At 45.6% G+C, this 57,671-nt stretch carries 61 protein-coding genes (2 of these 61 only partly in view); 53 read left to right on the top strand and 8 right to left on the bottom strand.

Annotated elements, in window-relative coordinates; translation table 11 throughout:
- Positions 1–382: the 5' portion of a DUF1885 family protein gene (locus tag BLV90_RS01205; RefSeq protein ID WP_091734909.1), read on the bottom strand. 47 nt of this gene lie to the left of the window's left edge; 382 of the gene's 429 nt are visible here — the first part of the coding sequence; the start codon lies at positions 380–382; its stop codon lies off the left edge, out of view.
- 347 nt (positions 383–729) lie between these two features.
- Here BLV90_RS01205 and BLV90_RS01200 point away from each other — a divergent pair, with 347 nt between their 5' ends.
- The 3 genes from BLV90_RS01200 to BLV90_RS15905 all read left to right on the top strand — a co-directional run bounded on the left by BLV90_RS01200 (position 730) and on the right by BLV90_RS15905 (position 1,876).
- Positions 730–1,170: a hypothetical protein gene (locus tag BLV90_RS01200; RefSeq protein ID WP_091734906.1), complete on the top strand. Its 441-nt coding sequence runs from the start codon at positions 730–732 to the stop codon at positions 1,168–1,170.
- Positions 1,171–1,277: 107 nt separating this feature from the next.
- A complete protein-coding gene (locus tag BLV90_RS01195) occupies positions 1,278–1,577 on the top strand; it encodes a DUF3055 domain-containing protein (RefSeq protein WP_143034977.1) in 300 nt (99 codons plus the stop codon).
- A 176-nt stretch (positions 1,578–1,753) separates the two neighbouring features.
- Positions 1,754–1,876, top strand: coding sequence for a GapA-binding peptide SR1P (locus tag BLV90_RS15905; protein ID WP_143034965.1), 123 nt, complete (start codon positions 1,754–1,756; stop codon positions 1,874–1,876).
- A 103-nt stretch (positions 1,877–1,979) separates the two neighbouring features.
- On the opposite strand, the gene BLV90_RS01190 is transcribed toward BLV90_RS15905, so the two are convergent.
- Both BLV90_RS01190 and BLV90_RS01185 read right to left on the bottom strand, forming a co-directional pair.
- Positions 1,980–3,443: an aminotransferase class I/II-fold pyridoxal phosphate-dependent enzyme gene (locus tag BLV90_RS01190; RefSeq protein ID WP_091734900.1), complete on the bottom strand. Its 1,464-nt coding sequence runs from the start codon at positions 3,441–3,443 to the stop codon at positions 1,980–1,982.
- A 175-nt stretch (positions 3,444–3,618) separates the two neighbouring features.
- A complete protein-coding gene (locus BLV90_RS01185; RefSeq protein WP_091735419.1) occupies positions 3,619–4,254 on the bottom strand; it encodes a YktB family protein in 636 nt (211 codons plus the stop codon).
- Between the two features lie 355 nt (positions 4,255–4,609).
- Here BLV90_RS01185 and BLV90_RS16445 point away from each other — a divergent pair, with 355 nt between their 5' ends.
- The 9 genes from BLV90_RS16445 to BLV90_RS01140 all read left to right on the top strand — a co-directional run bounded on the left by BLV90_RS16445 (position 4,610) and on the right by BLV90_RS01140 (position 10,903).
- Entirely contained in the window at positions 4,610–4,801 is a 192-nt protein-coding gene (locus tag BLV90_RS16445; RefSeq protein WP_091734896.1) for a hypothetical protein, read from the top strand.
- 260 nt (positions 4,802–5,061) lie between these two features.
- Positions 5,062–6,558 (top strand): leucyl aminopeptidase, encoded by a 1,497-nt coding sequence (locus BLV90_RS01175; protein WP_177167833.1) that lies wholly within the window; start codon positions 5,062–5,064, stop codon positions 6,556–6,558.
- A gap of 103 nt (positions 6,559–6,661) precedes the next feature.
- Complete coding sequence (locus BLV90_RS01170; protein WP_091735416.1) at positions 6,662–7,432, top strand: fumarylacetoacetate hydrolase family protein; 771 nt, start codon at positions 6,662–6,664, stop codon at positions 7,430–7,432.
- Between the two features lie 47 nt (positions 7,433–7,479).
- Positions 7,480–8,175, top strand: a complete 696-nt coding sequence (locus BLV90_RS01165; protein WP_091734889.1) for an endonuclease III domain-containing protein — start codon at positions 7,480–7,482, stop codon at positions 8,173–8,175.
- Positions 8,150–8,464, top strand: a complete 315-nt coding sequence (locus tag BLV90_RS16080) for an iron-sulfur cluster biosynthesis family protein (protein ID WP_177167832.1) — start codon at positions 8,150–8,152, stop codon at positions 8,462–8,464. The genes BLV90_RS01165 and BLV90_RS16080 overlap by 26 nt, the downstream gene beginning before the upstream one ends.
- Positions 8,465–8,476: 12 nt before the next feature.
- A complete protein-coding gene (locus tag BLV90_RS01155) occupies positions 8,477–9,208 on the top strand; it encodes a glycerophosphodiester phosphodiesterase (protein ID WP_091734883.1) in 732 nt (243 codons plus the stop codon).
- Between the two features lie 112 nt (positions 9,209–9,320).
- A complete protein-coding gene (locus BLV90_RS01150) occupies positions 9,321–10,166 on the top strand; it encodes a deoxyribonuclease IV (protein ID WP_091734880.1) in 846 nt (281 codons plus the stop codon).
- Between the two features lie 38 nt (positions 10,167–10,204).
- Positions 10,205–10,498: a YlaH-like family protein gene (locus tag BLV90_RS01145; protein WP_091734877.1), complete on the top strand. Its 294-nt coding sequence runs from the start codon at positions 10,205–10,207 to the stop codon at positions 10,496–10,498.
- Positions 10,499–10,600: 102 nt separating this feature from the next.
- Complete coding sequence (locus tag BLV90_RS01140) at positions 10,601–10,903, top strand: hypothetical protein (protein WP_091734873.1); 303 nt, start codon at positions 10,601–10,603, stop codon at positions 10,901–10,903.
- Here BLV90_RS01140 and BLV90_RS01135 read toward each other — a convergent pair.
- Positions 10,900–11,079: a DUF2197 domain-containing protein gene (locus tag BLV90_RS01135; RefSeq protein WP_091734870.1), complete on the bottom strand. Its 180-nt coding sequence runs from the start codon at positions 11,077–11,079 to the stop codon at positions 10,900–10,902. The two genes, BLV90_RS01140 and BLV90_RS01135, sit on opposite strands and share 4 nt — an antisense overlap.
- A 312-nt stretch (positions 11,080–11,391) precedes the next feature.
- On the bottom strand, positions 11,392–12,816 hold the full coding sequence (locus tag BLV90_RS01130; protein ID WP_091734867.1) for an MBL fold metallo-hydrolase: 1,425 nt from the start codon (positions 12,814–12,816) through the stop codon (positions 11,392–11,394).
- A 252-nt stretch (positions 12,817–13,068) separates the two neighbouring features.
- Between BLV90_RS01130 and BLV90_RS01125 the strand changes: the two genes are divergently transcribed.
- The 7 genes from BLV90_RS01125 (at position 13,069) to BLV90_RS01095 (ending at position 19,044) form a co-directional block, all read left to right on the top strand.
- The gene (locus tag BLV90_RS01125; RefSeq protein ID WP_245726203.1) at positions 13,069–13,710 is read left to right on the top strand and encodes an MBL fold metallo-hydrolase; all 642 of its coding nucleotides are present in this window, start codon (positions 13,069–13,071) and stop codon (positions 13,708–13,710) included.
- A gap of 263 nt (positions 13,711–13,973) precedes the next feature.
- Positions 13,974–14,267, top strand: coding sequence for a lactococcin 972 family bacteriocin (locus BLV90_RS01120; protein ID WP_091734865.1), 294 nt, complete (start codon positions 13,974–13,976; stop codon positions 14,265–14,267).
- 429 nt (positions 14,268–14,696) lie between these two features.
- Positions 14,697–14,990, top strand: a complete 294-nt coding sequence (locus BLV90_RS01115; protein WP_091734862.1) for a lactococcin 972 family bacteriocin — start codon at positions 14,697–14,699, stop codon at positions 14,988–14,990.
- Between the two features lie 504 nt (positions 14,991–15,494).
- On the top strand, positions 15,495–15,791 hold the full coding sequence (locus tag BLV90_RS01110) for a lactococcin 972 family bacteriocin (protein WP_091734859.1): 297 nt from the start codon (positions 15,495–15,497) through the stop codon (positions 15,789–15,791).
- Between the two features lie 143 nt (positions 15,792–15,934).
- Positions 15,935–18,121, top strand: a complete 2,187-nt coding sequence (locus BLV90_RS01105; protein ID WP_091734856.1) for a bacteriocin-associated integral membrane family protein — start codon at positions 15,935–15,937, stop codon at positions 18,119–18,121.
- Positions 18,122–18,125: 4 nt separating this feature from the next.
- Positions 18,126–18,752 carry a putative bacteriocin export ABC transporter gene (locus BLV90_RS01100; RefSeq protein ID WP_091734853.1) on the top strand — a complete coding sequence of 209 codons (627 nt, stop codon included), beginning with the start codon at positions 18,126–18,128 and terminating at the stop codon, positions 18,750–18,752.
- Between the two features lie 79 nt (positions 18,753–18,831).
- Entirely contained in the window at positions 18,832–19,044 is a 213-nt protein-coding gene (locus BLV90_RS01095; RefSeq protein WP_091734850.1) for a cation transporter, read from the top strand.
- 175 nt (positions 19,045–19,219) lie between these two features.
- Here the strand turns inward: BLV90_RS01095 and BLV90_RS01090 are convergent, their stop codons facing one another.
- Positions 19,220–19,783, bottom strand: a complete 564-nt coding sequence (locus tag BLV90_RS01090; RefSeq protein WP_091734847.1) for a TVP38/TMEM64 family protein — start codon at positions 19,781–19,783, stop codon at positions 19,220–19,222.
- Positions 19,784–19,973: 190 nt separating this feature from the next.
- Between BLV90_RS01090 and BLV90_RS01085 the strand changes: the two genes are divergently transcribed.
- The 6 genes from BLV90_RS01085 to BLV90_RS01060 all read left to right on the top strand — a co-directional run bounded on the left by BLV90_RS01085 (position 19,974) and on the right by BLV90_RS01060 (position 24,496).
- Positions 19,974–20,603 carry a TlpA family protein disulfide reductase gene (locus tag BLV90_RS01085; RefSeq protein ID WP_091734844.1) on the top strand — a complete coding sequence of 210 codons (630 nt, stop codon included), beginning with the start codon at positions 19,974–19,976 and terminating at the stop codon, positions 20,601–20,603.
- Positions 20,604–20,635: 32 nt separating this feature from the next.
- The gene (locus tag BLV90_RS01080; RefSeq protein ID WP_091734841.1) at positions 20,636–21,349 is read left to right on the top strand and encodes a cytochrome c biogenesis CcdA family protein; all 714 of its coding nucleotides are present in this window, start codon (positions 20,636–20,638) and stop codon (positions 21,347–21,349) included.
- 126 nt (positions 21,350–21,475) lie between these two features.
- On the top strand, positions 21,476–22,006 hold the full coding sequence (gene resA / locus BLV90_RS01075; protein ID WP_091734838.1) for a thiol-disulfide oxidoreductase ResA: 531 nt from the start codon (positions 21,476–21,478) through the stop codon (positions 22,004–22,006).
- A gap of 79 nt (positions 22,007–22,085) precedes the next feature.
- Positions 22,086–22,412, top strand: a complete 327-nt coding sequence (locus BLV90_RS01070) for a rhodanese-like domain-containing protein (RefSeq protein ID WP_091734835.1) — start codon at positions 22,086–22,088, stop codon at positions 22,410–22,412.
- Positions 22,388–23,326, top strand: coding sequence for a cysteine synthase A (gene cysK / locus BLV90_RS01065; RefSeq protein WP_091734831.1), 939 nt, complete (start codon positions 22,388–22,390; stop codon positions 23,324–23,326). The genes BLV90_RS01070 and cysK overlap by 25 nt, the downstream gene beginning before the upstream one ends.
- 15 nt (positions 23,327–23,341) lie before the next feature.
- Complete coding sequence (locus tag BLV90_RS01060; RefSeq protein WP_091734829.1) at positions 23,342–24,496, top strand: class I SAM-dependent methyltransferase; 1,155 nt, start codon at positions 23,342–23,344, stop codon at positions 24,494–24,496.
- 64 nt (positions 24,497–24,560) lie between these two features.
- On the opposite strand, the gene BLV90_RS01055 is transcribed toward BLV90_RS01060, so the two are convergent.
- Positions 24,561–24,788, bottom strand: a complete 228-nt coding sequence (locus tag BLV90_RS01055; RefSeq protein ID WP_091734826.1) for a DUF2626 family protein — start codon at positions 24,786–24,788, stop codon at positions 24,561–24,563.
- Positions 24,789–24,982: 194 nt separating this feature from the next.
- Between BLV90_RS01055 and BLV90_RS01050 the strand changes: the two genes are divergently transcribed.
- On the top strand, positions 24,983–25,759 hold the full coding sequence (locus BLV90_RS01050) for an enoyl-CoA hydratase/isomerase family protein (RefSeq protein WP_177167831.1): 777 nt from the start codon (positions 24,983–24,985) through the stop codon (positions 25,757–25,759).
- Positions 25,760–25,968: 209 nt separating this feature from the next.
- On the top strand, positions 25,969–26,592 hold the full coding sequence (locus BLV90_RS01045; protein WP_091734818.1) for an RsfA family transcriptional regulator: 624 nt from the start codon (positions 25,969–25,971) through the stop codon (positions 26,590–26,592).
- 56 nt (positions 26,593–26,648) lie between these two features.
- Here BLV90_RS01045 and BLV90_RS01040 read toward each other — a convergent pair whose 3' ends face one another.
- Complete coding sequence (locus BLV90_RS01040; protein ID WP_245726214.1) at positions 26,649–27,125, bottom strand: N-acetyltransferase; 477 nt, start codon at positions 27,123–27,125, stop codon at positions 26,649–26,651.
- Positions 27,126–27,445: 320 nt separating this feature from the next.
- Between BLV90_RS01040 and BLV90_RS01035 the strand changes: the two genes are divergently transcribed.
- From BLV90_RS01035 to ftsZ, 26 genes are all read left to right on the top strand, one after another.
- On the top strand, positions 27,446–28,801 hold the full coding sequence (locus BLV90_RS01035) for an acetyl-CoA carboxylase biotin carboxylase subunit (protein WP_091734811.1): 1,356 nt from the start codon (positions 27,446–27,448) through the stop codon (positions 28,799–28,801).
- Entirely contained in the window at positions 28,798–29,010 is a 213-nt protein-coding gene (locus tag BLV90_RS01030) for an acetyl-CoA carboxylase biotin carboxyl carrier protein subunit (protein WP_091734808.1), read from the top strand. The genes BLV90_RS01035 and BLV90_RS01030 overlap by 4 nt, the downstream gene beginning before the upstream one ends.
- Before the next feature lie 31 nt (positions 29,011–29,041).
- A complete protein-coding gene (locus BLV90_RS01025; RefSeq protein ID WP_091734805.1) occupies positions 29,042–29,950 on the top strand; it encodes a hydroxymethylglutaryl-CoA lyase in 909 nt (302 codons plus the stop codon).
- Complete coding sequence (locus BLV90_RS01020) at positions 29,947–30,723, top strand: enoyl-CoA hydratase-related protein (RefSeq protein WP_091734802.1); 777 nt, start codon at positions 29,947–29,949, stop codon at positions 30,721–30,723. Before BLV90_RS01025 ends, BLV90_RS01020 begins: the two co-directional genes overlap by 4 nt.
- A gap of 19 nt (positions 30,724–30,742) precedes the next feature.
- Positions 30,743–32,278: an acyl-CoA carboxylase subunit beta gene (locus tag BLV90_RS01015; protein ID WP_091735410.1), complete on the top strand. Its 1,536-nt coding sequence runs from the start codon at positions 30,743–30,745 to the stop codon at positions 32,276–32,278.
- A gap of 42 nt (positions 32,279–32,320) precedes the next feature.
- On the top strand, positions 32,321–33,283 hold the full coding sequence (locus tag BLV90_RS01010) for a ketopantoate reductase family protein (RefSeq protein WP_091734799.1): 963 nt from the start codon (positions 32,321–32,323) through the stop codon (positions 33,281–33,283).
- A 48-nt stretch (positions 33,284–33,331) separates the two neighbouring features.
- Entirely contained in the window at positions 33,332–34,744 is a 1,413-nt protein-coding gene (locus tag BLV90_RS01005) for an MFS transporter (protein WP_177167830.1), read from the top strand.
- Between the two features lie 86 nt (positions 34,745–34,830).
- A complete protein-coding gene (bshC, locus tag BLV90_RS01000; protein WP_091734794.1) occupies positions 34,831–36,459 on the top strand; it encodes a bacillithiol biosynthesis cysteine-adding enzyme BshC in 1,629 nt (542 codons plus the stop codon).
- A 64-nt stretch (positions 36,460–36,523) separates the two neighbouring features.
- Positions 36,524–37,789 (top strand): adenosylhomocysteinase, encoded by a 1,266-nt coding sequence (locus BLV90_RS00995; RefSeq protein ID WP_091734792.1) that lies wholly within the window; start codon positions 36,524–36,526, stop codon positions 37,787–37,789.
- 136 nt (positions 37,790–37,925) lie between these two features.
- The gene (gene mraZ, locus BLV90_RS00990; protein ID WP_091734790.1) at positions 37,926–38,363 is read left to right on the top strand and encodes a division/cell wall cluster transcriptional repressor MraZ; all 438 of its coding nucleotides are present in this window, start codon (positions 37,926–37,928) and stop codon (positions 38,361–38,363) included.
- 14 nt (positions 38,364–38,377) lie between these two features.
- Positions 38,378–39,310, top strand: a complete 933-nt coding sequence (rsmH, locus tag BLV90_RS00985; protein WP_091734788.1) for a 16S rRNA (cytosine(1402)-N(4))-methyltransferase RsmH — start codon at positions 38,378–38,380, stop codon at positions 39,308–39,310.
- Between the two features lie 15 nt (positions 39,311–39,325).
- Positions 39,326–39,706, top strand: a complete 381-nt coding sequence (gene ftsL, locus BLV90_RS00980; protein WP_091734786.1) for a cell division protein FtsL — start codon at positions 39,326–39,328, stop codon at positions 39,704–39,706.
- 42 nt (positions 39,707–39,748) lie between these two features.
- Positions 39,749–41,878 carry a penicillin-binding protein gene (locus BLV90_RS00975; protein ID WP_091734783.1) on the top strand — a complete coding sequence of 710 codons (2,130 nt, stop codon included), beginning with the start codon at positions 39,749–39,751 and terminating at the stop codon, positions 41,876–41,878.
- A gap of 166 nt (positions 41,879–42,044) precedes the next feature.
- Complete coding sequence (locus BLV90_RS00970; protein WP_091734781.1) at positions 42,045–43,961, top strand: stage V sporulation protein D; 1,917 nt, start codon at positions 42,045–42,047, stop codon at positions 43,959–43,961.
- 229 nt (positions 43,962–44,190) lie between these two features.
- Positions 44,191–45,669, top strand: a complete 1,479-nt coding sequence (locus tag BLV90_RS00965; protein ID WP_091734779.1) for a UDP-N-acetylmuramoyl-L-alanyl-D-glutamate--2,6-diaminopimelate ligase — start codon at positions 44,191–44,193, stop codon at positions 45,667–45,669.
- Between the two features lie 17 nt (positions 45,670–45,686).
- Positions 45,687–47,078, top strand: a complete 1,392-nt coding sequence (locus tag BLV90_RS00960; RefSeq protein WP_177167828.1) for a UDP-N-acetylmuramoyl-tripeptide--D-alanyl-D-alanine ligase — start codon at positions 45,687–45,689, stop codon at positions 47,076–47,078.
- A 6-nt stretch (positions 47,079–47,084) separates the two neighbouring features.
- A complete protein-coding gene (mraY, locus tag BLV90_RS00955; protein WP_425433847.1) occupies positions 47,085–48,080 on the top strand; it encodes a phospho-N-acetylmuramoyl-pentapeptide-transferase in 996 nt (331 codons plus the stop codon).
- The gene (gene mraY, locus BLV90_RS00950) at positions 48,077–49,093 is read left to right on the top strand and encodes a phospho-N-acetylmuramoyl-pentapeptide-transferase (protein ID WP_091734773.1); all 1,017 of its coding nucleotides are present in this window, start codon (positions 48,077–48,079) and stop codon (positions 49,091–49,093) included. The genes mraY (BLV90_RS00955) and mraY (BLV90_RS00950) overlap by 4 nt, the downstream gene beginning before the upstream one ends.
- A gap of 2 nt (positions 49,094–49,095) precedes the next feature.
- On the top strand, positions 49,096–50,454 hold the full coding sequence (murD, locus tag BLV90_RS00945; RefSeq protein ID WP_091735407.1) for a UDP-N-acetylmuramoyl-L-alanine--D-glutamate ligase: 1,359 nt from the start codon (positions 49,096–49,098) through the stop codon (positions 50,452–50,454).
- Between the two features lie 39 nt (positions 50,455–50,493).
- Positions 50,494–51,600 (top strand): stage V sporulation protein E, encoded by a 1,107-nt coding sequence (gene spoVE, locus BLV90_RS00940; protein WP_091734771.1) that lies wholly within the window; start codon positions 50,494–50,496, stop codon positions 51,598–51,600.
- Between the two features lie 27 nt (positions 51,601–51,627).
- A complete protein-coding gene (murG, locus tag BLV90_RS00935) occupies positions 51,628–52,743 on the top strand; it encodes an undecaprenyldiphospho-muramoylpentapeptide beta-N-acetylglucosaminyltransferase (RefSeq protein WP_091734769.1) in 1,116 nt (371 codons plus the stop codon).
- Positions 52,744–52,857: 114 nt separating this feature from the next.
- Positions 52,858–53,766, top strand: coding sequence for a UDP-N-acetylmuramate dehydrogenase (gene murB, locus BLV90_RS00930; protein WP_091734767.1), 909 nt, complete (start codon positions 52,858–52,860; stop codon positions 53,764–53,766).
- Between the two features lie 14 nt (positions 53,767–53,780).
- Complete coding sequence (murA, locus tag BLV90_RS00925) at positions 53,781–55,052, top strand: UDP-N-acetylglucosamine 1-carboxyvinyltransferase (protein WP_091734765.1); 1,272 nt, start codon at positions 53,781–53,783, stop codon at positions 55,050–55,052.
- A gap of 165 nt (positions 55,053–55,217) precedes the next feature.
- Complete coding sequence (locus BLV90_RS00920; RefSeq protein ID WP_177167827.1) at positions 55,218–55,943, top strand: cell division protein FtsQ/DivIB; 726 nt, start codon at positions 55,218–55,220, stop codon at positions 55,941–55,943.
- Positions 55,944–56,116: 173 nt separating this feature from the next.
- A complete protein-coding gene (gene ftsA / locus BLV90_RS00915; RefSeq protein WP_091734761.1) occupies positions 56,117–57,355 on the top strand; it encodes a cell division protein FtsA in 1,239 nt (412 codons plus the stop codon).
- Positions 57,356–57,392: 37 nt separating this feature from the next.
- On the top strand, positions 57,393–57,671 hold the 5' end (the start) of the coding sequence (gene ftsZ / locus BLV90_RS00910) for a cell division protein FtsZ (RefSeq protein ID WP_091734759.1). 837 nt of this gene lie beyond the right edge of the window; 279 of the gene's 1,116 nt are visible here — the first part of the coding sequence; its start codon is at positions 57,393–57,395; its stop codon lies beyond the right edge, outside the window.

The following is a 57,671-nucleotide window of genomic DNA, read 5'->3' as shown; positions in this document are numbered from 1 at the left end:
GAAGCTCTGCTTGGAAACGGCGTGCTAAGTAGCGGGAGAATTCATTGGCTTTGGAGGTATCTCCATGGGTCGCTCCTTGGGGGACGACCAATTGAATACAGTTAGAAACAGCAGAAGATGAAGAAGGGTCTGATCTGACACCAATAATGAGATATTTGTAGAGCCGAGGGTCATTCCCTTTAAGTAAAAGGTATGGAGTGCCTTCTTGCACTTGCTCTTCTACCGTGTAAGGGAAGGCATTTTCGGCATAACCCCAATCGAGCTGCTCCCCTGTTAATTGGGTCATATGGATAAAATGATCCAAAGCTTGCTTGACGTCGTCTAGGGTAAGTTCTTGCTGGGTGGAACCGTTCACCATTTTAATATAAGCATTCTTGCCCACTCCGTCGCTCACCTCAGTTTTTGAGAATTCATCGGAACCTATTCCTGTATATTTTAGCACGGAAAAGGAAGACGTTCATAGGATATTTAAGTTGGGTAGAGGAAATCAGCAGGAGTCTTAGGACGAATGAGATGAAATTAGACAATATGTCATGTGGAGTTATGGGGAAGCTCCTTCTTTCCCATAGGTAGTACTACCGTTACTTGCATAACGGGCGCTCTGCCATTTACGGTGACCGATTTCCCTGAAGAATAATACAGTTGCTAAAATATTAAGACAATGCATTGTATATTATTAGTAGATATGCTATACTGTTGAACACTCGATAGGCATGGGGGATGGATCTGATGCGCAAAACGGACCTTCTGGATGAGCTCCGTGCAGATATTGGTGTCGTGTCAGACAGGTTGGAGCGTGAGGTATATAGCCTGTATCGGTTTGTCATCCAGACATTGCATGCGAGAGTGGCGGGTTACCGTTATGTAGGTATTTATCTGACGTCTCCCGGAATTTTTCGCTGTTTTTTCCGTGCAGGGAATAGTACTCTTTCCCCTGTTGTACGTTTTGGAGAGGGTTATTTCAGCTTAACTGCGGCTAGAGGCAATGTGGTACGAGAGCAGGTTAGCGGGTGCACAGAGGTATACGTACCCTTTTATCGAGGGCATCATCTAGTGGGGGTAATCGTGGTAATTAGCGATGCTCCAGACATCATCGATGATGAAGATATTGCGCTCTTCTGTGAGTTAGCTTCTCTGTTTGAAACCAAGGTCGAGGGATGTAACTCATAATCGTTATATGCAAGAGTGTCTCACGCCGATTTTTCGGCGGTATAAATATTTCCGAATCTTTAAAAAATGTAATAGGTAAGACTAAGAAAAGGGGGTAGTCTATGAGTCTGCACGAACGTTTATATGATGAAACAGAACGTGTTCAGGTAAGATTTGTAGGATTTGTTTCAGGTAATGGAAGGTATGATTTTGGTATTGTCTACACACGCATGTTTTTTGGTAAGCCCCTTGTTGTTTGTTTGCAGACTGGGCGATCTTCACTCTTGTCACAAGACGATATCGATAACCTCGATCATATTCAGAGGGTCTATTGCCTGAAATCACGAAATGAGGCAGAAGAAGTTTCAAATTTCCTTCATCATAATGTACCGCATCTTAGTATGGAGGCTGAGGCGGAATCCGGCTAAAGAGGGTCATAAAATGAACCTATCAAAAAAGGGATTCATCAATTTACAATGGTGGATTCCTTTTTTTTGATGGATTAAAACTGTTGGTTGACATAAATGGTATGTCCTAATATAATCATTATGACATCATAATTAAAGCGCTTTCATTTGTGGCGTTACACAAAGGGGGTGACGGTATGGAAGTGATCGTTTGTAAGGATTGTGAAGATGTGATCACCTATCTCGATGGGGACAAGGCCGGCACTCTCTATGGGCATTGTGTGATGTGCCAAGAGGGCAACTGTTCGGATCACAGCTGATGGTTATATCCATATAGATGAAAAACCCGGCGTTTAAACGCCGGGTTTTTATTTAAACCACAAAGAGCTAACACTTTGTGGTTTATAAATGAGCTCTTTTTCGTCACAAATCCTTGATAACACGAACCATTTTTATATCGGGATCTTCGGGCCCTTGTACAGGAAGACCTGCTTCGAGGTGCTCGATAATGTAGTCGATGTTTTCATGGGTAATCTGCTCTCCAGGCAGGAGGACTGGAATTCCTGGAGGGTAAATCATGATAAATTCAGCAATAATCCGGCCAGCCGATTCGGTAAAAGGTATGGAGACTGTTTCTGCATAGAAGGCATCCCGTGGTGAGACGGTGAGAAGAGGGATTTCTGGTATCCGTACAGGGGCTTCCTCCCGTTGCTCTTCCATGTAAAACTGTTGAGATAGATCAGTTAGGGCATCTACCAAAATGCGAATCGTCCCATCATCGTCGCCAGGTGTGATGAGACAGAGGATGTTGTATAGGTCGGAAAGTTCAACTTCGACATTCCACTGTTTGCGTAACCACTTTTCTGCTTCATAGCCGGTGATGTTCATGCGTTCAAGATGGATGATCAGCTTGGTTTCGTCTAGATCATAGGTGGCTTCACTACCAAGTAGCTCACGTCCGATACACCGGAGGCCAGGAATCTCGTTGATTCGACGTCGCGCGGAATCAGCGAGGGCAAGAGCATGTTGTGCCAGTTCATTGCCATAAATCGCTAGATGACGTCGTGCCGCATCGAGGGATGCCAATAGTAGATAAGAAGTTGAAGTCGTAGTCAACATGCTGATAATCGATTGAACACGTTGGGGGTTAATCCGTTCAACACGTATGTTGAGCACAGAACTCTGGGTTAATGAACCACCTAGTTTATGGACACTGGTGGCTGCCATGTCTGCACCCGCCTGCATAGCAGATATGGGGAGGTCATCATGGAAATGGGTGAGCACACCGTGGGCTTCGTCAACAAGGACAGGAATGCCATAGCCATGGACACACTCTACAATCTCTTTCAAATGGGCGACCACACCGTAGTAGGTGGGGTTAATCAAGAGGACTGCTTTTGCATCAGGGTGGAGGATCAAGGTTCGCTCTACATCTTTACGTGTGACTCCATGGGCAATGCCAAGTTGTTCATCCATATTGGGGTGAACAAAGATCGGATGACCCCCTGCGAGAATGATGGCAGAAAGCACAGATTTATGAACGTTACGGGGAACGATGATCTTTTCACCGGGGTAAAGAACAGTCATTACCATTGTCATAATCGCACCGCTGGTTCCTTGTACGGAAAAAAAGGTGTGATCCGCGCCAAAGGCCTCAGCTGCTAGTTCCTGCGCTTCTTGAATCACACCATGGGGATGATGAAGATCATCCAGTGGTTCGATATTAATCAGGTCTATGGAAAGAGGGGCCTCTCCAAAAAACTCCCGAAATTCAGGATCCATACCCTGCCCTTTTTTATGGCCAGGGATATGAAACTGTACGGGATTTTTCGCTGCGTGTTCCCGTAGTTGAGTAAAAAGGGGAGTGTCTAACTGTCGTTTGTTCACTAGCGGGGCCTACCTTTCGTATCAAACTCCATAAGGGTGAGTATAGCAAACAACCGCTTTCCAGGAAAGAAAGAACTTTGTGACCATATGGATGTATGATCCATTTCGAGAGATGCTCCATACTATAGCAAAAAACCTTCACCATCGGTGAAGGAGAGGTAATCGTTATCAGGTCTTATTGAGCTGCTAAAGAGGCGATGCGGTAGAAGGGGGTGAGGGAGGAGAACGTAGTCTCCACTTTCTTTTTCAATGCCTCACCATCCGCTAATTGAGAATCGTGACGATCCAGTTCGATTCCGATCATAAATTCTGCTTTTTTCACATCAGCTAATCGTTGCAAAATTTCTCTGATCCCATCGTTCCCTAGCTCCGCTAAACTGGTCGTTTCTGGTTTGGTATGATCAGGGGAGATGACAAAGGATTTAGGAAGGGTGGAGAAAAGCTCCTTCTGTTGTTCCAGTAAATCCTTTGCGAAGCCAGGCTTGTTTGGATATTCGTAGATGATGGCGAACATCGCAAATAGATTTTCTTTTCGCATCCCTACCTGAAAATGGGGTGTCGCTTTATATCCACGTTTTCCTGCAGACCAAGCGACCCATGTTTCATCGGGAGGATGGACACTACGCCTAGCATGCTTGGCCACATGAACCACCATTTCTTCGTTAAGGAGCTTTGAAAGATAAGGGGCGACCTCTTCACCTAGAGCAGTCAATTTAGGTCGTATGGTTTCTTTTAACCCTTCCATTCGAGGTTCCAGGCCAGGAATGGAAAAGATTTCGAAATCATGTGTATCAAATCCTTGGAAGGTCATTGTTATATACACCACCATCATCGGTTTCTTTCTCTTATCATAACACAAAGGGTTGAAGTCCAAACGGGTTGGACTAGGTGAAAGCCTAGGATAGAATTTTGTAGAGATGGGATTGTACCGTGACAACTTCAGGTATTCCTGCGTACCTTAAATAAAGTAAATATTCAATCAGAACTGATCCGGAAATATCCATCGGTGAAAGGTTTATTTCTCAGGTAAGGCGGACATCCTGTAGCAAGAGCTCCTAAGTTACCAAATGTTGGGCGTCCATCGGTGAAGTTCTCATCAACCCGGGTGATGGGGACCGTCTCTTCATAAAGGAAATATTCTACGGGAAAAGGGGTGCAGCGTAGCCGTGGAAGATGTGATCAAAGCGTATCGGTGTCGGGAACCTGAGAAGCGGATCCCTGTCTTGCGACTCGAGTTGGATTACGAACTGGCCCTGCTGCATGAGGCGTTGCTTGAGAAGAATCCCCATCGAGCTGACCAGTGCATAGCGCGTCTCCGGGAACTTCGCCATGAATTGTTGATGCTGGAAGCCCTCTGACATAAGTATTAAAGGACAGAGTAAAACAGAAAAAATGGCGGTTAATGTTAGAAGAAAAGAGTGTGTCCAAGAACAAGGATACACTCGTTTTCATGTCTGCATCTAAAGGATATGAATTTTATTTGTCGAATATAAATGAGTGTGTCCCATGTGTACGGGGTACACTTTTTTGTTTCATAAAAAGGGTTGATTGAATTTCATTTATGGAAATTATTAACTGAATATTGATATATTTGATGCGTGATAAGGGGGATGTTTTCATGGAATGGAGGATTACAAAGGACCCAGTAACTTCATTAGCAGTCGATTGTTTATTGGTCATACACACTCAAGGGGGAGAATCCCTGAAGGGTTGTGCTAAGGATGTGGATACCGTTCTGGAGCACCGCCTCTCACAACTTGTTAGTGATGGTGAGATCACAGGCCGTTTCCAGGAGACAGTACTTCTTCATAATTGGGGTAAAATACCTGCAAAACGAGTTCTGGTACAAGGGATGGGAAAAGAGGAATCCTTGGACCTAGATAAAATTCGCAATGGAGTTGCGTTAGCTGCTCGGCGTGCTCGTCAGTCAGGAGTGAAGCAACTCGCTCTAGGTTGTTCGGAGACCTTTAGTCGTCGCTGGAATGCTGCTGATTTTATACAAGCGATAGTAGAAGGGATCGAATTGGGACTTTATCGTTATCAAGGGTACAAATCGGAGCGAGAGGACAAAAAAGAGCTCGAATCCATTTGGTTAGCGGTAGAGGGTATAAGTGATTCTGCGTTGGAAGCGGGTTTAGCTCGAGGGAGGGCTTTTTCAACGGGGGTGAACCGGGCCAGAGACCTCACTAATGAGCCAGCCAATAAGCTGACTCCGGTAACACTAGCGGAAAAAGCAGTAACCATTGCCGAGAAAAAGGGGTTAGAAGTAGAAATCCTTGATGAAAAACGCCTTCAGGAATTACAGATGGGGGCTTTGTTAGCAGTTGCTAGAGCAAGTAATGAGCCGGCACGAATGATAATCCTTAAGTATCAGGGCGCACCAGAAACGAAGGAAACCCTAGGTTTAGTAGGAAAAGGGGTTATCTTCGATGCAGGGGGTATTCAGGTTAAGCCAAGTGCGGGTATGGAAAAAGGAAAGGGTGATATGGCAGGGGCCGCCGCTGTGTTAGGAGCCATGGAGGCGATTGGTGAATTGAAGCCCCGCTGTAATATACTCGCGGTTATTCCTACATGTGAAAACATGATTGGAGGAGACAATTATCGCCCTGGAGATGTGATTCAATCCTTTAGTGGGAAAACGATTGAAATTCAGCATACGGATGCTGAAGGACGATTGATTTTAGCGGATGGTCTTGCTTATGCCCGTCGTCTAGGTGCTACATCCCTTGTTGATGTTGCAACTCTGACGGGTGGAGTGATTGTGGCCCTCGGATACACGGTGACAGGTTTGATGACCAATGATGTTGATTGGGCAAAGCGGGTGAAGGAAGCTGCTCGCCTCACGGGTGAGAAAATGTGGGAATTACCTATGGAGGATGAAGTAGACGAATGTCTTGCCAGTGATGTGGCTGATATAAAAAATGATGGGGGGCGACCGGCACAGGCTAGTCAGGGTGGAGCGTTTTTGCGCCATTTTGTAGAGGATGTTCCATGGGTCCATTTAGATATTGCAGGTACGTCTGGATCGAAGTTAGAGAAAGGGATACATAGTAAAGGGGCAACAGGTGTCGCCACTCGTACCATAGCTCAGTTGGCAATGAGCTTTTCTCAGTAGTAAAATAAAGATAGAGATCAAAAGGAGTTCATTTTTTCGGCGACCACCCCATTTGGGTGGTCGCCGCCGTTCAAATAAGGCTATGGAGAAAGGGAGCAAGATGATGAAAATTATTCGATTTCGTCACCATACAAGTGAACCTTTATGGGGTGTGCTAGAAGAAGAGGGAATTCGTCCATTGCCGGGGGGCCTTTTTGGAGGGGGAGAACCTGAAGGGGAGTTAATCCCATTCAATGAAGTGGAGATTCTGGCGCCTCTAGTACCTCAGAAGTTGATCGCTGTGGGCCGCAATTACACCGCTCATGCTGCGGAAAAAGGAAATGCTGTACCAACGGAGCCAATGATCTTCCTTGTTTCCCCCACAGCAGTGATTGGATCAGATGAGGTGATTCAATTGCCTAATACCAAGGATCGGATCGAGTATGAAGGGGAATTGGCAGTGGTGATTGGTAAAGGTGGCAAAGATATACCTCGTGAGAACGCATTGGAGCATGTGTTGGGCTATACTGGAGCGAATGATGTTTCTAATCGGGATTTACAGAAAAAAGATGGTCAGTTTACCCGAGCCAAATCCTTTGATACGTTTAAGCCATTAGGTCCTGTGATTGAGACAAAATTAGATCCATCGGATATCCGTCTGGTGTTACGCGTTAATGGCGAGATACGGCAAGATGGAAGAACATCGGATATGGTTCATGACATCCCTGGGCAGATCGCCTTTATTTCATCGATCTTTCCCCTTGAACGAGGGGATGTGATCTTGACGGGAACCCCTGCTGGTGTAGGCCCCTTGCGGCCCGGTGATGAAGTGGAGATGACGATTGAGGGGATTGGCACCCTTAGAAGCCGCGTAGAGGTCAAGCTGAATTCATAAATTCCTGTAGCTTTTTATGGATGGCGGAGAAGGGAATGTGAAGGGCCATGGAGATAGGAAAGTGGACGAGTCTTTATAGAAGGCTACGAGAATGGAAACCGGACTGGTCCACTCAGGATTGGTGGGGGCGAACGGATCCGTTTGAAAAGGCCTGGGGGAGTATCCTTGTCCAAAATACTACCTGGAACCATGCGGCCCGCGCATTGGATAATATGCGTGAAAGCAGGTTTATTCAGCCAGAGGATATCTTGCAGGGGGATGAACATAGGCTCCAGGAAACAGTCCGTCCGGCGGGCTTCTATAGGGCAAAGTCCCAGGCAATTCGTGGTCTTGCAACATGGTTCATCGCTAAAGGTCATATCGATCATGATGGATCGGATCAAGTCCTCGATTTACGGCGGGATTTGTTGTCCATTCGTGGAATTGGGCCTGAGACAGCCGATATGATTCTCCTATATGTATTAAAACGGCCTTCATTTATGGGAGATGCTTATACTCGGCGGATCATCAGTCGTTATGATGAAGAAACGCTTTCTTATGAAGAGGTTCGCCAAGGCGTACTGCTGGAGCTTCCTAATGTGGTGGATTTACAACTCCTTCACGCGTTGTTGGTCGAGATGGGGAAGGAACACTGTCAAAAACGTCGCCCTCGTTGCGAGGGATGTCCTTGCGAACAAAGTTGTGTATACTACAGAAATAAACAGGCGAAGGAGAGTGGTGAGCATAAAGATCCATATCGATGATCAGGCGGCAGAAGCTCTCCTGGAGAAGAGACCCGAGGAGAGTGCAGCGCTTCGTTTAGCAGTGATGAATGAAGGTTGCGGCTGTGGGGGAGATATCTGGTTTGAGATGAATTGGGATCTTCCTCAAGTCGATGATTTGCAGATAGAGGAAGCTGGGGTAAGGATCATTCTGGATTTAAAGAGCCAAGAGTATCTGGAAAAAGAGCTCTTTTTGCACTATACACCGGAGAAGGATGCCTTTTCGCTAAAGAGTAGGAATCAAATCTACTTACACCATATTCATTTGTAGAAGGAGATATCGATGTCACTACAAGTATACGCACACCGCGGTTATTCCGCAGTCGCACCTGAAAATACAATGGCCGCCTTCCAAAGAGCAGTAGATGCAGGAGCTCATGGGATAGAGCTGGATCTCCATCTGACGAAGGACGATGAAGTTGTTGTTATTCACGATGAAACAGTCGGACGAACAACGGATGGTAAAGGCCGGGTGAGAGAACTGACCCTCGATGAACTTCGTCAGTTGGATGCTGGAAGTTGGTTCGGGGAGGAGTTCAAAGGAGAAAAAATCCCTCTTCTTTCGGAAGTTCTTACCTTGGTAGCTGAAAAGGGTCTCTTAGTGAATATTGAACTAAAAAATAACAAAATCGCCTACGCCAATCTAGAGAGCAAAGTGATCACGATGCTCCAGGAATATGATCTTGTTCACCGTACAGTGATCTCTAGCTTTGATCACTATAGCCTACGCAAGGTGAAGGAACTATGTCCTGATGTAGATACCGCCATTCTCTATATGGCTAATCTATTTGAGCCTTGGGAATATGCCCGTAAAGTCGGTGTTACTTCTATCCATCCATATCGGCCGACGGTAGTAGAATCTATGGTAGCTAAATGCCGAGAGTATAACCTCCCAGTACGCCCCTTTACTATCAATCAGGTGAAAGAGATGCGCCGACTCATCGGATTAGGCGTGGATGCACTCATCACAGATAAAGTGGAACAGGCGTTTACTGAACTCAATCGCGGGGAATAATTCCCACCTTTGGTTTGATTCAGTTGCGGCTTGTCTGCCCAAAATGGTATGATGACGATGATTCAAGAAGCGCCCGAGTGAGGCGCTTCTTTCTTTAAGAGGAGTGAAGAGGATGAAATTGGGTTGCCATATTAGCGTAGCCAAAGGATTTTCAAAAGCGAGTTTTCAAGCAGCGGAGTTAGGAGCGGCGTCTTTTCAGGTGTTTACTAAGAACCCGCGTGGACTACGTCCGAAAAAGGTTGATTATGCGGACGCTGAAAAGGGAGTTGCCTTTTGCCGTGAAAAGGGAATCACTTTGGTCGCTCATACACCCTATATTACCAATCTATCGACACCAAAGGTGGACCTTCATGAGGTAACCGTACGTTCCATTAAGGAAGATCTTCATATTGCAGAAACCTATGGTGCGATAGGTGCGGTCGTCCATTGTGGAAAACATGTCGGTGAGGGGGAAGAAGAGGGTACCCGTAGAATGGTGGAAACCTTAAATGAAATCCTCGCAGATTATGATGGAGACACGCTACTTTTACTTGAAAATACCGCTGGACAAGGGACGGAATTGGGTCTGAAGATTGAAGACCTCGTCAAGATCCGTGAAGCGACGGATTATCCGGAAAAAATCGGCTTTTGCTTCGATACTTGCCATGGTTTTGCGGCAGGAGCATGGAATTTGCCTACCTTTGACGAATTGATTGAGAAGATGGAAGAGACAGGCTACCTAAAAAGCTTAATTGCTATCCATTTTAATGATAGTAAAGCTCCATACGAATCCCGCAAGGATCGCCATGAGAAGATTGGAAAGGGAGAGATTGGGGCAGAAGCGTTAACCCGTTTCCTCCATTGTGAACAACTAGAGGGCATACCGATCATCCTGGAAACACCAGTGGAAAAAGAAGAGGAATATGCTGAGGAGATTCAGTACTTACATCAGTTGAAAGAAGGAACACCCGCACATTGAAAATGTTCTACCAATGATGGCAGAGAGGAGGATATGAGATGGAAGGAATCAATGAATGGTTACGAGGGGAGCCAGCTCTAGCGTATCTGTTGATCCTGGTATTGACCAGTATCATCTATAAAGTGGCCTTTGCTCGTCGATTGCCAATTTTGAAGGCTGCCGTAGTTTATGTGGTCTTGGCAATCGGATGTATTCTCTTTTGGGCACTCTTTTTCTTGAAGTTCCCGATGATTGAGATCTTATCCGTCACCGTGGTGATGATTGCGATTGCTCGGATTCGCATGGGGACGAATCATCGGAAGGAACAGGAAGGTCCACCGACTACGTCTTAAATGGGTGAGAGTGGCTGGTTCAGCTTTTTCTAGGAGAAGCTTCTGCTTCTCCTGGTTGTGGTTAGTTTAAAAAGGTAGATTGCAAAAAGGGGAGAGTATGCAGTGCGATTAGAAGAAGCGTTATTTAACTGGCTACAGATTCGTTTAGTATGGAATGCACGCCCAAAGGACCGTTCTGCCGAGGAGACGGTCCGCTTTTTCCAGCAAATGTTACAGGAGGATCATGGTGTTAAGGAGCTTTCCATTGCAGTAGAAGCGAACAAGTACTGGGTAAGTTGGCAGAAGGATGGAGATGAAGAATCCCGTCCCTATGGTCGAGAACAGGCCGAATCATTACTTCGCAGTATTGAAACAGAACCAAAGTATAATGCTGCATGGGACTGTGGATTAGAGGATAAGAGCTAGAGATGAGGCAGAGATGGTTTTACTTGGATTAGGTGAGGAGATTCTTTGGCTTTTTTGGCGACACGTTCATGACAAGCTGGACAGAGGAAGATGCGATGGGGATGCTTGCGGATCTTCTTGGCTTGTATGGATGTAGGAACAAAGGAATCTTCACAGAGAATACATGTGACTGTCATAGCACTTTCCTCCTTTCTATAGAGAGAGTTAATTCGTCGATAATGGTTTGATTTACAGACCTGGGTATTAACAACTCCGTTATCCCAGTATACACGGATTTGTAAGTAAGAGAAAACCGTATATACATAGGAGAGTCACAGAAATATCACTGAAACGTCTCCAATCCCTTAATGTAATTTGCGAGGATCATCCGTATATCGTAGCAGGGGGTCACCGATCTCATAGTTTCGGGGTGGCAATAACTAACAAACACAGCCCCTCCCAAATCATAGGAGGGGCTGTGTTTGTTGGTGTATGGCATCTCTTGAGAATTAAGAGGAAGAAGCAGGTGAAGAACAAGTGGGGAGGTTACATTCCATCCACCGATCCCATCCACCCCGGAGGTTAATTACATCATAACCTTGTGCCTGAAGAAGGCTGGAGGCAATTGCAGAACGGCCACCCGCTTTACATTGGAGAAGGAGAGGGCGATCTTTGGAAAGTGTATCCAATTGAGAAGTGAGCTGAGTAAGAGGAATGTGTAGTGCCTGGGGAAGATGACCTGCTTCCCATTCGGAGTCATTGCGGACGTCAATCACTGTAACATCCCCTTGGTTGACGCGTTGGGCAATCTCACTAGGCTCAGCTTCTATAACCCTCTCTAGTTCACTCGCTTGAAAACGGGTAATTTCACTTGTGGGGAGGATTCCTGCAATATGGTCCAATCCAATCATCGCGAGGTCACGTTCTAATTGCTTCTGTCGCTTTTCGTCCACGATCACGACTAATGGGGGAGCATCCTCCAAAAACCACCCAGCCCATTGGATAAATGAACGATTATGAGGAAGACAAAGGGAGCCTTTAATATGACTTTGAAGGAATTCGCCAGCGGGACGTGTATCTACGAGGTAAAAGCCATCCTTGCCAAAGTCTAATTGTCGTATGTCTTCAGCAGTAAAACGTTCAGGCTTTGGCCGCTCGCGTAATAAAGGGAGATGGGAGCGATTCCACTTTTTCATACGAGAGAAATAAGGAGGTGGCGTAGGCTGTCCTGTCTGGATTTTCTTTAGAAAGCTTGCTATATCCTGATCTTGAAAAACCCAACTTGTTTGTTTTTCATAGCCAAGAGTTGACATGGGCAAAGAGCCGAGGGCTTTGCCACAGGCACTACCGGCCCCATGAGAGGGCCATATCTGAAGATGATCAGGAAGGCTTCGTATCCGCTGGATCGAGTGATAGAGGGCTTTGGCACTTATAGCGGCATTTCCTTGGACACCAATCGCCTTCTCCAAAAGGTCTGGACGACCTGCATCCCCGACAAATAAGAAATCACCCGTAAATAAACCAAGGGGAGTACGGACTGTCTCTTGGGTTAATAGAAAAGAAAGGTGTTCAGGAGTATGACCAGGAGTATGAAGTGCCTTTATACGTAATCCTCCTATGGTAAACTCATCGTTGTCTCGTAGGAAACGATGGGGAAGATCTTGCGCCCATGCATAATCTCCAGCACCCCCTTCTCCAGAGAGATACAGAGAAGCATGGGTGCGTTCGGCTAGCTCTTTTGCCCCTGAAAGTAGGTCTGCATGGATATGAGTTTCAGCAATAGCGGTAATTTGCATTCCTTCCCGATGGGCTAATTCTAGATAGGGCGTTATATCGCGACCTGGATCAACGACTAATGCTTCCTGGGAGTGGGTACAACCCACGAGAAAGGATGCGTGTGCTAAGGGTTCATAAAAAAAACGGTGAAAGTACAAAGATGTTCCTCCTCAATTAGACGGATTTTTCCAGACGGAGTCTTTGATAAAATCTATGGGAGGGTGTTCCTAGGTATCCCTTGATTTCATCAGGATATTACTTTCTAAATTTTAAGCCATCTAGCAGAATGATCTGATTGCATTTTCTACACACTCTCCTTATAATCCTGCGAATGACACGACCACATTGGAAACCCGTGCGCTTTCCGTGTAGAATGGGGGGAGATAGCATGAGGAAAGGTGGTCAGATCCTTGATCCAAGTAGAGAGCTTCACTCTAGGCTACGTGATGACCAATTGTTATTTGCTGTACCGTAAACAAGGGGGAGAAGGGATCGTGATCGATCCAGGTACTGAACCAGATGCTTTGCTAAAGAGGATCGCAGAATTACAACTTTCCGTAAAGGAGATTTTACTTACCCACGCCCACTTTGATCACATTGGTGGAGTGGAAGCGGTACGAGAAGCGACAGGGGCTTCGGTTACCATCCATCAGGCGGAGACAGAGTGGTTGACTGATTCACGTCTAAATGGTTCGGGGATGTTTCCTGGTATTCCTGAAATAAGCTGTCAACCGGCAGATAAAGTGTTGCATGGTGGCGAAACGATCTCTGTGTTGGGAGAGAAAGTGAAGGTAGCACACACCCCAGGCCATTCACCAGGGAGCCTCTCTTTTATTTTCCCACAGATGGTGTTTAGTGGGGACGTGTTGTTTGCAGGATCGATTGGCCGAACGGATTTACCTGGCGGTGATCATCAGACGCTCATGAGAAGTATCCATGACACGATCATGGAATTACCAGAGGAGACAATAGTCTACTCAGGGCATGGTCCTGTGACAACGATTGGGCGAGAACAGGAATCCAATCCCTTTGTGACAGGGATGATCGGATAAGTGGGGGAGAGATCCCCTACTTTTTTAAGTGATTGTTGGAGGAAGATCCTATGGTTGATTTGCCCACCGTTGATATAAGGTGTAGCAGGGGATAGAAAACCCCGTTTTTAACAGAAAATAATGAATATAAAGATAAAATAATTATATTTTACGATCATATAAAAAAACAAAAATTAATAGAATTATTTTTGTTTTAATTTAATTAAAAAATATTATTTTACATATTAGATGTACGAAATATAAAATTAAAGGAGGTTTGAAAAGTGAAAATCAAAAAAAGCGTAGCTACACTAGTACTTTGCGGTGCTTTGTTTACGGTAGGAGCAACAGCAGCATTTGCAAAGGTAACCCATCCAGGTGGTGGTGTATGGAGTTATGGAGAAGATTCAGTCTCTGTATGGTCCGAATATTATCACGGTAGTAAAACACACAAATCATCCGTAAAGGGACCAGATTACTATGTAAGTTCAGGATGGAAATCCAAAGGTGTATGGTCTACCGCATGGCATAAACAAAAACCGGGTTATAATGATGAAGTATTCTGGGGTACACAATAATATTTATAAATTTTCAAAAAGTGATACATTTTAATGTATGGTAAGATAAAACTTCCATATACGATAAGGTAATTACCAGAGGAAACCATTCGTATACTCTGGACATGGTCCCGTGACAACGATTGGGCGGGAACAGGAATCCAATTCCTTTGTGACAGGGATGAGTGGGGGAGGGATCCCCTACTTTTTTTGAGTGATTGTTAATATTGGATGAAAATCGAAGGGTTGATTTGCCTATCGTTTACTTAAGGTGTAGCAGGGAATAGAAAATTAAATACAAAAATACAATTTGATAATTTCATAAAAAATAGAATTAATGGTAGAATATTTTTGTTTAAATTTTTAATTTTAAATATGTGTTGACTTAATATAATGAGTTGTATTATTATTTTAGATGTATGAAATATAAAATTTAAGGAGGTTTGAAAAGTGAAAATCAAAAAAAGCGTAGCTACACTAGTACTTTGCGGTGCTTTGTTTACGGTAGGAGCTACAGCAGCATTTGCTAAGATGGCCTATCCAGGTGGTGGTACTTGGAACTATGGAGAAAATTCAAGCTATGTATATTCTAATTATTATCACAAAACTAAAACACATAAATCATCCGTAAAGGGACCAGGCTACTATGTAACTTCAGGATGGAAATCCAAAGATGTATGGACTTTCGCATTGCATAAACAAAAAAAGGGCTATGCTGATAGAACATACTGGAGTACAAAATAATATTTTCAAAAAGTGATACCAGTTAATGTATAGTAAGATAAAACTCCCACGGTAAATACTGTGGGATTCCTATTTATAATAGAATAAAAAGATTATTTTCATGCTAATTCTTGTATCCTTTATTACCCGATTGTAACTATAGACTTTTGTTGTTTATTGGGATAAAAAGGAAATATTGCTAAGACGCTAAAAATCGTGTTTTATCAGGGATGAGATGTGATCCCCTACTTTTTAATTGATGAAGATCCAAGATCCTATGGTGCCCATCGTTGATATAAGGTGTAGCAGGGGATAGGAAATTCCAATGTTGTTCCTGATAGAAAACACTGAACATAAAAAAACAAAATAATTATATTCAATAATCATACAAAAATAATTAAATTAATAGAATTACTTTTTAAATTTAATTAAATAATTTTTATTTTACATAAGTATTGACTAAATATTATGAACTATAATAGTGTTTAGATGTATGAAATATAAAATTTAAGGAGGTTTAGAAAAGTGAATATCAAAAAAAGTGTAGTCTCACTAGTACTTTGCGGTGCTTTGTTTACGGTAGGAACAACAGTAGCATTTGCTGAGGTAACCCACCCAGGTGGTGGTGTATGGAGTCATGGGACAGATTCAAACTCTGTATGGTCCGAATATTATCACGGTAGTAAAACACACAAATCATCCGTACAGGGTGTAGATTTCTTTGTAACTTCAGGATGGAAATCCAAAGGTGTATGGTCTACCGCATGGCATAAACAAAACCCGAATTATATGGATTATGCATTCTGGAGTGTACAAGAATAATATAAACACTTTCAAAAAGTAATATATTTTTATGTGCGGTAAGATAAAAATCCCACGGTAAATACTGTGGGATTCCTATTTATAATAGAAAAAAGTGAAGGTGTATTAATGATGTATCTTTAGAATGGAAAAGAGGTAAGTATATGAAAAAGATTATTTTCATGCTAATTCTTGTATCCTATTCATTATCCTCATTTATATTGACGAACTACTACGAAGCTAAAGAAGTCCATGAGTTACAATCGGGTAATAAAGAGCGTATCAATGTAGTTGGTTGGGATAAAAAAGAAAAGGTTGAAGAAAAATTAAATAAAATAACGAAAATATCCCGGGATGAAAAAACAAATATATACAAAGTGATATATAAACCGGTAAAAACAGCTGAGATGCCAAAAATCGTGCTTTATGTGGCACTTGGAGATAAGAAAAAGTTCCAGCAACAATTTCAATTAAAATGGGGGAATTTTTTCAGAGAAAACGAGCCAAAACAAAACTTTCTTTCATCCCATAACGAGAAAGATAATCAGCAAATTGGAAGGATAAAATTATTTTCACCTACCACAATGGCTGAGGTTCGATTATTAGAAGCTGCAAAGTACGAAAATATTAGAGGGACGTATTTGATCGATAGTCAAAATAAGAAGATTTTAACGGATATAAAACAACGGATGAAAACAGAAGTCGGACTCGATGTAAAAAAGGAAACTACTCTAAGTGTAATGGATATATTTAATGATGAGGGGATCAACTCCTATCTTTTTGTCATCTTGATCATCGTGATGGTTCTCATATGTTTATGTTTCTTGTACTATATCCTCTTAAGTTTTAAAGAGTTAGCCATTTTAAAAATGTTTGGGAGTTCCGATGCGGGATTAATCGTTAAGCACTTAATGAAGATGAGTATCATTATTCATCTGATGGCTTTAGGAACGGTACTTCTCGGACAAGCATTGATTTTAGTTTTCTACAATGGGATGAGTAAAATTGTTGATTTTTCTACTGAGTGGATGACTTGGCAACTTATTTTCACCTGCGCTTCTGTGTTAATCAGTTTCATTCCTTTTTTGATGGTCTATCACATCGATATTGCTGCGATGTTGAAAAATAAAAAACCAATAGGGCTCATTCAATTTCTTAACTACAGTTCAAAATTGATCCTTACAAGCTTGATACTATTTTTATTCGCCAATCTCTTTCACGATTATCAAGAGTTTCGTGTACAAACATCCAATCAAGAAAAGTGGGAAACTGCTAAAAGGTATGCTTTCTACGAATATCAAGCAGATAATCCTGAAAATCTAGATCAGTGGGAATATGAAACCGGATTGAAAAGTAAAAAGCTATTTAAACAAGCGGATCAAAAAGGAGCGATTTTAGTAAGTCCAGCGGATGGAATCGTGTATAAACAGAAAGTAAAAGGTTTTCCGCCATATGATCCCGATTCGGGCAATGTGATTTATGTAAATAATAACTTTCTAAAGGAAAATCCTGTTTATGATACAAAGGGGAATTTAGTGACAGTGCCAGAAGAAGATGACCGCAGGATTGTCGTTTTAGTACCTAAAAGGCTGGCTGGGGATTCACAATTGAAAGATACATATAAGAAGTGGTATCAGTTTAAGAGGTATATTGATGAGGATATGCGCAATAAGAGAATTGGAAAAAAGAAAAGACATCATCCGAAGGTAAATGTAACTATCATCCCAATCAAAGATCAGCAAAAACACTTTTTGTATAATCCTGAAATAAATAAAGCGAATCAAAATTATGGTGTGGATTCTGTGCTTGTTGTAGTAAATGGAAACAATATGGGTGGAGATAGCTATCTAAACTATCTAACCAGTGGTACTTTCTTTGCAAAAACAAGTCAAATGGATAAGCCATATGAAGGATTGAAACAGGATATTGCGTCAGCAGGTTTGAAAGACATCATTCTTACGACACCTTCTTTGTATAGCAAAGTAGATAGTTACCTGTTTGAACTTAAAAATAAAATGAAGATCAATTCGCTTCTGTTTTTTGTGCTACTGACTGTAGGGGTTGTCATCACGGTGTTTATGACTCTGAACTACCTGGAGAGAAACAAGATGATACATGCGGTGAAGAAAGTAAATGGTTATTCATTCTATAGACGTCATTACCATTTCATCGGTACGGTTGCTCTCTTATGGATGATTATAGCTGGGGGCGCGATAGCTTTTAAAAGTTCGATTGTCACCAGTATCATCCTTTTATTGTCCGTTTGTTTAGTGCTGGAAGTCATCATCATCTACGTAGTGATTAAGATCGGAGAAAGCAAAAGAACAAAAGATACCTTAAAGGGAGCTTGATAATATGGCGATCACAATGAGTAAACTATGCAAAAAACTAGGGGATAAAGTGATATTTAGTAACTTTAATCTCGAAATACAAGATGGTGAACTGGTGGCGATTACTGGACCGAGTGGGAAGGGCAAATCGACTCTTTTAAATATAATCGGACTTTTAGAAGACCCAGATTCCGGTGATATCATTATTAAAGGGATGAAAAATCCGTGGAAAAAGGAAAGAGAGAAAATCAAGTTAATTAGGCACTCAATTGGGTACCTGTTTCAAAACTATGCTCTGATCGAACAGGCGACGGTTAGTAAAAACTTGGATATTGCCCTAGCTTATTCGGATGTAGAGGATAAAAAGAAGGAAAAGTACCGGGCACTTGAAAGAGTGGGCTTACCTGAAAAATTGAATAAAAAAGTATATGAGTTAAGTGGAGGAGAGCAACAAAGGGTAGCATTAGCTAGGTTAATGTTGAAAAAAAGTGAAATTATCTTGGCGGATGAGCCTACAGGCTCCCTTGATATGGAAAACCGAGAGGATGTGTTCAACCTATTAAAGGAACTAAATGAAGAAGGCAAAACGGTGGTAATTGTTTCTCATGATCCTGATATTGCAGCAGGTTGCCAGAGGAGGGTGGCATTATGAGTGTCCCCTTCTTATTGACGATAGAAAGTGGATAGTTCATCCTTGAAATGGAAAGGTTCCCTAAGAAGGAGGAACGGTCATGGCGATTACTGTACTGAATGTAAAGGGGATGTCTTGTGATCATTGCAAAGCATCCATAACAGGGGCTTTAGAGAAAATATCGGGTGTTGATAAAGTGACGGTGGATATCGATGCTGGAATTGCAATTGTGGAGCATCAGGAGACGATAAGTGATATCAACATCTTGAAGGAAGCAATCGAAGAGCAGGGGTATGATGTGGAAGAAGGGTAAGTTCAAAGATACAGGGCTGACTACGGGAGAGTTGCCTCCTATAGTCAGCCTCACATTTGTTTCAGGATAGCCGACCGCTTCCAGACGCGTGGGTGATGGAAGCTACTCGCGAGTGGGAGCGCTTGATAGCCTTCTTAATATCTAAAAGTTTTTCTGAACAACTGGCTTTTATTACTTATCTGGCCAGTTTCTCTTTATTTACCGACCGCCATATCCAGGTAGCGAGTGCGAGGGAGATTACCACGAGAATAAGGCGAATACCGTTCTCTTCGATGTGCAGTATATCGAAGCTGATCAAGACTTCCAAGGCAATGGATGGAATCTTACCGAGAAGTGTTGCCAGGAGAAAGAGTGAAAAGGGAATATGGGAGAGCGCTCCAAGGAGATTGACTGCTCCAGAGGGTACCATGGGAGTGAGACGGGCAACGAATAGGGATTGAAATTGTCGACGATGAGGCCAACCTTGGAGAGCGGTTAGCCAACGCCAATTGATTGGTTGTTTGCGATAAAAACGTTGCCAACCCAACCGATAGAGAAAAAAAGCACCAGTGGCTCCCATCACTTCCCCAGCCCAAGAGATGACTCCTCCCCATAAGGGACCCCATAGCAAGACATTGGCACCAGTAATCAGGACGCTGGGCACAACTCCAAGGATATTGAGAAAAGCATTGAATAGAATGCTTAAGGGGATGGCGTACAATCCCCATTGAGCCAACCAAGTAGCAGTTTCCTGTGTCATTGTCCCTCCGTGATAAGTAGAAATATACTCTAAATCATAAGGGAGACAAACTGGCTTGCCAAGTTAAAGGCGCAATTGTCTATCTTTTGTCATTCAACTGTGGTAGGTTAAGTGTTTCATCCGTTCGGTTATAATGGGTGAGTAAGATAAGAGAACGAGGAAGATTTCGCAAGTCATTGGAGGGGTGGCCATGGGCCAAGGGGGTAAGAAATTTTGGAATGTACTTATCGGCGGAGTGTTGTTGATAGCATTAGGTATAGCGTTTTGGTCAGGTTTTTCCCAGGATAAAAAAGTATCTTCTCCCCGTCCAAAAAAGGACGTAGAAGCACCTGCCTCCAAAAAGGATGGAGAAAAAGTAGATCCTGTAGCGGATATTTTTGGGGAAAATCAGTTGGTACAAAAATCACAGGGTAAGCAGATTCCCAATATTAAGTTATCCACAGTCGATGGTAAAAACGCTTCTCTCATTCCTGGTAAAAAAGTTACGGTAATCAATTTATGGGCTTCCTGGTGCCCGCCTTGTAAGGATGAGATGCCACATCTGCAAAAGGCCTATGAGAAATACAAGGATCAAGTAGACTTTCGTATGGTGAATTTAACCACGGTAGACTCGATGAAAAAGATGAAGAACTTTCTAAGCAAAGGTAAATACACCTTCCCTGTTCTTCTTGATCAAAATGGAGATGTAGGTGAAGCATTAGCAGCTATCAATATTCCTCAGACCTATTTCGTGGATAAAGAGGGTGTCATTCTTTATCACATTAACGGTGCGTTAACTGAAAAACAGCTTCATTATATGATGAAAAAAATCACCTCTTAATGGGGATATTCCTTGGGAGAGGAGGGGACTAAATGGCAGATATTAATGTAGGGGTAGCTTTTGGAGCGGGAATTCTCTCATTTATCTCTCCTTGTTGCTTGCCCTTATATCCGTCCTATTTGTCATATATTACAGGGGTTTCTGTCAATGAATTGCAGGATCAAAAGCGGTCGTCGGCATTAAAACGAGGAACCCTGCTACATACGTTATTTTTCATTTTAGGTTTTTCACTGATTTTTTTTGCCCTTGGTTTTACGGCTAGTTGGTTAGGAGAGTTTTTTACCCAGTATCGGGATTTGATCCGTATGCTTGGTGGTGTGTTGATTGTAGCGATGGGACTTTTTTTACTAGGAGTATTTCAGCCAACCTTTTTGATGAGATCGAAGCGTTTAGAAGTTGGAAAGCGTCGCTGGGGGTACTTTGGTTCCGTGTTGATCGGGATTGGTTTTGCTGCGGGGTGGACTCCCTGCGTTGGGCCGATCTTGGTAGGGGTATTATCTTTAGCGGCGTCTCAGCCTGCAACAGGTATGGTTTATATTACAGCGTATACCCTCGGTTTCGCTATTCCCTTTTTCATCATGGCTTTTTTCCTTGGACGCACTCGATGGATACTCAAGTATTCCGAACGGTTGATGAAGATCGGGGGAGCCTTGATGATCGTAATGGGAGGACTTCTCTATTTTGATCAGATGACAATCATTACGATTTGGCTAACGGATCTCTTTGGGGGCTTTCAAGGGTTTTGACGATGGATCGTAGAGTGTTCACTGAAATTTGATATGATTTTATCTTCGGAGTAATCTCTTATGTCTATAATTGAGAAGAGATCTATCCTATCCGCGTATATCGCCGGTAAATAAGCAGGTGATTTTTTGAATACGAAGACACGATTCTGGGTGCGTCGTGTGGTGATGCTTATATTGATTGTTGTGGTTGGCTATACACTGTGGCAAGGGTTGTTTACAGAGAAGCAGAAGGCTCCATCAGTTGGTGAAAAAGCTCCTAACTTTACATTGAAAACACTGGATGGAAAAGAACTATCATTGAAGGACCTAAAAGGAAAGCCTGTTCTGCTCAATTTTTGGGCAAGCTGGTGTAAGCCTTGTGGTGAAGAGATGCCCGCTATTCAAAAAGTGTATGATAAGTATAAAAAACAAGGCTTTCAAGTAGTAGGGGTTAATATCGCAGAGACAGAAGTGGCTGTATCCGGGTTTTCTCGTGATCTCGATTTGAATTTTCCCATTGTATTGGATCAGGATCGTGTTGTAACAAAACGCTATGATGTGGGACGCCTTCCAGCTACCTACCTTATTTCCCGAGAGGGGAAAATCATTCGTAAAATGAAAGGTCAGATGCTGGAGGGTCAGATTGAAGGATATGCTCGGGAAGCCCTTTCTAAGTGAAGGGGCTTCCTTCGTTTTCAGGGATGAAACTGTCATGGTATCATGAAGGAGAAGATCGATACTTAGGAGGCAAATGATCATGTCTGATTATCCATATATCAATCGAGAAGCGCGTGAGTTGAGCGATACGTATTCCACAGATAAGGAAAATTTCATTTGGGTGGATGTGCGCACCGAGGAAGAGTTCCGGGAGGGGCATATCCCTGGATCGATCCATATTCCTTTTGATGAGATGGAAGAACGATATGTGGAGCTGGTAGACGTGAAGGAGCGGGATGTGATGCTCATCTGTCGGAGTGGGCGTCGTAGTGTGGTAGCGGCTCATATCCTGGCAGAGGAGGGCTTTCAGCATCTCTTTAATCTTAAAGGAGGCATGCTCGAATGGACGGGACCAGTGGAGAGATAAAGGTGGCAGAATGGATCACTGATATCGTAGGGCGTACTCCTCTTGTTCGTCTCAATCGATTGACTACTGAGCAGGATGCTGAGGTATTTGTAAAGCTAGAGTCCTTCAATCCTGGGGGAAGTGTGAAGGATCGAACGGCACTCAATATGATCGAGTGGGCAGAAAAAGAAGGCTATCTAAAGCCTGGCTATACCATTGTTGAACCAACCAGTGGAAATACAGGGATTGGCCTTGCTCTAGTAGGAGCTACTCGGGGATATCGGACGATTTTGGTGATGCCGGATACGATGAGTGGTGAACGGATTAATATTTTAAAGGCATATGGCGCCGAGGTAGTCCTTTCACCAGGAGAAGAGCGGATGCCAGGGGCCATCCGTAAAGCAGAGGAGATTATCGCCTCCCTTCCTGAAAGCTTTATGCCACTCCAGTTTGAAAACCTAGCTAATCCCGATGTCCATCGCCGCACAACGGCTAAGGAAATTATCTCTCAGATGGGTGATGGGCTGAATGCATTCGTGGCTACAGCAGGTACAGGGGGAACAATTACTGGGATTGGAGAGGTACTTAAATCCCATTATCCTGATGTTTTTGTCGCAGTAGTAGAACCAGCCGCTTCCCCTGTGTTGGCAGGGGGAAAGCCTGGAACCCACAAGATTCCTGGCACAAGCCCAGGATTTATACCAGCCATCTTAAACCAGAAGATCTATGATGAAATCTTTCATGTGAAGGATGAAGATGCGGCGGAAACTGCAAGGCTGATGGCGAGAAAGGAAGGGATTTTGGTAGGTCCTTCTTCAGGAGCATCTGTATGGACAGCGTTACAAATGGCTCGTCGATTAGGTCCGGGGAAACGGGTGGTATGCATTGCACCAGATACCGGGGAACGTTATCTCAGTACCGATTTATTCAGCTGAGGGGAGACAAGGCTGTTGGGGCAGGAACTTTTGCAGAGCATTGTAGCTGAAGTGACTCAATCTAAGCATGGTCGAATCCCTTTTGCACGTTTTATGGAATTAGCCCTCTACCATCCAGAGTATGGATACTATCAAACGGATTGGCAGAAAACCGGGCGAAGGGGCGATTTTTTTACTAGCCCCCAGGTAGGGGATTTATTTGGCCTTACCATAGGGCGAGGGATTCTGATCCTAGCGGAAAGCTTTCCTCCTGATCAACCATGGTTGGTAGTGGAGGTGGGCGGTGGAGATGGTCGGCTGATGGAGGGGATTGTAAAGGCAATCGAAGGAAAGGGCAATGCAGTCCAGCCAACCATTGGCATGATTGAGACCAGCTTGTATCATCGCCATCTCCAGCAAGAAAGATTGTCAGGAGTGTCACTACCTGTCCAATGGGTTTCACGACTCGAAGAGCTTCCTCAGGGGCAACCAACGATTGTGGTTAGTAATGAACTTTTGGATGCTCTTCCCTTTCATCGGTTTCGGTGGCGAGATGGGGAATGGTTGGAGATTTGGGTGGGGTGGGATGAAACGACCTCTCGCCTTATCGAGGTGGAGGGATCGTTATCCAATGAAGGGTTTCTGCCGATGTTAAAAGATCGAATGGGTGATAGGATACCTGACGAGGGAAGTGAAACAGAAATCTCTTTGGTAGGGCGCGATTGGATCCAATCGATGGGTACATGGATAGAACAGGGGTATCTGCTTACAGTAGACTATGGGGGTACAGATGAAGAGCTCTGTTCACCCCTACGAAAAGTAGGTACGGCAAGGGGATTTCAGGCTCATCAAATGGTGAGGGATTTGCTGATTTCCCCTGGTGAAGTGGATATCACTGCGGATGTATCCTTTACTTTGTTGCAAAGCTGGGGGGAGGAAGTGGGGTTTCTCCCCTTATGGTATGGAAAACAATCGCGCTTTTTGTTAGAGGTGGGTATTTTAGAAGAGATCTCTCCAGTGGTAAGCACGGATCCCTTTAGTAAAGAGGCAAAGCGCATCCGGTCCCTCCGACAATTAGCCCTACCTGGTGGGATGGGAGACTCTTATCAGGTGCTGTTACAAGGGAAAGGGGTAGCTTGTCCCGAAAAGGCACTTATTGCTGGGGATAAATTTGTTGGAATATGGAGCTAGCTGTGAAAAGCATAAATGAAAGAAGCTCCCCGTATTCGAGGAGCTTCTTTCGTGGTAAACGCTTTCAACCCACTTGAAAAAAAGACCAGTAAACGATCCCGACAAAGGAAAGTACCATATAGCCACCAAACATGAGCATGTAGGTACGTTCCGTGTAACGCATATAGCCCAACACGATAAATAATGCAGCCTGGAAATAGAAGAGGCCAGCGAGAATGTTCATGTGACCGGCCATGAACATTAGGCCAATAACGATGCACCAGAAACCTAAAACACGAAACATGCGGTCCATGTACAGCCCACTCCTTTTAAACCAACAGTATCAGTGTGGCAACCTGTGATCCCGAAGTGCATGCTCGTCCTCAAAAAATTGAGGAATCGTGCTCTGCGCGTCAACAAACATTATAACCTTCTGAATTTCGGGGTTCAAGCATTTGTAGTTTGTGTAAGTTAAGGATCAAGAATTCAATGATAGGAGATAAGCTGATGGAGACGCTCCAGGTATGGAAACAAAACGGAGTTGGTTGGATTTGTTTTCACCGTCCCCAGGTGAGGAATGCGGTAAATCAGAAGATGATGGAGGAACTAGAAGGTCAGTTGACCTTGATGGCCAATGATGATGAAGTAAAGGCACTTGTTTTTACTGGAGATAAACAGACCTTTGTATCGGGCGGTGATTTAGAGGAATTTCATCGCCTCACGAAGGAGGAGGAAGTATTCCCCGTTATGCATCGAATGGGCCTTTTACTTGAGGAGATGCGTAATTTTGGGAAACCTACAGTAGCCGCCATCGAAGGAACTGCTGTGGGAGGAGGTTGTGAGATCGCTGCTAGCTGTGACTTCCGGATTGCGGCAGATGGGGCTATGCTTGGCTTTATTCAATCCACCCTTGGAATTACTCCAGGGTGGGGTGGAGGCACTCGGTTGCTAGAAGAACTTCCGCGTAGTCAGGCACTATATCTCCTATTATCCGGGGAACGCGTCCATGCATCCAGGCTTCATACATGGGGCTGGATTCACGAGGTTTTCCCTCAGGAAGGATTTACAGAAAGGGTACAAGAGTTCACTGAGAGAATCTCCGCGGCGCCTCTATCTACGATTCAAGCGATTCTATCCCTTGCCAATGACAGCCGGAGGGGTGTATCGAGGAATGAATTAATCAACAGAGAAGCTCGTCATTGTTCACGATTGTGGGAATCGGATGAACATCATCAAGCAGTGGAAGCATTTTTAAAAAGAACAAGAGGAAGCAAAAAATCATAAGGTTGTAAGTGATCCGATAGGGACGGGTTAAACGCCGTCCCTCTTTCATGGTCTTTTCTTGCTTAAGCAAGGCTACGTATAGGAGAAGAGGGTTTCGGATATAAAAATACTAGTTACATATACTACGATTTATACCAAATGCATACAGATAGAACAACTGGACTTCTGTGGGCTTACGGTGTGAACAAGGATTGGAGGTTATTACACTTATGGCTGTGAAAAGGCAAGATGCATGGACACCAGAAGATGATATGGTGCTGGCAGAGGTAACCTTACGACATGTTCGTGAGGGAAGTACTCAATTAAATGCCTTTGAAGAAGTGGCAGAAAAATTGGGCAGAACACCAGCTGCATGCGGGTTTCGGTGGAATAGTCTCGTTCGTAAAAAATATGAAGCAGCGATTCAGATAGCAAAATCTCAACGGCAGCAACGAAATCAAGAGCGGACGGTCCAAACAAGGTCTCGGATTATCAGTGACGGGTTTCAAGTACAAAATGATCGTAGTAGCTCCCTTGACTCCATCATCCGTTATTTACGGCAACACAAAACGGAAGTCTTGGAGATGAAAAAGCGGCAACAGGATCTTGAACGAGAGATCGAGGATCAAGAAAAAGAGATTCAAAAATTATCCCGTGAAAACGAGGATATGAAGGGCCGACTGGATCTCGTACAGACAGATTATCGTGTTGTGAATGATGATTATAAAGCATTGATTCAAATTATGGACCGTGCCCGTAAGTTAGCGATATTGGATGAAGAGGATGAAAATGTGATGAAAACACGGTTCCGTATGGAATCAAGCGGAAATTTAGAGCGAGCGGATAAAGGATAGTAAAACAAAATCCCCCTATTGAGGGGGTTTTTGTTTTGATTAATCAAGGCTTGATTTCAAGTCTCCTGTAAAGTAACACCAACGGGGAGCCAGACGAAGGGGTTTTCTCCGCGATCCCGTACAGGATCATAATTTACAGGTTGGAAGCCCATTTTTAGCCAAAATTCATCGGAACGACAGCGAGCATTCGTCTTTATTGGCAAACGTAGGCTTTTCGCGTGTTCGACAAGTAATGTCCCAAGATCTAGCTCTCGGTATTGCGGAAGTACCTCTAACTTCCATAATTCGTAATAGTCCTGGGGTGGGCTAAAAAAGCGATCATACTTCGCATCGATGCGATAAAGGCTAATACGGGCGACTAGCTTGTCCTCATCATAGATTCCATAGAAGGGTGAATTGCTGTCATTTTCGATCATGTTGGCCTGTAAGTCGTCCAACATGGATAGCTCCTGCAACCCATATTCACGGAATTTTTGAAACTCTTCTAATGTCTTATAATTGATTTTCAACCGTTCGACGCGGTATTGACTCAAGGTTTTATACCCCTTTCTTATCACCCTAACTTGCCTCCTATTATACATGATGAAGGAGACTTTGAAGAGGGTGTGATTTCTGGTTAGAGTATCGGGCTTTTTATGCTCTTTTCCAATACTATTGCTATGTAAACATAGGAAACTTCCGAATAAAAATTATCGGAGGAGAAGGGATTAGCCCGGAAATTGTCGAAAGAATGTGTTGGATCTCATCGTTCTAGCAAGGAAGAGGACGGGATCTCTTTCTATGTTCAGGGTTGTTTTTACTGGATATAATGAATGCGTTAGCATAAAGGAAGACAGGGAAGGGGTCTTGAGTAATGCAAAAACTGTTGATCGCTAACCGGGGGGAGATTGCCCGCCGGATCATGAAGACGTGCAGAGAACGGGGCATTCGGACAGTCGCTGTCCATTCTGACGTGGATGCGGATCTACCCTTTGTACTGGAAGCGGATGAATCCGTCCGGATCGGTCCACCATCGGTAGCCCAGAGCTACCTAAATGCAGAAGCTATCGTAGATGCGGCTATAAAGACGGGTGCGGATGCGATCCATCCAGGATATGGCCTATTATCGGAAAATGCGGATTTTGCTCGTCGAGTACGAGATGCAGGGCTACTCTTCGTGGGTCCTTCTGCAGATGTGATCGCCGCTATGGGGGATAAAGTAACGGCTCGGCGTAAGATGGATGAAGCAGGCATTCCTATCGTGCTGGGTACGGAGGGGGTGCAGGATGTAGGGGAGGCTGTACAAGAAGCAAATAGAATGGGCTACCCTGTGATGTTGAAAGCCAGCGCAGGCGGAGGAGGGATCGGTATGCAGATCCTGGACTCAGAGGAAGCTCTTGTGCAAGCCTTTCCAACTCTGCAGGGACGTGCTCAGGCGTACTTTGGAAATGAAAGCCTTTTCTTAGAAAAATTTATCGCCCATCCTCGCCATGTTGAAGTGCAAGTGATGGCGGATCAACATGGGAATGTGATCCATCTTCTAGAACGGGAATGCTCCGTACAAAGGCGTAATCAAAAAGTGGTTGAAGAATGTCCTTCACCCTCGATTCGACAAAAGACCCGAGTGGCGTTATGGAAAGCTGCTGTGCAGGCGGCACGGGCAGTGGGGTATAGCGGAGCAGGAACGATAGAATTTTTAGTGGATTCCGAGGAACGCTTCTACTTTTTAGAGATGAATACGCGTCTTCAGGTGGAACACCCTGTGACCGAGATGGTGACGGGACTGGACCTAGTGGGCCTGCAGTTGGAGATCGCTATGGGTCATAAGTTACCGCTCAGCCAAAGGGATGTCCGCAAAGTTGGACATGCAATTGAATATCGCATTTATGCAGAAGATCCCCTTCGCTTCTTACCATCTCCTGGGAAGGTAACCTCCTTTGTCCCACCTTTGATGGAAGGGGTTCGGGTGGATGCAGGTGTAGAGACAGGGAGTCAAGTGACGCCTTTTTATGATCCGATGATTGCAAAATGCATCATTCATGGTAAGGATCGTCAAGAGGTTTTAAAGCGGAGTAAAGAAGCGCTGTCTGTTTTTCAAATTGAAGGGATCAAACATAATCTTCCGCTATTTACAAGAGTTCTAGACTACCCTGATTTTGTGGATGGAAATTATAACACATCATTGCTAACAAAAATGAATGATCATGTAGGGAAAGGAATGGAAAAATGAAACAAGTACAAGCGTCGATGGCAGGCACTGTATGGAAAGTGCTCGTAGCTGTAGGAGATCAGGTGGAAATCGGTCAAGATGTCATTATCCTAGAATCGATGAAAATGGAGATTCCTGTCCAAGCAGAAGCGGCAGGACAGGTGAAAACGATAAAAGTGGAAGAAGGCTCCTATGTAGGAGATGGCGAGGTGATGATTGAACTGGAATAGTATGAATGTGATTGAAAGGGAGGGGTAGAAAATGGCGGAAGTGACGATTGTAGAGGTGGGCCTACGGGATGGCCTGCAAAACGAAGAGACTATTTTATCCACTACAGTCAAACAACAACTAGCGCAGATGTTGATCGATGCAGGAGTTAAAGAAATAGAAGCGACCTCCTTTGTCCATCCGCGCTGGATCCCGCAGTTGGCAGATGCCGCCCAACTAACCGAGGGATTACCCCGACATGAGGGAGTCTGCTATCGGGTGTTAGTCCCCAATCGCAAGGGCCTAGAGCGCGCTGCTGCAACAGGAGTGGATGAGTACGCCGTCTTTTTATCTGCCTCAGAGACCCATAATCAGAAAAATATCAATAAGAGCATTGCAGAAACCTACCCGATTCTTGCAGAGACTGTTGATCTAGCGGTAGCAAAGGGAAAGCGGGTACGTGGTTATGTATCTACCGCGTTTGGATGTCCTTATGAGGGAGATGTCTCGCTGGCAAAGGTTATCGAGGTATGTGAGAAGTTACTGAAGATGGGTGTGTATGAGATTTCCCTCGGGGATACCATCGGGGTAGCAACCCCCAATCAGGTGCGCGAAATGTTGAAAGCGCTAACAAAGGAAATTCCGGTAACAAAAGTAGCTGGTCACTTTCATGATACGAGGGGGACTGCTCTCGTCAATGCTTATGTTGCTTTAGAAGAGGGTGTAAGGACTCTCGATACTTCCTTTGGTGGATTAGGTGGATGCCCCTATGCCCCAGGAGCAGCTGGGAATATGGCAACAGAGGATCTTGTTTATATGCTAGAAGGGATGGGTGTAAAGACGGGAATCAACCTTGCTAAGTTATGTGAAGTGAGTCGATATGCAGAAGAACAACTGGGTAAACCCCTTCCGTCTAAGGTGCTACAAAGTGAAGGGTTGTGTGAGGAGGAGGTTGAACAGTGAAACTGGTGGAATGGGAGCGACGGGAAGGGATTTCGGTCATTACTATCTGTCGTCCCGAAGTGTACAATGCCCTCAACTTCCCTATTTTACAGGAGCTTTCCCGGATCACAGAGGAGCTTATACACTCTAAAGCGACCCGGGTTGTGGTCATTACAGGAGCAGGGGATAAGGCTTTTTCTGCCGGAGCGGATCTAAAGGAACGACGTGGATTTACAGAGGATCAGGTGCGTCGTTATATATACACCATTCGCGAATGCTTTAATAGGATTGCTCACTTGTCTAAACCGGTAATTGCAGCGGTGAATGGTGTTGCCCTTGGTGGAGGGATGGAGCTGGCCTTGGCCTGCGATCTTAGAATTGCGGATGAACATGCTGTTTTTGGGCTTACGGAAACTTCGCTAGGAATCATTCCTGGTGCAGGTGGAACCCAGCGTCTCGCTCGCTTAGTAGGAAAGGCAAAGGCTAAGGAAATGATCTTTACGGCTCGGCGTCTTACTGCCGAGGAAGCGATGGATATGGGGATGTTGAACCAGGTGGTACAGGAAGGGGCCTTGATGGAAGAGGCGATGAAACTGGCTTCCATGATCAATGAAAATGCCCCCCTTGCTCTTGCCCAGGCCAAATATGCGATTGACTATGGTGCGGAAACCGATTTGGTAACAGGACTTGCTCTGGAGACCAAGGCGTATGAAACGTTGATTCCGACCAAAGATCGCCTTGAGGGCCTGGATGCATTTAAAGAAAAAAGAAAGCCCATTTACTTGGGTGAGTGATTCAAAGGGAGTGGAGATCATGAACGAAACCACACTAAATACGTTACAGAGTCGGACAGAAAAAATCCAAGAAGGTGGAGCACCCAAGTATCATGAGAAATTAGCGGAGCAAAACAAATTGTTCGTCCGTCGGCGTCTCGAATTATTATTTGATGATGATTTTCGGTTGGAGGATGGGTTGTTTGCCAATGGAATGGATGAGAGCCTACCCGCTGACGGTGTTGTGACAGCGATAGGGCGTGTAAATGGCCAGACAGTTTGTGTAATGGCTAATGATTCTACGGTAAAAGCAGGTTCCTGGGGTGCGAGAACAGTAGAAAAGATTATTCGTATCCAGGAAACTGCTGAAAAGATGCAAGTACCTCTCATCTATCTCGTTGACTCAGCAGGTGCACGGATCACCGATCAGATCGAGATGTTTCCAGGTCGACGGGGAGCGGGACGGATTTTTTATAACCAAGTGAAACTGTCGGGTCAAATTCCACAGGTTTGTATCCTCTTTGGTCCTTCTGCTGCAGGGGGAGCTTACATTCCTGCCTTTTGCGATGTCGTGATCATGGTCGATAAAAATGCCTCCATGTATCTGGGTTCTCCCCGGATGGCAGAAATGGTTATCGGGGAGAAAGTTTCCTTAGAGGAAATGGGTGGCGCGCGTATGCACTGTAGTATCAGTGGTTGTGGGGATGTGTTGGCTCCTGATGAGGAAGGGGCGATTGCCTCCGCTCGTCGTTATCTTTCCTACTTCCCGTCTAATTACGAACAACGCCCTCCTCGGTTAGAAAGTAAAGCCGTCGCACCTGGTAAAAGAAAGCTCTCAGAGATTGTACCTGATAATCAAAACATTCCCTTTGATATGCTAGAGTTGATCGACTCCTTAGTGGACGAAGACACCTTCTATGAGATGAAGAAACTGTTTGCGAAGGAGTTAATTACGGGCTTTGCCCGGATCGATGGTCAACCTGTAGGGATCATTGCCAACCAGTCCAAGGTAAAGGGTGGCGTTCTCTTTATCGATTCTGCGGATAAAGCGGCTCGTTTTACGACCCTGTGTGATGCTTTCCGTATTCCCCTTCTCTTTTTAGCCGATGTTCCTGGGTTTATGATTGGCACCCAGACAGAGAAAGCGGGGATGATCCGCCATGGAGCGAAAATGATAGCTGCGATGTCAGAAGCGACGGTGCCGAAGATTTCTATCGTCATTCGGAAGGCATATGGAGCTGGACTTTATGCGATGGCTGGTCCTGCATTTGAGCCAGATTGCTGTTTAGCGTTACCAACAGCTCAGATTGCTGTGATGGGACCAGAGGCAGCTGTCAACGCTGTATATAGTAATAAGATTGCTCAGCTAGAAGGAGACAACAGGGCCAATTTTGTGAAAGAGAAGCGAGAAGAGTATCAGCGAGATATTGATATTTACCGCCTAGCTTCTGAACTGATTATTGATGGAATTGTACAGCCGGATGACCTGCGCGAGGAAATAATTGGTCGTCTACAAGCCTACGACGGAAAAGAAATATCCTTTAGCCGCCGCCGTCATCCCGTATATCCTGTATAATCTCTGCGATGATTCCCCTCACATCTGTGAGGGGAATCTGTTATGATAGGTGAACAGAAAGAGGGAAGGGTGGCGCTCAATATGGAAACTGCCATCTGGGGAGCTGGTTCTATTGGCCTTTTATGGGGGGCGCGGTTGGCCCTCGCAGGGGACAATCCGGTGATAATTACCCGAACCGAAGCACAAAAGGAGCGTCTTCTTCAAGCGGGCCTACGTTTTCAAAATCGGTCAGCGGATATAGAGAAAGTAAACCTTCGCGCCCAATGGGCGGAAGAGGTCACAGGCTCATTTGATCGCATTATCCTTACCGTGAAGCAAACTGCGGTTGCTTTATTGGTTCCAAGGTTGATTGAGCAGTGTCATCAGGGGGCAATGCTTTACCTCTTTCAAAATGGAATGGGTACCGAACGCTTGTTGTTAGAAGATATTCCTAATTGCCGATTATGGCGGGGGACTATAACAGAAGGTGCCTTAAGAGAGAATGATATCTCAGTAATCCATACTGGAGAAGGAGAGACATATCTAGGACCTCTCTTAGAGAATACAGAGGTTGATGCAAAGGAACTCGATTGGATCGAGGGCTTAAAAAATAAAGGGTTACCTGTAGCCTATGATCCTCAGGTTAGCCTACGCACCTGGAGGAAGTTGGCGATCAATTGTGTGATTAATCCCTTGACGGCTCTCTTTCAGGTGACGAATGGAGAATTGCTTCGTTTGAAGATTTTTCCTACCTGGGTCGAACGCATTCTTTCTGAAGTGGTGAAGACGGCTTCTCATGTAGGGGTGGATCTTGACTACCACCAGTTGGTTGTTCAGGTTAGGCACGTTTGTGAACAGACAGGGTCGAACCGATCTTCTATGTATGAAGACCTTCGTCAGGGTCAACCTACTGAAATCGATTTTATTAATGGATATATCGTATATATCGGGAGAGAAAACGGGGTGCAGACACCCTGGAATCAGTACCTGCATGAAAGAGTTCGGTTGGCAGAAAAGGAAGTATAGCCTACAAAGGACTCGAATATAAGTAGGTAGGACGAGGGAGCGATCCGTGTGCTATCGAAAAAGAATCCTACACTCGACGCATTTATTATCGCTATATTTTTAAGTGCGCTCGATATTGGCGTTTTAGCACCTGCATTAACGGTTATAGCCTTAGATCTAGAGATTCCTATTCGTGCGGTTTTTTGGGTGATCGCTCTTCACCTTGCGGTTTTTGTACTGGCTTTACCATTGATGGAAGCGTGGGGCGCAAAAGCAGGAAAAAGGGGGTGGTTTTTAGCCTCCCTTTTAGTGTACGCCGCTGCTTCCTTAATTGCAGGAGATAGTAAAGGTTTACTCACGTTAATTATCGGGAGAGTCGTTCAGGCTATGGCTGCTGGTGGAATTGTACCCATATTGTCTGAAGAGCTAGGACGAATGCTAAAATGGCAAAGTAGAAAGTGGCGGTGGACAGTTCAAGGAATTCTGGCGGCCTTGTTGATATTAACCCCCTTTCTTTCCTCTACCCTGACTTGGTATCTTAATTGGCGCTGGTTGTTTTGGATCAATATCCCGGCTGTGTTGGTGGTTTTTGTGATTAGCTTTCGTTTTCGATCAACGGGACGGTTGCGAACACCCACACACCATATCCATGGCGTGATGTATTTTGGCGTGATTCTACTTTCGATGATGATGGCCATTGCCCAATTTAATCCTAGTAAAGGCTGGGCGGCATTGGTCGATCCCTCTTTTCTCCCATTTGCTATCTTGTCACTAGGACTAGGTGTTCTAATGATGATGGTAGAAAATGTATCGGATCGCCCTTTTTTTTCGATGCAACTATTTACTGATAGACGACTTATGCTGTTACATGGTGTGATGGTCCTATCCGGTATTACTTGGTCAGCCATCGTTCTGGTACCAGGTTGGATGGCGGAGGTTTATCAGCACCCTACTGGAACAGGTGGCATCTTTTTGACGGTGGTAGCCTGCTCGGCTTGGTTAGCTCTCCCATTGGCTCAACGGGTTTCTTTGCACTGGGGATATCGTGGTGTATTAATTATTGGTTTTTTTGCCTTAGCATCTAGTTACTTTACCCTCGCTTTTGCCTTAGAGCCTGTGGTGTTAACCAGTATTCTGGTGGTACTAGGCTTTGGCATGAGCTTTACCTTGATTGCACCGGTTCATGAATTAGTATTTGAAGTGATTAGTTATCGCCAGATGAAAAAAGGAGTTATGGCGATTGGCATGTTTCGTGCAGCGGGGACTGCTCTGGGATTAATTGCGATGGGCCTCTCATTCTTTGCAGCGACTCCGATGATTACAGCGAGTACCACCATGGATGTAGTGGGCATTCCTCAACTGTGGAAACACAGCTATCAAATGGGCATGCTAATAGCAGGCAGTTCTGCTGTATTAGGTTTTATCTTGGCCCTGTGGTTGCCAGTGCCACAAAAAGAGTTAGTGAAAGAGAAAAATGGTTAAACCGGTTTCTCCCTCGTTTGTTTAGTGGTAGGAGAGGGAAGAGAATAGGTGTTTTTATATGATGGGTGGAAGAGAAGGGATAACACATGAGAATAGAGGATATCTATCTAGAATCAAGCAATCCATTATTTCGAGATTATCTGCAGACATTTCAGAAGACCATAGACTTTTATACCTACGATCCTGGTGATGACACAGCTTTTTCTGTACGGGCCCATCGATTATCCGAAAGAGTTCAATCAGCCCCTCGACACGAGTTAGTAAAGGTGCTACGCCAGTACCATGGAGAGGAACTCACGAGTTCAGAGGTTGAAGCCAACCTGAAGCGCTTGGAAGATCCTAGAAGCTTGAGTGTAGTAGGGGGGCAACAAGCTGGATTATTTATGGGTCCACTTTACACCCTATATAAGGCGATCACTCTCATTCAGTTGGCCTCGCGTGAGGAGCAACGTTTAGGTCGTCCTGTCATTCCGGTTTTCTGGATAGCGGGGGAGGATCATGATATAGAAGAGGTGGATCATATCCATCTATCCCTTCGCAAGGAGTTAGTGAAGCTTCAGATCGACTTGGGGATTGAAACGAAGAAGCGAATCTCGATCAGTGAGATTGAGTTAGATGACCAATTGGATAAGATGTTGGAACAATTGGCCAATCTGCTCCCAGATACACCGCATAAACAGGGGTTATTGGAAGAGATGCGTCAGCTAGCCTACCAACCCTCTAGTATCTCCCGTCATTTTGCGCGCATGATGCATCGTTTGTTTAGCCCTTTTGGATTGATTTTTATTGACTCGGCCTATCCTCCTCTGCGCCAATTAGAGGTGCCTTTTTTTGAGTGGTTAATTCTGGAGGCAAAGCCGATATCCGATCGAGTGCTGGCGACAGCAGGTCGACTACAAGAGAAAGGCTATCCCTTGCAGGTAGAGCCTGAGGAGGGGCGTGTCCATCTCTTTTTGCGGGAAGATGGAGAACGGACAGCTCTTTATTTAGACGGTGAGGGTTTCAGGAATCGTGAAGGAGATCAGCGTTGGTCGCGGCAGGAAATCCTACGACGCTTATATGATCGACCAGAGGACTTTAGCAATAATGTGGTGACACGTCCCCTGATGCAGGAGTTTTTGTTTCCTACCTTAGCGACTGTCTTAGGGACTGGAGAGATTACATATTGGGCGTTACTAAAGAGTGCCTTTGAACATGCTGGTATGGAAATGCCCATTCTCTATCCACGAGTGGGGGTCACTCTGATCGGGCCGCGAGAGGAAAAGTGGCTTCGTCGTTATCAGTTAACTCCGTACGCGGCGATCCACCATTTAAAGGAGAGAGAGCAGGAGTGGCTTGCTACACAATATCAAGTGGATGCTGAACAAACGTTTGCAAGGATTCGGCAGAGAGTTGAGGAGATCTATCAGCCACTGCTGGGTGATTTGAGAGGATTGCGTAGTGATTTAGTAAATAAGGGTGAAATGAATCGAGAACGAGTCCTGCGTGAGTTTGGATGGTTGGAGAACGAAGTAAGAAAAGCATTAGCTGAGCGGAGTGCTACAGATGGAAATCGTTTTAATGAGCTGGCTTTATATCTATGTCCAAATGGGATGTTACAAGAGAGAGTACATAATGTGCTTCCTTACTGGAATCAATACGGAGAAAATTGGATACGGCGATTGGGGGAAATTCCGCTTCTTTCCAAGGAAAGCCATCGGGTGGTATACTTATGATGCTCTATGAAGTGTGTTTTTTGTTGTGGTATAAAAAAGCTGATGGAGACGTGTTATAAGGAGGATGAAAATGAGTTCTACGCTGGAAAGTGTGGTAAGTGATCGAAGTTTGGCTCCCCAAGGGCGATTGAAAATTGACTGGGCTCGTCAACATACGCCAGTGATGAACCGCATCCGGGAGGAGTTTATCGCGGAAAAGCCTCTTGCTGGAAAAAAGGTAGCGATTGCCCTCCACTTGGAAGCTAAAACGGCTTGCCTCGCGGAATTGCTCCGGGATGCTGGCGCTCAAGTGACGATTACGGGAAGTAATCCATTATCGACGAAAGATGATGTGGCTGCCGCATTGGCAGATGCTGGAGTCACCGTTTTTGCAAAGTATGATCCGACACCAGAGGAATATCGTCAGCACCTGATGATGACATTGGAGACAGAACCGGATCTCATTATCGATGATGGTGGAGATTTGATTGGTGTCTTACATGCCGAACGCCCGGATCTACTTAAAAAAGTAAAGGGTGGTTGTGAAGAAACCACAACTGGAATCCTTCGCTTACGTGCCCTAGAAAAGATGAAGGAACTGAAAGTTCCGATGATTGCTGTTAATGATGCTTACTCTAAATTTCTCTTTGATAACCGGTATGGTACAGGCCAGTCTGTCTGGGATGGGATCAATAAAGCCACTAACCTGGTCGTTGCTGGGAAGACCGTGGTGGTGGTTGGTTATGGATGGTGTGGCCGCGGGGTAGCCATGCGGGCTGAGGGATTAGGTGCTCGGGTGATCGTTACTGAAGTTGACCCCATTAAGGCGACTGAGGCGCATATGGAAGGGTACACCGTATTGCCGATGAAAGAAGCTGCAAAATTGGGAGATATCTTTGTAACGGTGACGGGGAATAATAAGGTACTCTCCTCCTCCCACTTCGCTTTAATGAAAGACGGGGCCATTATGGCCAATGCGGGTCATTTCGATGTAGAGATTGATAAACTAGCTCTCGAAGAGTTGGCAATGACACATCGCACGGTCAGACAAGATATCGTGGAGTATGAAATGGAGGATGGTCGTCGATTACATCTACTTTGTGAGGGTCGATTGGTTAATTTGGTGGCTGGGGATGGTCATCCAACAGAAATTATGGATATGACCTTTGCGCTGCAAGCGCTCTCTATCATTTATGTAAGTGAAAACTATGATAAAATTGGCCCGAAAGTCTTGGATGTGCCGTACCATATTGATGAGCAGGTGGCTATTTTTAAATTGGAATCTCTTGGGATTTCCATTGATGAAATGACAGAAGAGCAGGAAGAGTATCTCGCTAGCTGGAAGGTATGAGATTTTAAAAAAGAAGATATTGTAAAAAATCCTGTGCTCCAAGTGCAGGATTTTTCTTTTTTCTGTGGTATACTACCAGTGTGGTGAGAAGTGGTGGGAAGTGGGGAATAAGGGGGAGCGAAGGGGGTGTAGTGGCGTGTTCATGGGGGAGTATCGACACTCCGTCGATGATAAGGGGCGTCTGATCGTTCCTTCCAGGTTCCGGGAAGAACTGGGAGAGACTTTTGTTGTTACCCGTGGACTCGACCATTGCCTCTTTGTCTACCCAATGCCCGAGTGGGAAAGACTGGAGCAAAAGATGAAGGCTTTACCCTTCACAAAAGCAGATGCGCGCGCGTTTACCCGTTTCTTCTTTTCTGGGGCTACGGTTGCCGAATTGGATAAACAGGGGAGGGTGAATATCCCTGGCAATTTGAGGGAGTTTGCTAAGCTTGTTAAGGATTGTGTCGTGATTGGTGTATCCAATCGTGTGGAGATTTGGAGTAGAGAAGCGTGGGAAGTATATTACGAGACCTCCGGTGATTCCTTTAACGAGATTGCGGAGAAATTGGTCGATTTTGATTTGGACTTGTAGAGAGGTTGAATTCATTGTTTCATCATGAGACGGTCTTAAAAAGAGAAGCAGTAGAGGGGCTTCATGTGCGTCCTGACGGAATGTATGTGGATTGCACCCTTGGTGGAGCCGGTCATAGTCACTTGATTGCCTCGGTGTTGAACCAAGATGGGGTGCTAATCGGGATTGACCAGGATGATAAAGCACTAGCGGCAGCATCTAAGCGATTACAGGATTCACCTGGTCAAATTCACCTTGTTAAAAGTAACTTTCGGCGGTTAAGTGCTGTACTGGATGAATTGGGAATTGAAGCGGTAGATGGTATTTTGTTTGACCTAGGAGTCTCCTCGCCACAATTGGACGAGGGAGAACGTGGATTTAGTTATCATGTAGATGCTCCGCTCGATATGCGAATGGATCCTGAGGGAGAGCTGACAGCCTTTGAGGTAGTCAATGAATGGCCTGTTGAGGAAATTGCCCGCATTCTTTTCCGATATGGTGAGGAGAAATTTGCTAGGCGAATTGCACAGCGGATTGGGGAGTACCGTTCTCAGCATCCGATTCAGACCACACGAGAGTTGGCAGAGATTATCAAAGAGGGGATCCCTGCCGCAACGAGAAGAACTGGCCCTCACCCTGCCCGTCGTAGCTTTCAAGGGATTCGCATCGCGGTGAACGATGAGTTAGAAGCTTTTAAAGATGCAGTTGAGCAAGCCATTCATCGTTTAAAGCCGGTGGGGAGAGTGAGTGTGATCACTTTCCATTCGCTAGAGGATCGTATCTGTAAAAAAACATTCCTGGAACATGCACAGGGCTGTACTTGCCCACCAGATTTTCCAGTCTGTATTTGTGGACAGAGCCCCATTTTAAAGGTCATCACCAAAAAACCGACCCTGCCGTCACCGGAAGAGACGGAGCAAAATCCGCGAGCCCGGTCGGCGAAGTTGCGAGTTGCAGAAAAAGTGTAAGGAGGGTCACTATATATGAGAGAGTACCGGGGAAACGCTTCGACCGCCTTCCAACTAGAGAGCCGGCCGAAAAAGGCAGATCAGAGAGAGAGACAGCCGCGTAAGCCGGGGTTCCCTGTAGGAGAGAAGCTGCTGTACCTGTTTAGCGTGGTCATCTGTGTCGCACTTGCCCTTTTAGTTTTGTCCCGCTATGCGGCGGCAACAGAGCTCAGTATGAAACTATCAAAGGTGGAACAGGAAGCTTCTCAATCGCAGGAAACTATTCAAGAGTTAGAGTCACAACAAAAGGAGTTGAAGAGCGGGGAGAGGATCCGCCGGTACGCTGAAGATCGGGGCATGGTGCTCCAAGAAAAAAATAGCCTTGGACCATCTTCTTCCGTGGAATCAAGTCGATAAACATCGGAGGCGCGGCCATGAGTGGAACAAGGAGTGTAACGTGTGAATCCGACTAAAAAACAAAGAAAGATAAGATCACTGTTCGTTGGGATGGGCTGTGTATTGCTCCTGGCGGCAGTGGTCTTTCGATTGTTTTGGCTCCAGACTGTCGATGCTTCTTTTTTACGCGAACGAGCGCAACATATCTGGGAGAAAAAAGAAGTGATTAAACCCAAGCGGGGAGCAATTGTCGATCGAAATGGGAATGAACTTGTCCAAGAAGTAAAGATGTATTATATTGCGGCGGACTTGAAACTGATTAAAAGCAAACGGAAAACAGCCGAAAAATTATCACCCTTACTTGGAATTCCTGAGGATGACATCTATGAAAAGTTAAATCGAAAAAAAGTGAATCAGGTGGAGTTGCGGAAGAAGGGGAACTATAAGATTTCCCAGAAAAAACGGAATAAAGTGATGGATCTTGATTTGCCTGGGATCTATGCGATTCAGACAACAGGGCGTAAATACATAGAAGGAGATCTAGCAGCCCACGTACTTGGCTTTGTCAATATGGAGGGACAACCAGTGGGCGGTCTTGAACAGAAGTATAATCGGACACTAACCGGAAGTCCTGGGAAGATGAGCTTCGCAAAAGATGCCAAGGGTTATCGAGTTCCCAACCAAGCAGAGAAGTTTCGCCCCGCTGATCCAGGAAAAAATCTTACACTGACTCTGGATCGAGAAATCCAGCAGCTTATGGAGAATCAACTGGATCAGGTGATGGCACGCTATCAAGCGAAGGGGGCAACAGCAATCGCTGCTGATCCAAAAACTGGAGCGATTCTAGCGATGGCTAGTCGACCGAACTTTGATCCCAATCGCTTCGGAGATACCTGGGATTCAGATACGAATACCAATATCGCTGTCAGTTCTCAGTTTGAACCGGGCTCTACCTTTAAGATCGTTACCCTAGCCGCTGCTATCGAGGAGAAAAAGTTTGATGAGCAGAAGAAATTTCCATCTGGTTACACCGAAGTAGAGGGACGTAAGCTCCGAGATTGGAATAATGTTGGCTGGGGAAAGATTTCGTTTGCAGAGGGGATCAATCTTTCCAGTAACGTGGCTTTTATCGAGTTAGGAAAGCAGCTTGGGGGAGATCGATTGTCTCGTTATATTGATCGTTTTGGCTTTGGGCGTATCACGGATCGGGTGGGTCGTCCTACAGGCATTGATCTCCCGTATGAAGCAAAGGGAATTTTTTATGGTTATCAGCCCCTTCGCAAATTAGAGTTGGCAACAACAGCCTTTGGACAAGGGATTTCGGTAACTCCTATCCAGCAGGTGATGGCAGTTTCGGCTGTAGCCAATGGGGGTAAACTGTACCGGCCCTATATAGTGGATCATATTCAAGACCCTGTGACAGGAAAAAAGATAAAGAAAATCAACCCCTTTGCGGTTCGCAAACATGTCATTTCACCCTCATCGGCAGCAAAGGTACGAAAGCTATTGCGTGATGTAGTTGTAAAGGGGACCGGGAAGGAAGCAGATGCCCCAGGCTATGATATAGCAGGTAAAACGGGAACGGCCCAAAAGGTGGCTCAGGGCGGAAAAGGTTATGATCCTGATGACTATATCGTTTCCTTTACGGGATTTGCCCCTGCTAATAATCCCCGTGTTGTTGTATATGTGGCTGTAGATGAGCCCCAAGGAGATAAACACGGTGGAACGGTAGCGGCTCCTGCTGCCCGAGAAATTATCAAGGGTGCAATCAACCAATTAAATGGAAAATCGAAAAAGGAACCGACAGGAAACATATCTCAGAAAGAGGTTATGGCTGGTAAATGGAAAGGGAAACCTGTCGCATCACTAAAAAAATCCCTAGAGAAAAAGAAGGTCCGCACATATATCCTTGGTAGTGAGGATAAAGTAATTGCCCAATATCCTGCACCGGGTGATCGAATCATTCGAGGCGGAGGAACGGTCTATCTAGTGACAGAGGAAACAAAATCCCTCTCGATGCCGGATTTGCGCGGAAAGTCACTCCGAGAAGCAATGGATGTCAGTCGCCTGATCGGCTTAAAACCAAAGGCAGAGGGTGAAGGGTTTGTCATAGGACAATCGATTCCTCCTGGTGATCCCATCTTAGATAACCAACATATTCAATTAAAACTAAAACCACCCAAGTGGCAGTAGAACTGTCTCCATAAGGAGACAGTTCTTTTTTGCCAGGCGTAAACCAAAACGCATCCTCACCAATGGCAAGTCTACCTTTTGGATAATCAGCATGTCTGTTCTATACAACTTTGGTTCTACATAGGCTTGTCTATGAGGACTTGTCTGAGGTAAGGGGTGGGATCCATTGAGGATGACAAACCACGTGGTGCGCAAACGATTATTTATCTCACTGCTGCTCGGTTTATTGCTCTTTGGTGCTCTCTTGGCGCGCCTTGGTTATGTGCAGTTGGTACGTGGACCATGGTTACAGGAAAAAGCAGAGGAGTTATGGACACGGGATATTCCCTTTGAAGGAACCCGTGGGCGGATCTTGGATCGAAATGGGAAAGTGATGGCTTATAATATTAGCGCACCGTCGGTGTTGGCCATTCCCGCTCAGATAAAAAATCCAAAAGCAACGGCACAGGCACTTGCCCAAGCGTTGATGGCTCCGGAGGATAAAATCTACCAATTAATTACCAAGCGAGAGTTGATTGTACGTATCACCCCTTATGGACGCAAGCTAAGTGATGAACGAGCTAAAACGGTTCACAACCTACGTCTTCCTGGGATTGCTATCGCTGAGGATAATAAACGGCATTATCCAATGGGACGTATGGCGGCTCACATTCTTGGCTTTGCGGGTATTGATAATCAAGGTTTAGCAGGTTTAGAACTAGTTTACGATAAGAGCCTTCAGGGCAAGCGGGGGTATGTTTCCTTTAGTGCAAATGCGAAGGGGGAGCGATTACCAGGGAGTGCAGATCAATACACCCCTCCAGTTGATGGACTCGATCTGGAGTTAACTTTAGATAAATCGATCCAGTCTTATATAGAACGAGAGATGGATCAAGCGATGGCTCGGTTTCAGGCAGATAATATTATGGCGATCGCGATGGATCCGAAAACCGGGGAAATTCTAGGGATGGGAAGTCGCCCTACCTTTCATCCTAATGAATTTCGTAAGGCAAATCCATTGGTCTACAACCGGAACTTACCCATCTGGCGAACCTATGAACCTGGGTCCACATTTAAAATCATCACATTGGCGGCTGCGTTAGAAGAGAAAAAGGTACACCTGGGAAGTTATTTCTTTGATCCAGGTTTTATCAATGTGTCAGGGGTGCGTCTTCGTTGCTGGAAGCGTGGAGGGCATGGACCAGAAACCTTTTTAAAAGTAGTTGAAAATTCATGTAACCCTGGTTTCGTAAAGATGGGTCAACGATTAGGAGAAGAAAAACTATTTTCCTACATTCGCAAATTTGGGTTTGGTGCAAAAACAGGGATTGATTTAAATGGAGAAGCAAAGGGGATATTATTTACTCCTGAACAAGCGGGACCTGTGGAAGTTGCGACTACCTCTTTTGGTCAAGGGGTTTCGGTTACACCGATTCAACAAGTAGCCGCGGTAGCCGCAGCTGTGAATGGTGGCAAATTGATGCAACCCCAATTACAGAAGGCGTGGATCAATCCAGATACTCATAAAATAGTAGAAGAGAATAAGCCTCATTTTAAACGGCAAGTGATTTCAGAGAGCACATCCAAAAAAGTTCGAATCGCACTGGAGAGTGTAGTTGCCCGAGGTACTGGGCGGAAAGCGTTTCTTGATGGTTATCGGGTAGGTGGAAAGACAGGGACAGCACAAAAGGTAGGGCCTGATGGACGCTATATGAAAAATAACCATATCGTTTCCTTTATTGGTTTTGCTCCGGCGGATGATCCTCGATTGGTTGTCTATGTGGCGGTTGATAATCCAAAGGCACTCCAGTTTGGAGGCGTGGTGGCGGCACCTATCGTAAAAGATATTCTAAGAGATAGCCTGCGTCATTTACGAGTACCCCCACGAAAGAAACAAATATCACCCAAAAATTCTCCAACGGAGACACCGATAGTTACTACGCCTAACTTGATCGGTTCTAATATCGATGAGATTAGGAACAGTCTAGAAAATACGGAACTCCAGGTGCGAGGAAAAGGAAATAAGGTGATTAGCCAAGCGCCAAAACCAGGACAACGTGTAAAGAAAGGGACCCCTATTCGAATTTATTTAGGAGATAAGTAAGGGCGGATCATCCCAGCAGGAGAGAGTGAATGAATGCTCACTCTCCTTTGCTATCAGGGTTTGAAAGAGTCATCTTCGGGTGACAAATGGGTAAAAGAGAATTAAAATAGGGATGATCTACCCCATTATGCCAGGAGGACCCTGGCATTTCGCGTGTCTTCCTTATTTTTTTCATTCAGTTATAATGGTGCCAGGCATATGGCGCTTGGCCCAAGGAGGTACCCATTTCATGAAACTAGAGAAGCTCATCAATTCTCTTGTATTAGCAGATCGTATTGGCAATATGAATGTAGAAATCACAGGGATACAAATGGATTCCCGCGAAGTACAACCTGGAGATTTGTTTATCGCGCTCAAGGGTTTTACGGTGGATGGACACCATTATATTCCTCAAGCTCTAGAACAAGGAGCGGCTGCTTTGCTCGTGGAAGAAGAGATAGAGACATCAGTGCCTGTGATCCATGTACCGGATACCAAGCGGGCGATGGCCATCGTATCCGATGTGTTTTTTCAACACCCAACAAAGGAATTGAAATTGATTGGTTTGACGGGTACTAACGGTAAAACAACGACATCGTATTTGATCCGCCATATTCTCGAGGATGCCGAAATGGCGACGGGTTTGATCGGTACGATGAATATGCAAATTGGTAAGGATTCCATACCCGTCAAGAACACAACCCCTGAAGTGATCGAGTTACAACGAGGTTTCCGACAAATGAGAGATGCAGGATGTAGCCATGCGGTGATCGAAGCCTCTTCCCATGCGCTCCATATGGGTCGGACGCGAGGGTGTCGGTTTCGTACAGCGGTGTTTACCAATCTGACACAGGATCATCTGGATTATCATGAAACGATGGAAGAATATCGCGATGCAAAGGCCCTACTCTTTAGTCAGTTGGACAATAGTTATGCGGGTCAAAAAGAAGATCAGCCGTTAGCGATTCTCAATGCGGATGAACCCGCTTCCACATTTTTTGCTCAGGTGACTCCAGCTCAAGTAATGACTTATGGAATTGATAATCCGGCTGATGTTTACGCAGATGCGATTGACCATCATGCAGGAGGAACACGCTTCCGTCTGAACACATTTCTAGGATCGATTGATATCGAAATGAAGTTGATGGGTAAATTTAGCGTCTATAATGCGTTGGCAGCTACATCTGTTGCCCTGGGGGAAGGGGTTTCTCTCGATCAAATTCGATGTTCGTTAGAATCGATTCAAGGTGTGGACGGACGCCTCGAAGCGGTGGATGAGGGACAGCCCTATACGGTATTGGTAGATTATGCTCATACCCCGGATAGTTTAGAAAACGTCCTTAAAACTGTAGGGGAGATCAGTCAAGGCAATGTTTGGTGTATTGTTGGCTGTGGTGGTGATCGTGATCGCACAAAACGATCCTTGATGGCAGCGATAGGGGCCAAGTACAGTAGTCATTTGGTGATTACCTCCGATAACCCACGCACAGAAAAGCCCGAAAGCATCATTAGCGATATGTTGGAGGGTGTTCAGGATGTACCTGCGGGAGAGTGGACAGCGATTGTGGATCGTGGAGAAGCGATTCGCTTTGCAATCAAAGGGGCTCGTCCAGGAGATATCGTGTTGATCGCAGGCAAAGGCCATGAAACGTATCAAGAAGTAAACGGGGTTCGTCACAACTTTGATGATCGTCAGCAAGCTCGCGAAGCTATTCAAGCTTTCCGATGAGCGAGGAGAGAGAAACCATGCAGAAAACATTAAAATCCATTGCCGGTGAGGTGGGAGGGACACTCCTCGGTAGCATTTCGGATAAAACGATGCTCGCCCAGGGTGTATCGACAGATACACGGTCTCTATATCCAAATCAACTTTATGTCCCCATCCTTGGGGATCGCTTTGATGGCCATGATTTTCTCTCTGATGCAGTGAAGAAAGGGGCAGTTGCCGCTCTTTGGCAGGAGGATCGCGCCCTACCTTCGTCCCCCTCTATTCCTTTAATCCGGGTAAAGGATACATTAGAGGCACTTCAACAGCTTGCTGCTGCTTGGCGCAGGGAAATCGGGGTTAAGGTAGTTGCCGTGACAGGAAGCAATGGTAAGACGACAACCAAGGAGCTTTTGGGTTCCATTCTTTCTGTCAAATACCGTGTCCATCGCACCCAAGGGAATCTAAATAATCATATCGGTTTACCCCTTACGCTCCTCTCGATGCCACGAAAGTCAGAAGTAGCTGTGGTAGAGATGGGGATGAATCATGCGGGGGAAATCGCTCTGCTTTCTCAAATCGCTAAGCCAGATCTTGCGGTCATTACCAATATTGGTGAGGCCCATATTGAGCACTTAGGAAGTCGGCAAGGGATTGCCGATGCGAAGTTGGAGATATGTGAAGGCTTAGCTCAACAAGGTACATTAGTAATCGATGGGGATGAACCTCTTCTTCGGGAGCGATTGGTTAAGGAGAAGAGACGATATATCCGTGTCGGTTGGAAGGAAGATAATGATGATGTTCTGCAAGGATTTGCTACGGAGGGATTAGAGGGCATCTCCTTTACAACCTCCTTGACAGGAAGCCGCTTCACCCTCCCGATGATGGGGCAGTACAATGCGAAGAATGCCCTTCTCGCTATCACCGTTGGGCGTACACTCGGGCTGACTGAAGAGGAGCTTCAGCAGGGACTTAATCAAGTTCATATAACAGGGATGCGTCTGGAGAAAGTCACGGCCACTAATGGGATGTTGATCATCAACGATGCATACAATGCGAGCCCCTCGTCGATGCGAGCGACGATTGATCTTCTCTCTTCCTTAGATGGTTTTAAAGAGAAATGGGTCCTGCTCGGGGATATGTTAGAAATGGGTCCTGAGGAAGAGGCGTATCATCGTGAAGTAGGGCGTTTTGCCATGGAAAAAGGAATCTCAAGGGTTTATGCTATGGGTGCACGAGGTCGTTGGATCGTCGATGGCGCGCAGGAAGTAGCACCTGAGGGGAAGGCGATTCATTTTCAGAATCCAGAAGAAGCCGCTCAGACACTCCTAGCGGAAGGAAACGAAGGGGTCGTTCTCTTAGTAAAAGCTTCTCGGGGAGCGCGTTTGGAAACTACGGTGGAGCATATTTTAAAAGGAGCGAAAACTTTCTAAATGGATATGCGTATTCTTCTGGCTCCCCTCGCTGTCGCTTTCAGCCTTGGCATTATATTGGGCCCTTTTGTTATCCCGATTTTGCGCAGGTTAAAGTTTGGTCAGGCGATTCGTGAAGAAGGGCCAAAGGCACACTTTAAAAAAGCGGGTACACCTACGATGGGTGGTACTATTTTTCTAACCACGATGGTGTTAACCGCTGTACCACTAAGCAATCTGTTTTCTGATCGTATTTCAAATTTGTTTTTTCTGTTGTTCGCGACCCTAGGGTATGCGATCCTGGGTTTCTTAGATGACTACATCAAAGTGGTGATGAAGCGAAATCTGGGTCTATCCGCAAAACAAAAGCTTCTCGGTCAGTTGTTTATCGGTCTTGTTCTCTACTGGGTGTTATGGGAAGTTCGAGTTGAACGTGCAGAAAATCCTGGGATTTCCTCGATACATATCCCCGGGACAGATATTACCTTTCAATTGACAGGGCTGTACTTGCCTTTATTGGTAGTGATGATGATTGCTACTTCAAATGCAGTTAACCTCACGGATGGTCTGGATGGATTGGTGGCTGGAACAGCATCCATAGCTTATGGTGCTTATGCCATCATTGGGATGGTACAAAGCAATTATATGGTGGTTATATTTTCTGCTTCGGTTGTAGGTGCGCTCCTAAGTTTTCTCGTCTTTAACGCGCATCCCGCAAAGGTGTTTATGGGTGATACAGGCTCCCTTGCCCTTGGTGGGGGATTAGCGGCTCTTGCGGTGATTACCAAGACAGAGTTTTTGCTCCTAATCATTGGCGGTGTATTTGTTATCGAGACGTTATCTGTCATACTTCAAGTTGGTTCCTTTAAACTTCGTGGAAAACGAATTTTTCGTATGAGCCCGATTCACCATCACTTTGAATTGTTAGGATGGTCGGAGTGGAGAGTAGTAACCACCTTCTGGTCGATTGGTTTCCTACTTGCTGGATTGGGTATTTATTTGGAGGTGTACCTAGCCCGATGATTTCTTCTACTGGCTTGAGTCCCCATGCCTTGATCTTGTTGGTACTCGCAGTTGCCTTCGGTCTTGGTGTGATCTTGGCTCCCTTTGTAATTCCTATTTTACGTCGCTTGAAATTTGGTCAATCCATCCGTACAGAAGGTCCGGAAAGTCATCAAAAGAAAACAGGGACTCCTACCATGGGTGGTGTTATCTTTTTGACAGCGACGGTTCTCGCCGCTGTTCCTCTAGGTAGCCTCCAACGTGGTCGATCTGATCTATTTTTCCTTTTATTCGCCCTATTAGGCTATGGAATTCTAGGCTTTTTGGATGACTACATCAAAGTGGTGATGAAACGCAATTTAGGTCTCACAGCGAAACAAAAACTTCTCGGTCAGCTCTTTATCGGTTTAGTCCTTTTTTGGGTGCTCTGGCAGGTACGGGTGGTCGGTGGAACCTATGATGCGATTTTCTCGATAAAAGTTCCCGCAACGGATATTGTCTTAGAATTAAATTGGCTTTATCTACCCTTGTTGGTTCTGATAATGATCGCCGCTTCTAATGCGGTAAACCTAACGGATGGTTTAGATGGTCTAGCGTCAGGAACGGCTGCGATTGCTTATGGTGCTTATGCGGTGATCGGCATTGTACAAGGTAACGCTAATGTCGTTATTTTTTCAGTTGCTGTGGCAGGAACTTTGCTTGCCTTTCTCGTCTTTAATGCCCATCCCGCAAAAGTTTTTATGGGGGATACGGGCTCATTGGCCCTCGGTGGCGGTTTGGCGGGTTTAGCTGTGATTACCAAGACAGAGTTGTTACTTCCGATTATTGGTGGAGTATTTGTCATAGAGACGCTGTCGGTGCTGATCCAGGTAATCTCCTTTAAAACACGAGGGAAAAGGATTTTCCGCATGAGTCCGATTCATCATCATTTTGAGTTGGTGGGTTGGTCGGAGTGGAGAGTCGTTACAACTTTTTGGTTGACTGGCTTTCTGCTTGCTGGTCTGGGTATCTTTCTGGAGGTGTTTTTGCAGTGAATATGCTGACGGATGAGTGGAAGGGGCAGGTGGTCGTCGTCCTGGGCTTGGCCCGGAGTGGGGTAGCGGTGGCTCGGCTTCTTTTCCACCTTGGGGCGAAGGTGACGGTTAATGATCGCAAGCCACGCGCCGAGAGTCCAGAAGCGGAGGAGCTTGAGAAACTGGGGATCCCTGTGATCTGTGGAGGGCATCCAGCGGATCTTATCCATGAGGGGGTGGATCTCCTTGTGAAAAATCCGGGGATTTCTTATACAGCTCCTCCTGTCCAACAAGCACTGGTTCATAGGATCCCTGTAGTGACAGAAGTAGAGATTGCCTATCGCGTGACCGCTTCTCCGATTATCGGAATCACGGGGTCCAATGGGAAAACGACGACAACGACGTTGGTTGGTCGGATGCTGGCAACAGGGGGGATTCCTTCTCGTATAGCGGGTAACATCGGTCGCGCGTTAGCTGAAGTGGCGCCTGAGATGGGATCTGAGGAGTGGCTCGTGGCTGAGTTATCCAGCTTTCAGCTAAAAGGGGTGCAAACCTTCCGACCACGGATTGGAGCCTTGCTCAATATCGTTCCTGCTCACATGGACTACCACGGGGATCTGATCGATTATATAGCCTCTAAGGAGAAGCTATTTTCAAACCAACAACCCTCGGATATCGCTGTGCTCAATTGGGATTCAGCGGAATGTCACTCGGCCGCAGAAAAAGTGACTGCTCAGATTTTATGGTTTAGCCGTAGAGAACCAGTAGCGTCAGGAGTTTATATAGTGGATGGACGAGTGATGGTACGGATGTTTGGGGAGGATGCATGGGAGTTGATGCCCGTCTCAGATATGCACCTACCAGGGGTTCATCAGGAGAATGGACTGGCCGCGGTAGCTATTGCCCTTGCAACAGGGTGTCCCAAAGAGGCTGTACGGCACGAGTTAGCCACTTTTACTGGGGTGGAACATCGTCTGGAATTTGTGGGAACCAAAAGGGGAGTTCGTTGGTATAACGACTCCAAAGCGACGAATGCTAAAGCGACAATTGCGGCAGTTGGCTCCTTTACAGACCCCGTTGTTTTGATTGCAGGTGGGTTGGATCGAGGTGTGGACTTTAAGGAATTGGTACCTGTCTTTCAGAAGTTAAAGGGAATTGTCGCCTATGGTGAAGCGGCAGGTGTGCTCTTGGCTCGAGCAAAGGAAGCTGGGGTACGGTCCCGTTTGCAGGTGCAAAATGTGGAGGAAGCCGTTGCAGCCGCTACTACTCTCGTACAGCCAGGGGACGTGGCTCTGCTCTCACCAGCTTGTGCTAGTTGGGATCAACATACCTCTTTTGAAGAACGGGGAAGCATTTTTAAACAAGCCGTGCATACCTTGTAGTGAGGCTTGCCCCAATCCGTTCAAAGAGGTGAATCGTCCATGCCCAATCCCCACTCTCGCCGATCTCCGGATCTTATTATTATCGTTGTCATCCTGATGCTCTTAACCCTCGGGGTGATCATGGTATATAGTGCGAGTGCTGCGTATTCCCAACATAAGTTTGGGGATAGTTTCTTTTACGCGAAGCGACAGTTGTTGTTTGCTGGGGTGGGCGTTCTCCTGATGTTTGTCGTATCAAGGTTGGATCCTAAGCTCTTTCGCCAGTGGGCAAAACCTGCACTGATTATTTGTTTTGCTCTGTTAGCTTTGGTTCTGGTGCCTGGTGTGGGGATCCTACGAAATGGTGCTCGAAGTTGGCTTGGCATCGGTGCTTTTAGTATTCAACCTTCTGAGTTTACAAAACTAGGGGTCATTCTCTTTCTTGCCCGTTACTTTAGTAATCGGTCAGGAGAGATACAAACCTTACAATACGGGATGATGTATCCTTTAGGGATTGCAGGATCTGCCTTTGCATTGATTATGATGCAACCTGACCTTGGGACAGGTACCGTGATGATGGGGACGGCGATTATCCTTATCTATATAGCAGGTGTCCGTATCAATTATCTGGTTGCATTGATGGGCATTGGATTGGCAGGTTTTGCGGGACTGGTATTAGCAGCTCCCTATCGTATTAAACGAATTACGGCTTTTCTCAATCCATGGCAAGATCCACTCAATGCAGGGTACCAGATTATCCAATCATTATTTGCTATCGGTCCAGGTGGGTTGATGGGACTAGGGTTAGGGATGAGTCGGCAGAAACATCTTTATTTGCCTGAACCTCATACAGACTTTATTTTTTCTATCTTAGCTGAAGAGTTGGGTTTTATCGGAGCAGGTACTGCGATTATTCTTTTCGCAATCCTCATCTGGCGAGGAATTCGCGTGGCAATCACCATTCAGGATATGTTTTTGAGTCTGGTTGCTGCAGGAGTGACGGGGATGATTGTCATCCAAGCCGTAATTAATATTGGTGTAGTCTCTGGAGCATTTCCCGTTACAGGAATTACGTTGCCGTTTCTTAGCTATGGTGGTTCTTCGTTAACATTGACATTGGTAGCCGTGGGCATATTGTTAAATTTGTCTCGTTATACAGATCAGTGATCGGCATATATAGAGAATCGGGGGATTATGATGAAAAAAGTGATGCTTTCCGGTGGCGGCACTGGCGGACATATTTATCCAGCTCTTGCGCTTGCGGATGCGGTTCGTCGCCGGCACCCCGATGTAAAGCTGGGCTACATTGGGACAAAAGAGGGGCTTGAATCACGCATTGTGCCTAAAGCAGGTGAGATTTCTTTTTTTGATGTAGAAATCCAAGGATTTAAGCGGAAGATATCCCTGGATAACGTGGAAACGATTGCTAAATTTATCCGAGCAGTAAAGAAATGCAAAGAGTATATTCGTAAGTTTTCTCCAGATGTGATGGTGGGGACAGGCGGGTATGTAAGTGGGCCTGCTCTTTATGCGGCAACTAAATTAGGTGTCCCCACGTTAATTCTTGAACCCGATGTTTTACCTGGATTGACAACACGCTTTCTTTCACGATATGTAAATGTAACAGCGATAAGCTTGACTGGTTCCGAGAAATATTTAACAAAGGCCAAACGCATTTTACACACAGGAAATCCTCGTGGAACCGAAGTCATACATGCTAAAAAAGAAGCGGGCAGAGCCTCTCTTGGTTTGGCAGATTCGGACAAGCCTATCGTATTGATATTTGGTGGTAGTCGAGGGGCGAAGCCGATCAACGATGCAGTAGAATCGATGCTCCCTCAATTAACGAAGGCACCCGATATCCATTTTGTCTATGTGACGGGTGAGGTGCATTATAAGGATGTAACTGATAAGATAGATACGGATCAATGGCCGAACCTTATCGTAAAACCGTTTATATATAACATGCCAGATGTGTTAGCTGCTTCCTCGATGGTAATCTCTCGTGCAGGAGCAACTACCCTGGCTGAAGTGACTGCTCTTGGGGTACCAGCTGTTCTTATTCCCTCTCCCTATGTAACAAACAATCATCAGGAATTGAATGCGCGTTTATTGGATGATCACAACGCAGGGCGGATGATTTTAGAGAAGGAACTGACTGGGGAGCGACTTTGGGAAACTATTTCCGAAGTGATGGGGAATCATGGACATCATCGTCAAATGAGTGAAGCTTCTCGTAAGTTGGGTCGGCCGGATGCAGCGGAGGTGATCCTCGATGAATTGGAAAAGCTGTCTGCAACCCGTCGCTGAATTAGCGATAGTGGAATGTGGGCATTCGTCACAAAAAACGGGCAAAGGCATAAGCTATCGTATGCCGCGCCTGGAACCGAAGGGCCAAAGTGTCCGCGAAAGGAGATTTCCCTTGTGCAAGCAATCGCCCAGGAATTAATAGATATAGGTGTGGAGGATGTACGGGTTGACGAACCCCTTTCCCACCATACCACCTGGAAGGTGGGCGGGCCGGCGGATCTTTTCATCTATCCTCGTTGTAAAGTGGAATTGGAGAAGGCGATGATGGTGATAAGAGAACATCGCCTACCCTGGCGCGTCATCGGACGTGGTTCCAACCTTTTAGTACGAGATGGTGGTATCCGTGGGACTGTTATCAAACTGGGTGCGGGCCTTGACCACTTACAGGTGAACGGTCAGCAAGTGGTTGCTGGGGGTGGATACTCCTTCGTCAAGCTTTCGGTGATGGTTGCTAAACACGGTTTAACCGGCTTGGAATTCGCTGGAGGAATTCCCGGTACTGTGGGTGGCGCTGTCTTTATGAATGCGGGTGCCCATGGATCTGAACTTTCTCAGGTCTTAGAGTCGGTGGAAGTACTCTTAGAAGATGGTCGCTGGATACGCATCTCTGCTGAAGAGATGGCCTTTCGTTATCGGACGTCGATCCTCCAATCTGAGATGAGAGGTGTCGTAACAGAAGCTACGTTTAATCTTCATGAAGGTGAACGTAAGGTTGTGGCTACGAAGATGGCTCAATTTAAAGATCGGCGCAGACTGACCCAACCTCTACAGTTTCCCTGTGCGGGTAGTGTATTCCGTAACCCATCAGGTGACCATTCTGGTCGGCTAATCGAAGAGGCGGGATTGAAGGGGTACCGGATTGGTGATGCCGAAGTATCTGAGCAACATGCTAATTTCATCATTAATCGCGGGCAAGCGACAGCCAACGATGTTCTAGCCCTGATTCAGCACATCATCAGAACCATTAATGAAAAATACGGTGTCACGTTGGAACCGGAAGTTCGGGTGGTGGGCGAGGGGTAGACGGAGGTGGAACATTGGAGCAGTATGTCATCAAAGGCGGAAAACCTCTGTACGGTACCATTCGTGTTCAAGGAGCTAAAAATTCTGCTCTTCCCATCCTTGCTGCGACTCTTTTGGTTGAAGGAATTCATGAGATTCGGGATGTCCCCCATTTGTCGGATATCGATGTGATGGGTAAGATTTTAAAAGCTCTCGGTGTGAAGATGAGATGGGACGGCAATAACATCAAGATGGAAACCTCAACGATCAAAACCTTTCGGATTCCTGAGTCGCTGATGCGGCAGATGCGGTCTTCAATCTTTTTGATGGGGCCGATGCTGTCTCGTCTTCATGAAGTTATTATTACTCCTCCGGGCGGATGCGCGATTGGTGCTCGCCCCATCGACCTTCATCTCAAAGGACTTTCCCTTCTCGGTGCGAAAATTGAAGAGGGGGATGGTTTCATCCGTTGCACGGCGACCAAGTTAAAGGGTGCGAATATCCATCTTGATTTACCGAGCGTCGGAGCAACGGAAAATATCATGATGGCGGCAGTTCGGGCAGAGGGGAGAACGGTGATCCGAAATGCCGCTCGGGAACCAGAAATTGCGGACCTTGAACGCTTTCTTAACCGAATGGGAGCCGATGTAAGTGGCGCAGGCACAAATACGATCGTTATTCGTGGTGTACGCCGCCTCCATCCAGTCTCTTATGAGGTGATTCCCGACCGAATCGTTGCAGGAACATTAGCAGCTGCCGCTGCGATGACCGGTGGCGAAATCTTGTTGACTCATGTGGTGTTGGATCATATGGGTTCCACCTTGGAACTTTTGGAACGCACAGGAACCACATTAAAGCATGAAGGTGACTCACTCTGGATTAAAGGGATTCCGCGCTTAAAAGGAGTTGGCGATGTTGTGACAGGTCCATATCCTGGATTCCCTACCGATATGCAACCACAGATCATGGCTCTTCTCAGCATTACTGAAGGAAGTAGTATCATCTCCGAACGCATTTTTGATGGACGTTTCAAACATGTGCAGGAGTTGGTGCGAATGGGGGCGAATCTGCAGCCAGGGGAACACTCTGTAGAGATTCAAGGAGTTCCTTACTTAAAAGGAGCTACGGTTCAAGCAACGGATTTACGAGCAGGGGCCGCTCTTGTGATTGCGGGATTGGCGGCGCAAGGAACGACCCGTGTCTTAGGTCTAAACCATATCGATCGTGGGTACGACCATTTGGATCGGACACTTCTTCAATTAGGAGGCCAGATTCAGCGCTGGTCAGGAAAAGTGGTATCGTGTTGAAAGAGCAGTGGGCCCCTTCTGGGTACCGCTGCTCTTTCTTGTGATGTTAATCTACTATTTTTGCAAAGAATCGCGGCCGATCTACGTGATTTGTGGTAACATAGTGGTAACTAGATGAAAGTCCACTTGATGAGGGTTTCTATCTCTTATGGAGGAGATGCCGACATGGACCAAGGGGTACCTCCCTACCGTCCACCACGATCCCGCAAACCTGTGTCGTTTGCGGCGCTTCTGTTTTTGTTAATGTTTTTTGCAGGGGTCGTTCTCCTCTTGTTTTTAAAGTCGCCTTTCAGTGAAATACAAGAAATAGAGGTGGTTGGGAACCACATGGTTCCTGATCAACAGATCCTTGCGAAGGCCCAAGTGGCTAAGGGGGGATCCTATTACCGTTGGAATGAAGATCAAGCAAAGAAAGTACTTGAACGGATGAGCGAAATTCGTCGAGTAACGGCGGAGCGTATATTTCCTAGCCGTATCCGCTTAGAGGTTCATGAGGAGAATCGAATTGCTTATTGGAGTGACGATGGGAAAGTTGTTCCAGTGCTGAAAAATGGAAAAGTCCTCTTTGACCGTTCATGGAAAGGGACAGTCGATCGTCCCCTCCTTCGTGGATGGCCTAAGGAAAAGCTACCCAGATCCTTTGCAGAGGACTTGACACAGTTGCCGAAAAAAATAGTAGGTGACCTTTCTGAGATTCGCCCTGTTAAGGATGATACATATCCTGATTTGATCAAAGTGTATACCCGCCAAGGCCATGTGATTCGTCTTCGTATTCAGGACTTTGGCAGAAGGATTAAAGTATATCCAATTTTCCGTAACCGTTCTCCAGGTACCTTGAACCTGTTGGAAAGTACAAAGTTTATTCCTGCAACAGGAGATAAAACAGACTGAAACGGAGTCAAATCCGATTAAGATAAAAAATTAGGTGGGAAAAAGGGGAAAACTCCTTTCATGTTGAATACCTGTGGTATAAGCGGAATCTTCCCTTCGCTTCTCCCCTCAACAAAGAAATTACCTACTTCCACCACAAGGAACCGATTCTCGGGCTAGGAGGTGCCCAGGATTTGAGCAGTGGAGAGTTTATCGTCAGCTTAGATATAGGAACTTCTAAGGTCCGTGTGATCGTCGCCGAGGTGACCAAAGAGAGTACCCAGATCGTCGGCGTGGGATCGGCGGCTGCCAAGGGGACGAAGAAAGGGGCCATCATTGACATTGACCAGGCGGTGCAATCGATTCGTGAAGCAGTCGATCACGCCGAGCAGATGGTTGGTATAGATATTTCTAAAGTATTTGTGGGGGTTTCTGGGAATCATGTCTCCCTACAATCCAGTCACGGTGTAGTGGCTGTGGCCAGTGACAACCGTGAAATTGGACAACCAGATATTGATCGGGTTATGCAAGCGGCTAAGGTTGTTGCCCTTCCCCCAGAGCGAGCTGTGATTGATGTCGTTCCTAAACAATTTATTGTTGACGGACTCACAGGTATTCACGATCCTTATGGAATGGTCGGAGTACGACTCGAAGTGGAAGCAATTATCGTCACCGGTTCAAAGACGATCATTCACAATGTCCTGCGTTGTGTGGAGAAGGCTTCTCTTTCAGTGGCAGGCATTCTACTTCTACCACTGGCGGCTAGTGAAATTTGTCTATCATCCGATGAAAAAAACATGGGTGTTGTTTTGGCAGATATCGGCGGGGGAGCGACATCCCTTGCCATCTTTGAACAAGGGCACTTGGTTTCAACAGCTGTGCTACCTATAGGTGGCGACTTTATTACCAATGATATAGCCATTGGACTTCGTACGCAGAGTGAAGTAGCTGAGAAGATTAAGCGTAAATACGGAGTTGCTTTAGTAGAGGAATCATCGAAGGATGTTGTCTTTTCCGTCCCAGCGATTGGAAGTAATCAAGAGAGTAATGTCAATCAAGAAGAGATGGCGTTGATTATCGAACCGCGGGTTGAAGAGATTTTCCAATTGATTCGTGATCAAGTGGAATCGATGGGCTATTCTGATGGATTGCCTGGTGGCTATGTTCTCACCGGTGGCGTCATGTCGATACCCCATATTCTTGTAGTAGCTCAGAATCAATTGGGAGAGGCGGTCCGCATCGTATCCCCTGGGTACATAGGTGTGCAGGATCCGTCATTTACTAGTGGGGTCGGCATGATCCACTACATCCAAAAACGATGGATGCTCAGATTAGCTGAGCCGGATGGTCAAGGTCGTTCCCCACAAAAAGATAAACGTGGCCCCTCACCCCTAGAACGGATGAAGAATTGGTTCTTCAATGAATTTATCTAAAGTGAGGAAAGATTGATTGATATTGGAGGGACTATCGATGTTGGAGTTTGATATGGAAGTGGAACAGATCGCCCAAATCAAGGTCATCGGTGTCGGTGGTGGCGGAAGCAATGCCGTTAACCGGATGATTGACAGCGGGGTGCAGGGCGTTGAATTCATCGCAGCCAATACGGATGCCCAGGCGCTGAACAGGTCTCTTGCACCGATCAAGTTACAGATCGGTGAGAAACTGACCCGGGGTCTCGGTGCGGGCGCAAACCCCAACGTTGGTAAAAAAGCGGCGGAGGAAAGTCGGGAGAGTATCGAAAATGTATTA

It is taken from the genome of Marininema mesophilum (genome assembly GCF_900106775.1).
In the GTDB taxonomy this organism is placed as follows: domain Bacteria; phylum Bacillota; class Bacilli; order Thermoactinomycetales; family DSM-45169; genus Marininema; species Marininema mesophilum.
The sequence above is the reverse complement of the archived record's forward strand: the minus strand, read 5'-3'. Positions and strand labels throughout refer to the sequence as shown.

What these genes read in the sequence shown, in the direction of transcription:
- BLV90_RS01095 (WP_091734850.1), top strand. Translation starts at nt 18,832, where the DNA reads ATGGCGATTACTGTACTGAATGTAAAGGGGATGTCTTGTGATCATTGC.
- BLV90_RS01080 (WP_091734841.1), top strand. Translation starts at nt 20,636, where the DNA reads ATGGCAGATATTAATGTAGGGGTAGCTTTTGGAGCGGGAATTCTCTCA.
- BLV90_RS01155 (WP_091734883.1), top strand. Translation starts at nt 8,477, where the DNA reads ATGTCACTACAAGTATACGCACACCGCGGTTATTCCGCAGTCGCACCT.
- BLV90_RS01070 (WP_091734835.1), top strand. Translation starts at nt 22,086, where the DNA reads ATGTCTGATTATCCATATATCAATCGAGAAGCGCGTGAGTTGAGCGAT.
- BLV90_RS01145 (WP_091734877.1), top strand. Translation starts at nt 10,205, where the DNA reads ATGGAAGGAATCAATGAATGGTTACGAGGGGAGCCAGCTCTAGCGTAT.
- BLV90_RS01025 (WP_091734805.1), top strand. Translation starts at nt 29,042, where the DNA reads ATGGCGGAAGTGACGATTGTAGAGGTGGGCCTACGGGATGGCCTGCAA.
- BLV90_RS01105 (WP_091734856.1), top strand. Translation starts at nt 15,935, where the DNA reads ATGAAAAAGATTATTTTCATGCTAATTCTTGTATCCTATTCATTATCC.
- mraY (WP_425433847.1), top strand. Translation starts at nt 47,085, where the DNA reads ATGCGTATTCTTCTGGCTCCCCTCGCTGTCGCTTTCAGCCTTGGCATT.
- BLV90_RS01185 (WP_091735419.1), bottom strand. Translation starts at nt 4,254, where the DNA reads ATGACCTTCCAAGGATTTGATACACATGATTTCGAAATCTTTTCCATT.
- BLV90_RS15905 (WP_143034965.1), top strand. Translation starts at nt 1,754, where the DNA reads ATGGAAGTGATCGTTTGTAAGGATTGTGAAGATGTGATCACCTATCTC.
- BLV90_RS01090 (WP_091734847.1), bottom strand. Translation starts at nt 19,783, where the DNA reads ATGACACAGGAAACTGCTACTTGGTTGGCTCAATGGGGATTGTACGCC.
- BLV90_RS01100 (WP_091734853.1), top strand. Translation starts at nt 18,126, where the DNA reads ATGGCGATCACAATGAGTAAACTATGCAAAAAACTAGGGGATAAAGTG.
- BLV90_RS01055 (WP_091734826.1), bottom strand. Translation starts at nt 24,788, where the DNA reads ATGGACCGCATGTTTCGTGTTTTAGGTTTCTGGTGCATCGTTATTGGC.
- BLV90_RS01175 (WP_177167833.1), top strand. Translation starts at nt 5,062, where the DNA reads ATGGAATGGAGGATTACAAAGGACCCAGTAACTTCATTAGCAGTCGAT.
- BLV90_RS01010 (WP_091734799.1), top strand. Translation starts at nt 32,321, where the DNA reads ATGATAGGTGAACAGAAAGAGGGAAGGGTGGCGCTCAATATGGAAACT.
- spoVE (WP_091734771.1), top strand. Translation starts at nt 50,494, where the DNA reads ATGCCCAATCCCCACTCTCGCCGATCTCCGGATCTTATTATTATCGTT.
- BLV90_RS01035 (WP_091734811.1), top strand. Translation starts at nt 27,446, where the DNA reads ATGCAAAAACTGTTGATCGCTAACCGGGGGGAGATTGCCCGCCGGATC.
- BLV90_RS01150 (WP_091734880.1), top strand. Translation starts at nt 9,321, where the DNA reads ATGAAATTGGGTTGCCATATTAGCGTAGCCAAAGGATTTTCAAAAGCG.
- BLV90_RS00960 (WP_177167828.1), top strand. Translation starts at nt 45,687, where the DNA reads ATGCAGAAAACATTAAAATCCATTGCCGGTGAGGTGGGAGGGACACTC.
- BLV90_RS01030 (WP_091734808.1), top strand. Translation starts at nt 28,798, where the DNA reads ATGAAACAAGTACAAGCGTCGATGGCAGGCACTGTATGGAAAGTGCTC.
- BLV90_RS01045 (WP_091734818.1), top strand. Translation starts at nt 25,969, where the DNA reads ATGGCTGTGAAAAGGCAAGATGCATGGACACCAGAAGATGATATGGTG.
- cysK (WP_091734831.1), top strand. Translation starts at nt 22,388, where the DNA reads ATGGACGGGACCAGTGGAGAGATAAAGGTGGCAGAATGGATCACTGAT.
- BLV90_RS01170 (WP_091735416.1), top strand. Translation starts at nt 6,662, where the DNA reads ATGAAAATTATTCGATTTCGTCACCATACAAGTGAACCTTTATGGGGT.
- ftsL (WP_091734786.1), top strand. Translation starts at nt 39,326, where the DNA reads ATGAGAGAGTACCGGGGAAACGCTTCGACCGCCTTCCAACTAGAGAGC.
- BLV90_RS00965 (WP_091734779.1), top strand. Translation starts at nt 44,191, where the DNA reads ATGAAACTAGAGAAGCTCATCAATTCTCTTGTATTAGCAGATCGTATT.
- BLV90_RS01050 (WP_177167831.1), top strand. Translation starts at nt 24,983, where the DNA reads ATGGAGACGCTCCAGGTATGGAAACAAAACGGAGTTGGTTGGATTTGT.
- murG (WP_091734769.1), top strand. Translation starts at nt 51,628, where the DNA reads ATGATGAAAAAAGTGATGCTTTCCGGTGGCGGCACTGGCGGACATATT.
- murD (WP_091735407.1), top strand. Translation starts at nt 49,096, where the DNA reads ATGCTGACGGATGAGTGGAAGGGGCAGGTGGTCGTCGTCCTGGGCTTG.
- mraY (WP_091734773.1), top strand. Translation starts at nt 48,077, where the DNA reads ATGATTTCTTCTACTGGCTTGAGTCCCCATGCCTTGATCTTGTTGGTA.
- BLV90_RS01165 (WP_091734889.1), top strand. Translation starts at nt 7,480, where the DNA reads ATGGAGATAGGAAAGTGGACGAGTCTTTATAGAAGGCTACGAGAATGG.
- BLV90_RS01085 (WP_091734844.1), top strand. Translation starts at nt 19,974, where the DNA reads ATGGGCCAAGGGGGTAAGAAATTTTGGAATGTACTTATCGGCGGAGTG.
- BLV90_RS01200 (WP_091734906.1), top strand. Translation starts at nt 730, where the DNA reads ATGCGCAAAACGGACCTTCTGGATGAGCTCCGTGCAGATATTGGTGTC.
- BLV90_RS00995 (WP_091734792.1), top strand. Translation starts at nt 36,524, where the DNA reads ATGAAAATGAGTTCTACGCTGGAAAGTGTGGTAAGTGATCGAAGTTTG.
- BLV90_RS01135 (WP_091734870.1), bottom strand. Translation starts at nt 11,079, where the DNA reads ATGACAGTCACATGTATTCTCTGTGAAGATTCCTTTGTTCCTACATCC.
- BLV90_RS00920 (WP_177167827.1), top strand. Translation starts at nt 55,218, where the DNA reads ATGGACCAAGGGGTACCTCCCTACCGTCCACCACGATCCCGCAAACCT.
- BLV90_RS01015 (WP_091735410.1), top strand. Translation starts at nt 30,743, where the DNA reads ATGAACGAAACCACACTAAATACGTTACAGAGTCGGACAGAAAAAATC.
- bshC (WP_091734794.1), top strand. Translation starts at nt 34,831, where the DNA reads ATGAGAATAGAGGATATCTATCTAGAATCAAGCAATCCATTATTTCGA.